Consider the following 57671-nt stretch of genomic DNA (forward strand, 5'->3'; position numbering starts at 1 on the left):
GCGCTGGCTGCACTTCTTCATGCTGTTCGTGCCGGTGATGGGTCTGTGGACCAGCAGCATCGGCATCATCGGTCTGGCCCTCAACCTGCGGGCCTATGACTTTGTGAGCCAGGAGATCCGCGCCGCGGAGGATCCTGAATTCGAAACGTTCTACACCAAGAACATTCTGCTTAACGAAGGTCTGCGTGCCTGGATGGCCCCAGCCGACCAGCCGCACGAAAACTTCATCTTCCCTGAAGAGGTTCTGCCCCGTGGAAACGCCCTTTAATTCCGGTCTCATTTCGGTCGGGGGCAAGGACCTCGACTCCACCGGCTATGCCTGGTGGGCTGGCAATGCCAGGCTGATCAACCTGTCCGGTCGTCTGCTGGGCGCCCACGTGGCCCACGCGGGCCTGATGGTCTTCTGGGCCGGAGCCATGATGCTGTTCGAGGTGAGCCACTTCACCTTCGACAAGCCCATGTATGAGCAGGGCCTGATCCTGTTCCCCCACGTCGCCACCCTCGGCTACGGCGTAGGCCCCGGTGGTGAAGTCACCGATCTCTATCCGTTCTTCGTCGTCGGTGTTCTGCACCTGATCAGTTCCGCCGTACTCGGTCTCGGTGGCCTGTATCACGCCCTGCGCGGCCCCGAGATCCTGGAGAACTACTCCGCGTTCTTCTCCCAGGACTGGCGCGACAAGAACCAGATGACCAACATCATTGGTTACCACCTGATCCTTCTCGGTGTGGGTGCCCTGCTGCTGGTGTTCAAGGCCATGTTCTTCGGCGGTGTCTACGACACCTGGGCGCCAGGCGGTGGTGATGTGCGTCTGATCAGCAACCCCACCCTCAGCCCCGGCGTGATCTTCGGTTATCTCACCCGCGCCCCCTTCGGTGGCGAGGGCTGGATCATCGGCGTCGACTCGATGGAGGACATCATCGGTGGCCACATCTGGATCGGCCTGATCTGCATCTTCGGTGGCATCTGGCACGTGATCACCAAGCCCTTCGGCTGGGTGCGCCGCGCCTTCATCTGGAACGGTGAGGCCTACCTGAGCTACAGCCTCGGCGCGCTGAGCTTCATGAGCTTCATCGCCTCCTCGTACATCTGGTTCAACAACACCGCCTATCCCTCGGAGTTCTACGGCCCCACCAACGCCGAATCCTCCCAGGCCCAGAGCTTCACCTTCCTGGTGCGCGACCAGCGCATGGGCGCCAACATCGGTTCCGCCATGGGCCCCACCGGCCTGGGTAAATACCTGATGCGCTCCCCCACCGGTGAGATCATCTTCGGTGGTGAAACCATGCGCTTCTGGGACTTCCGCGGTCCTTGGCTGGAGCCCCTGAGGGGCCCCAACGGTCTGAGCCTTGACAAGCTCCAGAACGACATCCAGCCCTGGCAGGTGCGTCGGGCCGCCGAGTACATGACCCACGCCCCCAACGCTTCACTGAACTCCGTCGGCGGCATCATCACTGAGCCCAACTCGGTGAACTTCGTCAACATCCGCCAGTGGTTGGCCTCCACGCAGTTCGTGCTGGCCTTCTTCTTCCTGGTTGGTCACCTGTGGCATGCGGGCCGCGCCCGTGCTGCCGCCGCCGGTTTCGAGAAGGGTATCGACCGTCAGGCCGAGCCCACCCTGGCCATGCCAGATCTTGACTGAGGGTTGTCAGGGAATCGTCCATAGGTTTCCTGCCCTTCAGTCCTTACAAGGCCTCCGCCTACGGGCGGGGGCTTTTTGCTGGCCTTGATGATCCGCTGACTCGGTAGCATGACGTGCCACACATGCCATTGGACGATCGGATGGGTGATCCTGCCCGAACTGACGAGGAGAGCCTGTGGAGCAGGATTTCGGGCAAGATCCACCGCTCACCGCGCACACTCAGGGCGCTGCTGGAGCAAAGGATCCAGCGCCAAACTCAGGCCATCCAAAAATATATCAGTCGTCGCAAGTTCTCAAGAGTAGGTGCTTCTTTACGTCGCCGGAATCCGAATGCCGAGGGCCTGGTTTTGACCACGCGCATGGTGGATGCCACCAACCCATCCATCGCGCACTGGGCAGACTGGAGCCTGACGAGGTATGGCTTCAGCGGAGACCTCAGAGCACAGCCACGGCTGATCTACGTCAAGGCGGTTCCGGAATGCCTGGATCAATTCCTTCAAGATTATCTTCCACTTCTCAAGGCCTCGACACGCGTCGTCCTGATCACAGGTGATGCCGACACCACCCTGCCCCAGCAAGTCGATCTGCGATTTCCTGATTACCTCGCCTCAGGGCTCCAGCAGCGCCTGTTGAAACTCCTTGAAGATTCCAGGCTTCTGCATTGGTACGCAGAAAATCTGGATATCCGATTGGTCGGCGTCACACCGATTCCGCTGGGCTGTGTCAACAGCGATGGCCATGTCATCTATCAACAGATCATCACGCAAGCAACTCCGATCGCCATTCGAGCGAAGCCTCTCAAGGCTTTCTGCGCCCATTACGTCCGTGAAGGCCCGCAATGGAACACAAGAAAACAGGTCACAAGGCTCGCGAAAGACAACTGGCGTGACTTCGTTGATGTTCACGAGCAGATTCCTTACAACGATTTCTTCTCAACTCTCAAGACCTACCCCTTCGTCCTCTGCGTTGGGGGCGGCGGACTCGACCCTTCGCCAAAAGCCTTCACAGCCCTTCTGGCCGGTGCGATCCCGATCATCGAAAGGAATCCCACCACGGACGCCTACAGAGACCTGCCGGTGGCCTACGTCGACAGCTGGGAAGCCCAGAGTCTTGATCCCTCCCGGCTGCAGGCCTGGCTGGATCAATTGCATCCCTATTTCGAGGATCCAGCCAAGCGTCACGCCGTGCTCGAGAAGATGTCAATGGCCAGCTGGCTGCTGCGGATCCGCGACCATCACCCAAGGGCCTGACCGAGTGCTCCGGGGCCAAGCCAGCGCCGCATCAGGGGCAGGCTGAGCCCGATCACATTGCTGAAGCAGCCCTCGAGCCGCTCCACCACCAGGCCGCCGCGGCCCTCAAGGGCAAAGCCACCGGCACAGGCGAGGGGCTCACCACTGGCCACGTAGGAGTCGATGTCCGCTGGGCTGAGCGCAGCGAAATGCACCCGGGTGGACACCACCGCCTGCAGGGGTGCGGCACTGGCTCCAGGCGCAGATGGCCGCACCAGGGCATGGCCGGTGTGCAGATCGCCCCAGCCGCCGGCCATGCGCCGCCAGCGATCGGCCGCCTCAGCGGCATTCCGGGGCTTGCCCCACACCTCCTGCTGCACCACCAACAAGGAATCGCAGCCCAGCACGCCCATCGACGGCCACACCGCCTCGGAGGTCAGGGTGCTCGCGACGGCCTGGGCTTTGGCCAGGGCCAACCGCTGAGCGAGCTGCAATGGATCCGCCTCCTGGATCCCCTCCTCATCCACGCCGCTGACCTGCACCCGGTGGGGCACACCCGCCTGTTGGAGCAGGCGACGGCGGGCAGGGGAAGCGGAAGCCAACAGGAGCAAGGGTGGGCCGGCGGGAACTCCAGCCTGCCCGTCGATTGGGGAGAATGGGGCGATGGCACAAGCCAATACCGAGACCCGATCGCTGGCGCGGGCCGCCCTCTCCCTCCGCTGCCTCCCCTTCCGCCGCGGCTTCTACGAGGCGGTGGAAGGAAGGGCCCTCAGCAGCGAGGATCTTGCCCGCCAGGCCGACGTCACCTCCGCCCTCACCTTCTTTCCCCTCAGCAGCGAACGGGCCGAAGACCATTTCCTCTGGCTGATCCGGCTGGGAGTGCTGCGGCGGGAAGTCGACGGTCAAGGGCTGACCTCACGGGTGCGGCTGACGCCGATGGGCCGCCAGGTGCTGCGGGGCTGGCCGAGCGAGATTCCCCGGGCGGGACGGCGGCAGCGGATCCTGGAGGCGCTGCGCCGCCACCGACCCCGCCTTTGACCCGCCCCCATCCCGACTCACCCCAGCCCTTGATGGTGCTGGGCACCAGCAGCGGCGCCGGCAAATCGCTGATGACCGCCGCCCTCTGCCGGGTGCTGCGGCGCCGTGGGGAGCAGCCCCTGCCCTTCAAGGGGCAGAACATGAGCCTCAATGCCTGGGTCGACCAGCAGGGCGGGGAAATGGCCTACTCCCAGGCCCTGCAGGCCTGGGCCGCCGGCCTGGAGCCGCGGGTGGCGATGAATCCGGTGCTGCTGAAGCCCAGGGGCGACAGCACCAGTGAAGTGATTCATCTGGGCCGCTCAGTGGGAACGGCTCGGGCAGAGCACTATTACCGCGACTGGTTCCGGCCCGGCTGGGCCGCGATCCGGACGGGTCTGGAGGAGCTCCAGGCGTCCCATCCCGGCGGCCGACTGGTGCTGGAGGGGGCCGGCAGCCCGGTGGAGGTGAATCTGCAGGCCAGGGACCTCACCAATCTGAGGCTGGCCCAGTTCCTGCGTGCCCGCTGCCTGCTGGTGGCGGACATCGAACGGGGTGGCGTCTTCGCCCAGATCGTGGGCACCCTGGCCCTGCTGAGGCCCGTGGAGCGCCCCCTGATCGGCGGTTTGCTGATCAACCGCTTCCGCGGCCGCCGTTCCCTGTTCGATGAGGGCCGTCGCTGGCTGGAGCGGGAAACCGGACTGCCCGTGCTCGGTGTGATGCCCTGGCTCGATGAGCTGTTCCCTCCGGAAGACTCCCTTGATCTGCTGGAGAGGGCCAGCCGCAAACCCTGCAGCGAACTCAACATCGCGGTGCTGCGACTGCCCTCCCTGAGCAATTTCTCCGATCTCGACCCCCTGGAAGCGGAGACCAGCGTGCAGCTGCAATGGCGGCGGCCGGGGGAGCCGCTGGGCCAACCCGATGCCGTGATCCTGCCCGGCAGCAAGCAGACCCTGCGGGACCTGCAGGCCCTGCGCAGCAGCGGCATGGCGACCGAGCTTCAGGCCTATGTGGCCCGGGGGGGGCAGCTGTTCGCCCTCTGCGGCGGCCTGCAGATGCTGGGCCAGGAGCTGCACGACCCCGATGGGTTGGAAGGGGAGCGGGCCGGTGAGCGGGTGGCCGGGCTGGGCCTGCTGCCCCTGCGCACTGTGTTCGAGGGCACCAAGGCCCTGCGGCAACGGCGCAGCCGGGCCCTCTGGCCCCCAGGCCCGGGCGAACCGCCCCTGATCGAGGGGTTCGAGCTCCATCAAGGGCGCAGCGAGCAGACGGACCAGACGCCGTGCGCCCCCCTGGCGGAGGACCGCCAGCTGGGCTGGTGGGCGGCCTCGGGGACCCAGGGAGGTCTGGTGGCGGGCACCTACCTGCACGGCATCTTCGAGAACGGCCCCTGGCGACGGCGCTGGCTGAACCAGCTGCGCCAACGGTGCGATCTGCCGCCCCTGGGGGAGAACCAACCCCACCACGGACGCCAGCGGGACGCCCTGCTCGACCGCCTTGCCGACGCCTTTGAGGCCCACATCGATCTGGCGCCCCTGCTGACCGGAGGGGATTGCCCCGAGCCGCCGCCTAGCTGATCACCAGATAAGCCCTGGGGTTCGGCTGATGGCGCGGCCTTGCGCCAGGCGTGCCCTCCAACGCCTTGATAGGGGTCGATGGAGGCCAAGGATCTCGATGTGATCGGGAGCCCTCGGCCAGACGTTGCTGTGCCCATGGGGCGATCGTGAACACGACCAGCATCTATTCGACCTCGATCCGCGCCTGTGCGTTTGGCTTACATATGCAGGGAGAATTGCAACGGTTCCTATGGATCTGAGCCATTCACCCGTGAAGTTTGTTCCATCAACAGCGGTCCAACGCTCCCACTGGAGATATCCCATCTGCGGAGCTGTGTGCCATGGCTTCTCACAACAACTTGCGTCATCATCTTCGCAAGAATGGCCGCCGTGTCCTGGCCACCGCAACCGTTCTCGGCCTGAGCCTTGCTGGCGATGCCGTCGTTAATCTCGGTGCCACAGAAAAGAAGAGCATCGACGAAGGCAGCACCTCCCTGGCTGATGTCAAAAAATATGGCCTCAGCTTCAACGGGGAAGTCCGGGGCAAGAAGATCAACGGCTGCTGCAACGTGAATGGCAAGGGAACGATCACGGAGTTCAAGCAAGGCCTCTGATCCTTGAGGCAAGCCCGGCCGCTGCACCCCTGAGCGCCGGGCAGCACCTAGATTTTCACGATTGCAAGCCCCCACCCATCGGCATCCCCCGGCCTGCCATCACCATCGCCTGGCCAAATGGTCAAACCAGCTCGGCCATCCCCGGCCAGGACTGGCTGGATGCCGCGCGTCAGGCCGGCGTCATGATCCCCACCGCCTGCTTGGGGGGCAGCTGTGGCGCTTGTGAGATCGAGGTCAACGGACGGATGGTGCGGGCCTGCATCGCCACCGTGCCATCCAGTCCCAGTGGCAGGCTGACGGTGAGCCTGGCCAGCGATCCCTTCTGGTGACGGGTGTGAGTTCACAGCCCCGGTTTCACATCCTGTCGATCGATTTCCAGGATCTCGATGTGATCTGGAATGTTCGGCTTTTCTACATGGCCGCCGGATATTCGCTGATCCGTGAGTGGGTCGATTCGGAGCTGGAGCTGCTGGTGATCCTGCGGGGCGATCCCGGGCTTTCGCACCAGGGATACGACGGGGCCGTCCATGTGTACGACTACGTGAAGGAAATCCAGGTGGATTGGCGCTCCCGCTTTCCCCAGGCCCGTGAGATTCGGCTGATTTCGCTCTTCCGGCCCAACTCACTGCCGGAGGGGACCCGCTGGGTGCAGGGGTACCTGCCGGTCGTTCCCGAGTTCTGGCAACAGCGTCCCTTCCGCAAACGGGCCGGCAGGCCCTTGCACATTGCCAACTTCAAGCCGATGGGGGATGACCCCTACCAGCAGGATCTGGCCCACCTCGCCCGCAGGGGACTGGTGGAGGTCCATGGCCGCCACTGGGACAGAATCGGCCTGAGCACCCACGGGCTCAGCTATCTGGAGGCGAACCGGCTGCTGGCTGGCGCCTATTGCTGCTACGGGCTCATGTATCCCTACCAACGGGGCACCACCCTCTCCGGCCGGATGTGGCAAGCCCCCCTGCATGGCTGCCTCGTGATCAGCGAAGAGGGCACCAACCCCCTGGGGCTGCCAGGCCTCCTTGAGGTGCAGCGATTCGCTCCGGACACGCTGCTGAGCGTGGCCTCGATCCGGACGTGCTGGCAGATCCAGAGGGAGGCCACCCGCTACTGGCACGAGGCCACCGAGAGACTGGCCCACCAGCTGGACCTGCCTGTTTACCTGGGCCCTTCGGCCTCCCAGCTGGCAACCTGCCGGCGGAGCAGGCGCGCCCAGCACCGGCAGGTGGTCTGGGGCCGCCGGCTGCATCGGCTGGCGCGCTGGCTGACCCCTCCCCCGATCAGCTGCTGGTGGCGACGGCGCCAACGGACGCTCCAGGGGCTGGGGCGAATCTTGGGCGCTGCGGCAAGACAGGGCAGCGGGTCAACCGACCGCTGAAATCCCTTTGGCGCCTATGTCGTTCGCGCGACATCATGGAACGAAAACCTTGGGGACTTCGATGACAGCGGGCAGGAGCTACGATGCGAGTACTTAAGACGCTTGGATAGGAATTTAAATGGCCTTGCCAACAGTTCTGAAGCGTGCCGTTCCTGCGAACGTGCAATCGGCGGTTAAACGCTTACTGTGGCCTGAATATTCACCCAAGCCTCCCGGTCAGAAAGTCATTGAATTCTGGGTGGATGTGGTGAGTGGCTGCAACCTCCGCTGCACGGCCTGTCCCGTTGGCATGCCGGAGTTCACCAACAGCATCGGGCAGAAACTGACGGAGATGCCGATTGAGTTGTTCGAAAAGATCTGCCTCAAAGCGAAGGCTGACACCAATGGCAACTGCCGATTCGGCCTCTACAACTGGACCGAGCCGACGCTCCATTCCAAGCTGCATGAGCTGATTGCCTGCGCCGAGAGCCATGGCGTTCCCTGCGGGATCTCTTCGAATCTCAATTACGACTACGACTGGGCCCTGCTGAAACCGCTGCATCTCTGGAATTTCACGATCACGGTGTCGGGTTTCACCCAGCGCACCTATCAGATCAACCACAAGGGTGGGCGCATTGAACCGGTCCTCGCCAACCTGATCCGCATTTCGGAAACCCTTGGCGACTGGGATTGCTACAAGAATATTGATGTGCGCTATCTGGTGCACAAGCAGAACCAGCACGAAGTGCATCTGTTCAAGCATTTCTGCGACAAACTGGGGTTGAATTTCTCCCCCTATCACGCTTACTACATGCCCATCGACAAGATGTTTGATGGCTTGGAAGAGATTCCCCCTGAGCTGGAGTATATCTATTACAGCCCCCAGCTGGTTCAGCAGGCCATCGGTAGTCATCGTTCCCAGAATTGCTTCATGCGCGAATCCCAGGTTTGCCTGAATCATGAAGGCAATTTCTCCGTCTGCTGCGTGCAATCCCCCTCAGCGCCCCCAATGGCCAACTATCTCGATACGCCTTATCAGACGATGCAGAAGATGCGCTATGCCAGCGATCTCTGCGATAAATGCACCAGCAGCGGCATCAACATTTTCGCTACCTACGGCATGCAGGAACCACCGGAAATCCAGCAATCGATCGAAGATCTTCTGCCCGTTGACCTGAAGGATTTTCGCTGAGGGTGACCATCCTGCCATCCGCTGATCCTTGACTTCCACTGACCACAGCGACGCCATCGCTTACGACTATTTGATCGTCGGCTGTGGTCTCTTCGGAGCTACGTTTGCCCGGCTGGCCACCGATGCCGGCAAGCGCTGCCTTGTCATCGACCGCCGCCCGCACATCGGCGGCAACTGCTACACGGAGAACCTGGAAGGCATCAACGTTCATCGTTACGGTGCCCATATCTTCCATACGAGCAACAAGGCGGTCTGGAGCTTTGTCAACAGGTTCGCAGAATTCAACAACTACATTAATTCTCCCAAGGCGATCTCAGGCGGGAAGCTTTATTCGCTTCCCTTCAATATGAACACGTTTTATGAGCTCTGGCAAACCCGTACGCCTGCGGAAGCCAGACAGAGAATCGAGGCCCAGCGCTTTCTCGGTGAACCGACCAATCTGGAAGAGCAGGCTCTCTCCCTCGTAGGGAAGGACATCTACGAGGCCCTGATCCGTGACTACACCTGCAAACAATGGGGGAAAGACCCTCGGGAGCTGCCGGCCTTCATCATCAAGCGGTTGCCGTTGCGCTTCACCTACGACAACAACTACTTCACCGACCGCTACCAGGGCATCCCCATCGGAGGCTATACGGCCCTGTTCGAGGCCATGCTGGAGGGCATTGAAGTGCGTCTGAATGTCGATTTTCTCGACAACCGGACCCAGTTGGCAAGCCTGGCCAGAAAGGTTGTCTACACCGGTTGCATCGACCAGTACTTCGACGCTGAGCTCGGCCGGCTGGAGTACCGCTCCCTTGACTTCGAGAACAGCATCGAAGACCTCGAGAATTTCCAGGGGAACGCCGTGATCAACTACTGCGATACCAGTGAGCCCTTCACGCGCATCATCGAGCACAAACACTTCGAGCGTTCAACGTCCGAAGTCACGGTCATCACCAGGGAGTATCCCAAAGCCTGCACCGGCGAAGCCATTCCCTACTACCCGGTCAACGACCCAGCCAACCAATCGCTCTATCGGCGTTACCAGGAGCTATCCCACAACGCTGACAATGTCATCTTCGGTGGACGTCTCTCCGAGTACAAGTACATGGATATGCACGTGGTGATCGAATCGGCGATGAACCGGTTCCGCAGCGATACACGTCAACCGTCGGCCTGAATCAACCCGCCACCAAGCAGCACCTCGCCGCAGTAGAACACCGCCGCCTGCCCGGGTGCCACAGAGAACTGGGGCTCGGCGAAGTCGAGCCGGGCCCGGTGCGGCCGTTCGGCGCCGTGGTCGGCGGCCGTCTCCGGCAGGGGGGTCAGCAGGGCACGTTCCGGCAGGCTCCGGTATCTCACCTGCACCTCCACCGCGATCGGATGGTCCGGCGGGGCGATCGACACCCAATTAATGGCCCCCACCACGCAAGCCTGGCGGATCGCCTCCCGGCGGGGCGCCACCACCACCCGGTTCATGGCGGCATCCAGCCGCACCACATGGAGGGGTTCGCTCCAGGCCACCCCCAGCCCCTTGCGTTGTCCGATGGTGAAATGCTCGAGGCCGTCGTGGCAGCCCAGCACCGTGCCATCAGCCAGCACAATCTCCCCCTGGCGAGGCGGCAGGTAGGCGTCGAGGAAGGCCCGCATCGAGCCGTGGTGGTCGGCCAGGCAGAGATCCTGGCTTTCGGGCTTCTCGGCAGTGCGCAGACCAAGGCGAGAGGCTTCGGCGCGGGTCGCGTCCTTGGTGAGCTCACCCAGGGGAAACACCAGGCGCCCGAGCACCCACTGGGGCAGGTCGTAAAGGAAATAGCTCTGATCCTTGTGGGAATCCAGGCCCCGCAACAGCTGGTGGCGGCCGGCCCCATCCCCAGGCAGGGGCTGGCCGTCTGGGGCGCCCGCCGGCCGCTGCCGGGCGTAGTGGCCGGTGGCGAGGCGGCTGAGGCCACGCTCCGCCTCGGCCCACTCCAGCATCGGAGCGAATTTGACCGACCGGTTGCAGCGGGAGCAGGGCAGGGGTGTGAGGCCCTCGCCGTAGCCCTCCACAAGGAACTCGACGATCTGCTCCTGGAAGCGGGCCCGGCTGTCGACGACATGGTGGGGCACCCCCAGCTGGTCGCAGATGCCGGCCGCATCCACCAGGCCCTCGGCGCAGCAGGAGCCCTTGCCGCTCATCAGCCACAGGGTGAGGCCTTCGACCTCCCAGCCAGCGGCCACAAGGAGGGCCGCGGTCAGGGAGCTGTCCACGCCTCCGGAGAGTCCCACGGCCACCCGCCGCTCGGCGGGCCACGCCCGTAACCACGCCAGCACCTCGGCAACAGCGGCAGCGGGCGTACCCGACGTGATGGTGACGGAGTCAGACGATGTGGAGACGGTGGAGCTCAAGGATCCCGGTGGGTGGAACGAACAGATCGCCCCATCATGGGAGAGCACTGCTCGGGCCGCCGTGAGCTTCCGGTCGATGCCCTCCTCGTGGCCGCCGGTGGATGCCGACCACGTCCTGGTGAGCAGCACCACGATGGCCGCCATCGAGCAGGAGCTGTTCGCCAGCGGCCTGCCGGTGGAGGCCCTGATGGAGAAGGCCGCCCTGGCCGTGAGCCGCCGCCTCCTGGAGCGGCCAGGCCGAGATCACCACGACGGCCTGCTGGTGCTGGTGGGACCCGGCCACAACGGTGGCGATGGGCTCGTGGTGGCCAGGGAATGGCATCTGGCCGGAGGCCGGGTGCGGATCTGGTGCCCCTTCGAGCGCCGCCGCCCCCTCACCGAGGCCCACCTGCGCCATGCCCACTGGCTGGGTCTTCCCCTGCTGGACACTCCACCGGACCCCGCCGATGCCGCGCTCTGGGTGGATGCCCTGTTCGGGATCGGCCAACACCGCCCGCCAGACGCAGGGATCGAAACCCTGCTGCGGGCTCGCCAGAGCCGGCGGCCTGGCGGCCTTGTGGCCATCGACGTCCCGACCGGACTGGATGCCGATGACGGTGGGCTGCTCGGCACGGTGGCAGCCACCGCCTCGACCACCTACTCCATCGGGCTGATCAAACGGGGGCTGGTGCAGGATGCCGCCCTGCGCTGGGTGGGCCGGCTTGAACGGATCTGCCTCGGACTGCCACCCACCCTCCTGGGCCAGCCTCCCGCCGATCTCCTGCTGGGCCTGACAGCCGCCGACCGGGCCTCGGCCCCCTGGCCCGTGCCGGATCCGGCCGCGGGAAAGTACGGACGGGGACGCCTGCTGGTCCTCGCGGGCAGCCGCCGATTCAGGGGGGCCGCCCACCTGGCCCTGGCGGGCGCCACGGCGTCCGGATGCGGCAGCCTCCGGAGCGCTCCGCCCCGGGAGATCGCCCCCCAGCTCTGGCAGGTCCATCCCCACGTGGTGCTGGAGCCCGCCCTTGGAGCCACCCCGGCCGGGGGCCTGGCTCTGGGTGATCTGGGCGAAGGCTGGCTGGATCGACTGGATGCCGTGCTCCTGGGTCCCGGCCTGGGTGGGCTGGGCAACGCCGGTGAGTCTGTGGCGGCGGCGATCGAAGCCAGGGAACGGGAGCGCTGGCAGGAGCTGGGCGACTTTGAAGGTCTGCTGGTGCTTGATGCCGATGGCCTCAACCGCCTGGCGGCCATGGGCACCGACTGGCTCCAGGGGCGCCGGGGGCCCACCTGGATCACCCCCCACGAGGGGGAGTTCCGCAGGCTCTTTCCCGATCTGGCCACGCTGCCCCGACCGGAGGCGGCGTTGGCGGCAGCCCGCCGCAGCGGCGCCAGCGTTCTGCTCAAGGGAGCCCGCAGTGTCGTGGCGACACCGGACGGCTGCCGCCGCTGGCAATTGCTCTCGGCCTGCCCGGACGCCGCCAGGGCCGGCCTCGGCGATGTGCTCGCCGGCTACGCGGCAGGACGGGGGGCCATGGCCCTGGCCGCCGCAGGTCTGCCGCCCAACGATGGGGCCAGCGCCGATGGGGCCTGGCTTGCGGCCGCCGCCCTTGACCATGCCCTTGCCGGTCTCCGCTGCCGGGAGCACAGCGGTGCCGGGGGCGTGACGCCGTTCGCGGTGGCCGAAGCACTGGCCCAGCGTGGAGAACAGGCAACAGCCGAAGGGGACCTGTGCTGAAGATCCAGGACTGGAGGATTAAGGAGAGCAAGGCCACTTTGTAATCTGGCAAGCCTCAGCGCTCTCCATTACATCAACCTGGAAATTAGCCCTTTGCTCATCCAAAAGAAGTCAATCGCTAAAGAAAAGAAAATGTGTGTGGTTTCACTAGTAATTCCTTAAAAGTTGTTCAAGACACTTTTCGTGCTTGCCATAGGGTGGATAATTCAAGACCACATCCGATGGCGCCACTTCGCCCCCTCCTATGACCGCCTCTGCCGTCACGACGAGAAGGGAAGGCTCCAGCCGCAGAGGGAGCGATTCCATCACCTGGTATCTCACCTCGATTGGCAGGGAGCCTCTACTGACGCCAGCTGAGGAGATCGAGCTCGGGAACCAGGTGCAGGCCATGATGCACCTGGTCGAAGAAACGAAAAACGCCTACTCCGTCAAGGAGAACAAGACGATCAAGATCGGACGGCGCTCCAAGGAGCGGATGATGCGTGCCAATCTTCGGCTGGTAGTCAGCGTGGCGAAGAAGTACCAGGGCAAGGGCCTTGAGTTGCTCGATCTGATCCAGGAGGGCTCCCTGGGTCTCGAGCGCGCCGTCGAAAAGTTTGATCCCACCCGGGGTTACAAGTTCTCCACCTATGCCTTCTGGTGGATCCGCCAGAGCATGACGCGGGCCATTGCCTGCCAGTCCAGGGCCATCCGCCTGCCGGTCCACCTGAGCGAGCGCCTCACCACGATCCGCAAGGTGAGCATTGAGCTCGCCCACAAGCTCGGCGCCATGCCCAGCCGTAGCGAAATCTCCGAAGCCATGGCCATTCCCGTCGAAGAGCTTGACTCCCTGCTTCGCCAGGCCCTCACCATTTCAAGCCTGGACGCCCCCATTCATGCGGAAGATGGTCGCAGCTTCCTGGGAGATCTGATCGCCGATGTTTCCGCTGAAGAACCCCTCGACCGCATCGAGCGGGGCATGCATCAGGAGCAGCTGGCTGAGCTGATGGGTCACCTCTCCGCACAGGAAAAGGAGGTTCTGGCCCTGCGCTTCGGCCTCGACGGCATGGAGCGCCACACCTTGGCCGAGATCGGCCGACAGCTGGACGTCTCGCGCGAAAGGGTCCGGCAGATTGAACTCAAGGCCCTGCGCAAGCTGCGCAGCCTCTCCACGCGTTCCGCTCCTCTGGCCTGATCAGCCGGGGCTTCAACCTGGCCGCCATCCGTCCAGGAGTCGCTTCAGCCTGCCCTTGGCCTGGAGAGAGGCGATCTTCCATCGGCTCTCCCCTTTGAGGCCGCGATCACGGCGGATCTGGATCGGGGAATCGCCGACCATCTCCCAGTCCGGCAGCCAGCAGTTGTCAGCCCGCGGAAACCAGAATTCAAACACCGAAATTGTCGAAATTGGCAGCAACTTGCCAAGGATCGAATAGATCGACTGATCATGGCGATGCTCGATGAAGCCCTCGAGGTTGGGCGCCAGCGAGGGGCGATCATCGATCATGGAGAAATCGTCACTGAATACCCTGATCCAGTGGCGCATGAAGTCCATCGAAGCGGGGCATTTACGCACAAAGAAGGTGGTAGCTCCCAGCTGCTGGGTGCCTGTGATCTCCGGTCTGTCCCGAACCGCCAGCCGGTCGAGAAGGTCGCCCTTCGTCCATTTGTGTTCCCCCTGATCAGGGAACTGACGTCCCTCGTACACCAAGGATCCGTTGGGGGGCAGGCATTCAAAACCCTGCAGGCCCGATGGCGCCTCTACGGTCATGGAGAACAGCTCCAGCAGCCGCTCTCGTCCGGCTGGATTGAGATGACAGCCGGAATCGATCCAGTGCACCTGATCGCCATCCTGCAGACGTTCGAGGGTCTGAAGCACGATCTGGGGCTTCCAGGCGTAGTAGCCGAAGCCGCGATGCTCGGGAGTCAGGTAGTCCTTGAATCGCTGCCGAAAATCGGGGCTGAGATCCCTTTCCGAAGCCGAAACGATCTCCGTATAAACCTCCATCTCCTTCGCCTGACGACATAATCGTCGTCGGGCCGCTTTCATGCGGCTGTCGGTGAATGTGACAAGAACACGTTTGGTCATCAGACCGACTACCTTCAGGGCAATTAAGTGCTCTTAAACAGGAAGAATCAATGCCCGATCTGATTCAGTCTTCGGCCCAGATGTAGCGGGTGAGTTCGCTGCTGTCGGGCTCGGGCGCTGCGAGGGCGAACTCCACACAGTCGGCCACTTCGGCATCGATCTCCTTCTCGATCGCCTTGAGCTCCTCGGCCGTGGCCAGGCCCATCTCCGTCAGGCGCAGCGCCAGTTGCTTGATCGGATCGCGCTTGGCCCAGAACTCCTTCTCGGCGGCTTCGCGGAGTTCGTCAGGATCCGCCAGGGAATGGCCACGGAACCGGTAGGTGAGGCACTCCAGCAGGGTGGGACCTTCTCCGGCCCTGGCCCGCTCGATGGCCCGTTGGGCCGCCGCCCTTACGGCCAGCACATCCATCCCATCGACTTCTTCGCCGACCATGCCGAAGCCCGCCGCCTTGCGCCAGATCTCCGGCTCGCTGGTGGCCCGGTTGTGATCCATGCCGATGGCCCAGCGGTTGTTCTCCACCACGAACAGAATCGGCAGCTTCCACAGCGATGCCATGTTCAGGCATTCGTAGAACTGGCCGATGTTGCAGGTGCCATCCCCGAAGAAGGCGGCCGTGACGGCATCGCTGTCGGCCTGGCCGAGGGCGTCCCGCTTGTAGCGGCTGGTGAAAGCCGCTCCCAGGGCCACCGGGATGCCCTCGCCGATGAAGGCATAACCGCCGAGCAGATGGTGCTCGCGGGAGAACAGGTGCATGGACCCCCCGCGGCCCTTGCTGCAGCCCGTGGCCTTGCCGAACAGCTCGCTCATGACCTCCCGAGCCGGCACACCGCAGCTCAGGGCGTGCACGTGGTCGCGGTAGGTGCTGCAGAACCAGTCGTGCTGGAGGCGCATCGCCCGGATCACCCCGGTGGAGACGGCCTCCTGACCGTTGTAGAGATGCACGAAGCCGAACATCTTGCCGCGGTAGTACATCTCGGCGCACTTGTCCTCGAAGCGGCGCCCCAGGGTCATGTCGCGGTAGAGCATCAGGCCCTCCTCCCGGCTGACCGTGGCTCGCTCGGCCGGGTAGAGACCCTCCAACCGCACCGCGTGGCTGCCGGCCTCCTCAGAAGACGCGGCGGGCCCAGGATTGGAGGGCTGGGCTGCCCGCGCCGCGGTCAATTCCTGAGTCATGGCAGGAAAGCGTTGCGTTTCGTGGCCTCGACTGTACGGGGTCCGTTCCCTGGTGACAGTCAAAACCACTGCCTCTGACTACAGTCGCGCCCCAGCGTCATCATCGGATTGGACCTGCCGATCGATCATTTCCGCTTGCTGGGCGTTGCCCCGTCCGCCGATGCCCAGGGTGTCCTGCGCACCCTCCAATCGCGCCTGGACCGTCTGCCCCACGGCGGGTTCAGCCCCGAAACCCTGCAGGCGCGGGCGGAGCTGCTCAGGGCCAGCGCCGACCTGCTCTCCGATGCCGATCGGCGCGCCGCCTACGAAGCCGAATTGACGGGGCTGGCTGACACCGACGGCACCCTGCAGCCGGCCCTGGAGATTGCCACAACCCGACAGGTGGGGGGCCTGCTGCTGCTGATGGAGGGAGGCCAACCCCTGGAAGCCTTTGAGTTGGCCAGCCGCTCGCTGCAGCCACCCCAGTCGCCCACCCTGGGCAGTGGCCGTGAAGCCGATCTCACGCTCCTGGCGGGGTTGGCCTGCCTCGCGGCCGCCGGCGAACTGGAGGAGCAGCGGCGCTTCGAGGCCGCCGCCCGCAGCCTCCAACAGGGTCTGCAGCTGCTGCAACGCCTTGGCAGGCAACCCGAACTCAGGGAAACCATGCACGCCCAGCTGGAACACCTCACGCCTTACCGGGTGCTTGACCTGCTGAGCAGGGATCTGGTCGCCGGCGTCGAGCGGCAGGAGGGCCTGGAGCTGCTCGAACAACTGGTGCAGCGGCGCGGCGGCCTCGAAGGCGAGGGCGATGCCCAATTCCCGAGCCAGGATTTCCAGCCCTTCTTCCACCAGATCCGTGCCTTCCTCACCGTTCAGGAGCAGGTGGATCTGTTCAGCCGCTGGGCGGCCACCGGCTCCGACGCTGCCGACTTCCTGGCCACCATCGCCCTGACCGCCTCCGGTTTCGCCCAGCGCAAGCCCGAGCGCATCGCCGAGGCCAGACACCGGCTGCAGCGCAGCGGACGGGAGGGCGTCGAACCGCTGCTCGCCAACCTGCATCTGCTGCTGGGCGAAGCCGATACGGCGCGGGCCTGCTTCGACCGGGGCGCCAGCCAGGAACTCAAGGACTGGGCGGCTGGCAAGAGCACCGATCCCCTTGGTCAGCTCTGCGCCTACTGCAGCGACTGGTTGGTTCGGGATGTGCTGCCGGGCTACCGGGACCTGGAAGCCGAGCCCGATCTGGTGGCCTATTTCAGTGACCGGGACGTCGTGGCCTACGTGGAGCGGGAGGATCAGCGCAGAGGACGCTCCTACCTCTCGGCCCCGGTCGCCGCGGAGTCGGCCGAATCCTCCGCCTTCCCCCCCTTCGACGACCTCGGCCTGGAAACGCTGGCGCCCCCCGCGCCCCTGGACCTCGCTGGAGGTGCCGCCGGCGGCTTTGCCCCATTCCCTGCGGCCGACGCCGTAACGGATCCCGATGACGACGGGGAACTCGACGACGAGGTGCCCCTGCGCTGGCCAGTGCCGCCGAGGCCCTGGCTGCTGGGGGGCGGTGCCGCCCTGGTGCTGGTGCTGGCCGCTGCCTGGGGGCTGCGACAGCGCCAGAGCCCACCCCCATCGGCCCCAGCGCCAGCACCGCCGGTCACGGCACCAGCCCCCAGTGCACCGGCTCCTGCCCCAAGGGCCACCAAAGAGCTGAGCATCACCCCACTCACCGCCAGCCGTCCCGATGCGGCCCAGGTCCGCCGCCTGCTGGAGAACTGGCTGGCGGTGAAGGGGGGCGTGCTGGCGGGCGAACCGATGCCGCAGGGCCTGGATCGCATCGCCCGGGAAGGGCCGATGGCCCTGCTCGCCAGGGAGCGCCGCGGTGATATCGCCCGGGGCCAGACCCAGCAACTGGACGCTCAGATCATCGATCTCAGACTGTCGGAAAATGGCCCCCGGCGCATCGTCGCCGTCGTCCAGCTTCGCTACAGCGACCGCCGCCTCGATGCAACCGGAACAGTGATCGAGACCACGGCGCCGATGGAGCTGCGCAATGGTTATGTATTCGGACGCGACGGCGACAGCTGGCGCCTGGCGGCCACCCAATCCCTCAACTGATGTTCGACGAACTCTCCCAGCGCTTTGAAGACGCGGTCAAGGGACTGCGCGGCCAGGCGGCCATTTCGGAATCGAACGTCGATGGGGCCCTCAGGGAGGTGAGACGGGCGCTGCTGGAGGCCGACGTGAGCCTGCCGGTGGTGAAGGAGTTCGTCGAGGAGGTGCGGCGCAAAGCCGTAGGCGCCGAGGTCGTCCGCGGGGTGAGCCCGGATCAGAAGTTCATCCAGTTGGTGCACGAGCAGCTCGTCGACACCATGGGCGGTGCCAACGCCCCCCTGGCCAGGGCAGCGGAAGGCCCCACGGTGATCCTGATGGCCGGTCTGCAGGGGGCCGGCAAGACCACCGCCACCGCCAAGCTTGGCCTGCATCTCAAGGAGCAGGGACGGCGCCCCCTGCTGGTGGCCGCCGACGTCTATCGGCCGGCCGCCATCGACCAGTTGCAGACCCTGGGCCGCCAGATCGGCGTGGAGGTGTTCAGCCTCGGCAGTGAGGTCAGCCCCGAAGCGATTGCTGCCGCCGGCGTGGCCAAGGGGCGGGAGGAAGGCTTCGACACCGTTCTGGTGGATACCGCTGGCCGGCTCCAGATCGACACCTCAATGATGGAGGAGATGGTCCGGATCCGGGAGGCTTCGGCCCCGGATGAAGTGCTGCTGGTGGTGGATTCCATGATTGGCCAGGAAGCGGCCGATCTCACCAGGGCCTTCCATGAGCAGGTGGGCATCACCGGCGCCGTGCTCACCAAGCTGGATGGGGATTCCCGCGGTGGGGCTGCGCTCTCGATCCGCAAGGTGAGCGGCGCGCCGATCAAGTTCATCGGCACCGGCGAGAAGGTGGAGGCGCTGCAGCCCTTCCACCCAGAGCGAATGGCGAGCCGGATCCTGGGAATGGGAGATGTGCTCACCCTGGTGGAGAAGGCCACCAAGGAGGTGGAGCTGGCCGACGTGGAGAAGATGCAGCGCAAGCTGCAGGAAGCCAGCTTCGATTTCTCCGATTTCGTCCAGCAGATGCGCCTGATCAAGCGCATGGGCTCCCTCGGCGGGTTGATGAAGCTGATCCCGGGAATGAACAAGATCGACGACGGCATGCTCCGGCAGGGCGAAAGCCAGCTCAAGCGCATCGAGGCCATGATCGGCTCGATGACCGAGGCCGAACGGCGCCAGCCCGAACTGCTCGCCTCCCAACCCTCCCGCCGCCGCCGCATCGCCGCCGGCAGCGGCCACAAGCCAGCCGACGTGGACAAGGTTCTCGCCGACTTCCAGAAGATGCGCGGCTTCATGCAGCAGATGAGCCGTGGTGGCATGCCAGGGATGCCAGGGATGCCGGGGATGCCGGGGATGCCTGGCATGGGTGGCTTTCCCGGGATGGGCGGCATGCCAGGGATGGGCGGGATGCCGGGGATGGGGGCTCCTGGTGGCCGTGGCGGCGGCAAGCCACCCAGGCCCCCCAAGCCGGCCAAGAAGCGCAAAGGGTTTGGACAGCTGTGAACCGGCCTGTAGGATTTGGGGCTGCATTTCGAGCACCCTTTTCCAGATGATCAAGCTCCGGCTGAAGCGGTTCGGCAAGAAACGGGAAGCGAGTTTCCGTCTGGTGGCCACCAACAGCACCTCCCGCCGCGATGGCCGTCCGCTCGAGGAACTGGGCTTCTACAACCCCCGCACCAAAGAGACGCGCCTGGACACCGAGGCCATCCGCCTCCGCCTCGGCCAGGGGGCCCAACCCACCGACACCGTGCGCACGCTGCTCGAGAAGGGCGGTCTGATCGAGAAAACCATCCGGCCGGCCGAAACCGTCGGCAAACTCAAGCAGGCCGCGGCCCGAGAGGCCGCCGCTGCCGCCGCCGTCAAGGAAGCGCAAGCCGCCAAGGAAGCCGCTGCAGCCAAGCTGGCTGAAGAAGCCGCTGCCGCCGCCGAGGCTGCCGCTGCAGCCACCGCCGAACCTGCCGCCGCCGAGGCCTGAGCGAGCTCTCCTCCACGTTTGCCCTGCCTGACAGTGGAGCCGCCGTTGCCTTGGCGGGTCCAGATGGTTCGACGCTGCGCCGGCTTGAAGCCCTCACGGGTGCCCAAGTCGTTCTTCGGGGCCTTGATCTTCAGATTCGGGGCCGGCCGACCCAGGTGGAGCGCCTGCTGGCCCTGATCAAGCTGTTGGAGTCCCTCTGGCAACGGGGGGAGCCCATCAGCCCAGTGGACATCCAGTCCGCCCTGACGGCCCTGGACACCGGCCGTTCCGACCAGCACCGCAGCATGGGCCTGCAGGTACTGGCCACCAGTGTCACCGGCAGGCCCCTTCGGCCCCGCACCCTGCGGCAGAACAGCTATGTCGAGGCGATCGAACGCCACGACCTGACCCTGGCGATCGGCCCAGCCGGCACCGGCAAAACCTTCCTCGCCACAATCCTGGCCGTACGGATGTTGCAGGAACGCAAGGTGGAGCGGCTGGTGCTCACCCGACCGGCGGTTGAGGCGGGCGAACGGCTCGGCTTCCTGCCCGGTGACCTGCAGCAGAAGGTCGATCCCTATCTGCGTCCCCTTTATGACGCCCTCCATGGGCTTCTGGGCCAGGAACGCACCGCCCAGCTCCTGGACAAAGGAGTGATCGAGGTGGCGCCCCTGGCCTTCATGCGCGGCCGCACCCTGGCCGATGCCTTCGTGATCCTCGATGAGGCCCAGAACACCACCTGCGCCCAGATGCGGATGGTGCTGACGCGGTTGGGGGAGAACTCCCGCATGGTCGTGACGGGGGACACCACCCAGATCGATCTGCCCCCGGGCCAGCTGAGCGGCCTGGTGGAGGCGGAGCAGGTGCTGCAGGGGGTGGAAGGCGTGGCCATCTGCCAGTTCACCGATGCGGATGTGGTGCGCCACCCTCTGGTGCAGCGTCTGGTGCAGGCCTATGCCCGCCGCGACGCCTCCCCTCCAGGCCGCCGAGCCACGCCCCAGCTCCGATAGGGAGATCCGCACAGGTGTTTCTACCGAGTGCGAGCGGCCGCTGGCAGGATGGACGCAATTGATCCCATCGAAGCCATGCCGGCCAGAAGCAATTTCCAGGAAGCGATCCGCGAGGCCCAGTCCGGCGCCCTGATCGGACCCAACGTCGTCAACAAGGCCCTTCCCTATGTAGGCGGCGGCATGGTGCTCACCGCCGTCGGCGTCGTCGGTGGTCTGGCGATGGTCGGTAGCCCGATCTTCATGCCCCTCTTCTGGGTGTCCCTGATCGGCAACTTCATCCTGTTCTTCGTGGCCCAGAACGCGGCGATGAAGGGCAACAACGGCACCGCCCTGCCGATCCTGGCCACCTACAGCCTGATCACCGGCTTCACCCTCAGCGGGATCGTGGCGATGGCGATCGGCACCGCCGGCATTGGAGCGATCGGTACTGCCGCCCTGGCCACGGGCATCACCTTCGTGATCGCCTCGGTGGTGGGCCGCAACATGAGCGACAACCTCGGCCAGGCCCTCAGCGGCGTGGTGGGTCTCGGCATCGTCGGGTTGCTGATCGCCATGGTGGTTCAGGTGGTGGGCGGCATTTTCATCCCAGGTTTCGGGGGCAATGGCTTCGAGCTGATGATCGCCGGCTTCGGCACCGTGCTGTTTGTCGGAGCGGCCTTCGTCGATTTCTACACAATGCCCCGCACGTACAACGACGACCAGTATCTGGCCGGTGCCCTGGGCATGTACCTCACCTACATCAACCTCTTTATTTTCATCCTGAGGCTGATCATCGCCCTCCAGGGCGGTGGACGACGCGACTGAGCACCACGCTCCACTCCATAGGATTTCCTTCGTATGGACCTGTCCTTATCGGATGGGTTCTTTTTTTCTGGGACGCTCTCAGACCAGTGGTGCACGACGCATCCTGCTTTCGTTTTCGGTGCCGATCTGAGCAGGAAACTTCTGACGTCTTGCTGACGTACGGCTAAGCTCCTTTGCGAACCGGCACGGCGGCATGGCCCAGCAGCTGGTGCGAGATGGCCGCTGAACAGCTGAGCTGCCCCCTTTATCCCTTGAATGCCCTAAAAATCCCATGACCAAAACAGCTCTGATCACCGGGATCACTGGCCAGGATGGTTCCTATCTGGCGGAGTTGCTCCTGGACAAAGGGTATGTGGTGCATGGAATCAAGCGGCGGGCCAGCAGCTTCAACACCGACCGGATCGATCACCTGTACCAGGATCCCCATGAGCGGGATCCACGGCTGGTTCTGCACTATGGAGATCTGACGGACTCAAGCAATCTAATCAGGATTGTTCAACAGATCCAACCTGATGAGATTTACAACCTCGGGGCCCAGAGCCACGTGGCGGTGAGTTTTGAAAGCCCCGAATACACAGCCAACTCAGACGCCCTCGGCACCCTGCGGATCCTCGAGGCAGTACGCATTCTTGGGCTGACGCAAAAGACCCGCATTTATCAGGCCAGTACCAGCGAGCTCTATGGCTTGGTGCAAGAGATCCCCCAGAAAGAAACTACCCCGTTCTACCCCCGCAGTCCCTACGGAGTGGCCAAGCTCTACGCCTATTGGATCACGGTCAATTACAGGGAGGCCTATGGCATGTATGCGTGTAACGGTATTCTTTTTAACCACGAAAGCCCCCGTCGAGGTGAGACCTTCGTGACCCGGAAGATCACCCGGGGCCTGGCACGTATTGATGCTGGTCTCGATCAGGGTCTGTTCATGGGCAACCTGGATTCCCTGCGCGACTGGGGTCACGCCAGGGACTACGTCGAGATGCAGTGGCGGATGCTGCAGCAGGAGCATCCTGAAGACTTCGTGATCGCCACGGGCCGGCAGGAATCGGTACGACGGTTCATCGAACTCACCGCTGAAGAGCTTGGCTGGGGCGGCATTAACTGGGAGGGCAGCGGCGTCGAGGAAACGGGCGCCCGTCGTGACACCGGGGCCACAGTGGTGCGCATCGACCGGCGTTACTTCCGGCCAGCGGAGGTGGAGACCCTGCTTGGGGACCCGACCCGCGCCCGGGAACGGCTGGGGTGGACGCCCACCACAACATTGGAGGAACTGGTGGCGGAAATGGTCGCCACCGACAAGGAGGAAGCCGCCAAGGAGGCCACGCTCCGCCGGGAGGGCTTCACCGTCGTCGGCTCCATGGAGAACCCTCCCCAGATCGGACTGAAGGCCTCGCTGTGAGACAACATCCAAACGCCGCTATGGTCAGATCCATTGCCCGTTCTCGGCGAAGTGACCCCCCGCATCGGCCTCGGTGCCTGAGGCTTTCCCCATGCTGATTTCACCAAACGATCGGATCTTCATCGCCGGCCATCGCGGCATGGCCGGCTCGGCCATCGCCCGTCGCCTGAAGGCGGAAGGGCACCAGCACCTGCTCACCGTGGGACGCTCGGAACTTGATCTGATGGACGGCCCTGCGGTGGAGGCATGGTTCGCCGATCAGCGGCCCGATGTGGTCGTGCTTGCGGCGGCGAGGGTGGGTGGAATTCTGGCCAACTCCACCTATCCCGCCGATTTCCTGCTCGACAACCTCAAGATCCAGCAGAACGTCATTGAGAGTGCCTGGCGGCAGGGCACCCGTCGCCTGCTGTTCCTGGGCAGCAGCTGCATCTATCCCAAGCTCGCCGACCAGCCGATCCGGGAAGAAGCACTGCTCGGAGGGCCGCTGGAACCCACCAATGAGTGGTATGCGATCGCCAAGATCACCGGCATCCAGCTGTGCCGTGCCCTGCGCAAACAGCATGGCTTCGACGCCATCAGCCTGATGCCCACCAATCTCTATGGGCCAGGAGACAATTACCACCCCACCAAGAGCCATGTGCTGCCGGGTCTGATCCGTCGCTTCCAGGAGGCCCGTGAAACCGGTGCAGAAGAAGTGGTCTGCTGGGGCAGTGGCAGCCCGCTCAGAGAATTTCTGCACGTCGACGATCTGGCCGCTGCAGCCCTGTTCTGCCTGCGGCACTGGCAACCGGGTACCGAAGACATGCAACACATCAATGTGGGGACAGGAACGGACGTGAGCATTCAGGACCTGGCCACGATGGTGGCCGAAGCGGTGGGCTTCCGTGGCCGCATCGCCTGGGACAGCTCCAAACCGGACGGCACGCCGCGCAAACTGCTGGACGTCAGCCGCCTGGCCGCCCTGGGGTGGCGAGCCTCGATACCCCTGCAGGAGGGATTGCGGCGCACCGTGGCGGAGTTCGTCAGTGAGCGGGCCAGTGGCGCCGAGGTGCGGCTGTGAGGATTCTCGTCACCGGCGGAGCCGGCTACATCGGCAGCCACGCCGTCAGGGCCCTGACCCGGGCGGGTCATCAACCCGTGGTGTTGGACAACCTTGTCTACGGCCATGCCGACATCGTCGAGAAGACCCTGAAAGTTCCCCTGGTGCTGGGCCAGGTGGGCGACCGTGAAGTGCTCGAGCCCCTGCTGCGTGGCCGCCACCCCGCCCTCGATGGGACGGCCCTGGAAGGCAAGCCCATCGAGGCTGTGATGCACTTCGCCGCCTACGCCTATGTGGGCGAATCCGTGAGCGATCCTGCCAAGTACTACCGCAACAACCTTGGCGACACCCTCACCCTGCTGGAGGCCTTGGTGGCCACCGAGCGACCGTTGCCGATCGTTTTTTCCTCCACCTGCGCCACCTACGGGATCCCCCAGCAGGTGCCGATCACCGAAGATCATCCCCAGGCTCCGATCAACCCCTACGGACGCACCAAATGGATGGTGGAGCAACTGCTCACAGACTTCGCGGCGGCCTACGGCCTGCCCAGCGTGATCTTCCGCTACTTCAATGCCGCCGGTGCCGATCCCGACGGCGACCTGGGTGAGGACCACGACCCTGAAACCCACCTGATCCCCAGGGTGCTTGACACCATGAGCGGACGGGAACCCTATCTTCAGATCTTCGGAGACGATTACCCCACGCCGGACGGCACCTGCATCCGCGACTACATCCACGTGGCCGACCTGGCCGATGCCCACGTGCTGGGCCTGGAAAGGCTGCTGCGGCTGCGGGAACGGGAGGAAACCGAGCGAAAACCTCTGATCTACAACCTCGGCAATGGCACGGGCTACTCCGTCCAGCAGGTGATCGAAACCGCCAAGGCCGTCACCGGCAGGGGTCTGCTGGCCCACGTGGCCAAACGGCGCGAGGGTGATCCTCCCCAGTTGGTGGCCGGGGCCACGCGGGCCCACCAGGACCTGGGCTGGCGGCCCCGTTACCCGGAACTTGAAACGATCATCGAGCATGCCTGGGCCTGGCACCAGCGCCGTCACCAGGCATGAGTTCCTCGCGCACTGGCCAGGGCCTGGCCAGTGGCTCACCGATGAAGACACCCTGGCCAGGCATGGCCACACTGCGCCAGTAACTCTCGATCAAGGTGTCGCCGCGGCGGTAGTAGGTGAGCAGCAGCCCTGGATCAGAAAATTTGGCCGGGAAGTTGCACGGCTCCACCACCGTGCCGTAACTGCCTGTGGCACCGGCCTCGAGCCAGCGGAGAGCGCTCATTTGCGAACTATCTGTCAGCTGCCCGCCGAAGGAGGTGAGATGGTCAGCGATGGCTCCAGGCCGGTAAAGGTTGGTGCGGATTCCTGCGGGGAAGGCCAGTCCGGTAAAATAGGCCATGACGTCCTGGGCTCCAACCAAAGCATCGGAAGCGACCACCTTGACCCGGAAGCGGGATCCCATGGCCGCCACGATCCGGCCATAGCCTGCAGCTCTTGTATTGCGCCTGGCGTCCCTGGTGCTCAACAGGTAGGCGGTCCCTGGGGGCGCCGTGCCGTCCGAAGCCACGCCCAACTGGATGAGGCGCCTGGCCCTAGCCAGGCTCGTCGCCGCCAGGAGCATGCTGGGCCTGACGCCCAGCTGATCCCAGGGACGGCGCACATCACCGCGGGCAAACAGGGGACTCAGGGCGGTGGTCCGACAACCGCTCGCGCAGAAGCGTGGATCCAGGCCGAAGGTGAAAGCACTGGTGATCGATTGGCAACCGACCCTGTAGGGGGCTGCCCAGGCCAGTGCGTAGACCTGGACATGGCCAGGGGTCTGGCTATCCACCGTGCGCTTGAGGCGGCGGAACACAGCCGGGCTCAGCGCCGCTGTCCTGGGGGGAAAGCGCACCCGGATCACCTGGTCCGGGGGAATCAGGCGGGCGCCCTGGTAAGCCCGACCGATGGTCTCGCTGAGGGGATCGGCGGCATTGATGATGATCGCCAGGTGGCGATGGTCGAGGGGTCCATCGAGTGAAGTCCCGGCGCTGGTGAGCCACGGCCGGCGCGGGAGGGACTGGCTGGCCGTCAGGACCAGAAGCACCAGCAGCGAAAGCAGCGTGGACAGAGGCCGGCGGAAGGGAGACCGCTGCAGGCCAACGCAAAACTCAGTGGCCATGGAGGGGGTGAACGATGGCCGCCAAGACGGCGCAGAGACCATCGCCATGGCGGAATCGATGGGTTCTTCAGGAACTGACGAGAGCGGAGCCACCAAACCAGAATCGAGCCCGACCAGGAGTCCTGCCCGATGGACAAAGGGCCGATCCCACCCCCAAGCTGCCTTAACCCCGATCGTAGGTCCAGACAAGCTTCGTGCAGGCTCCCGGTGACGACCTAGATTTGACTCCAGGACACCTTGCTGATCCTTGGCCATCCTCTGCCCCTGTTGCGATCCCCTGATCAGACGCGCGGCCACTCAAAAGGCGCTGACCTAGTGCATCCACAAGCCAAATTCCATCTTGTTGACCTGAAAGTTTTAGCTCCCTATCTGCCGCGCCGTTGATGCCACTTCTCCACCGCATCGCCAGACGACTTCCGAGCCCCCTTCTCGCTCCCTTCACCGACCAAAGACCAGCAGCACGCCTGATTCGGACCTCGGCAAAAAAATATTGGAAACTGCTGGCGCTCAACTTTTCCACCAGCCTGATCGCGAGCCTCAGCGAAGGCGCCACGCTCGGGATCATCTTTCTTTCAGTGAGCCTCATCAGTGCCCCCGAAAACAGTGATTGGAGCAAGATTTCCGCCCTCGGATCCCTGAGCCGGCTCCCCAGGCTGCAGGACTGGCTCTACAGCGCCCTCAGCTCCAGTGCGGGCCGCGATGGAATCTTCGTGCTTCTCCTGGCCACCGCCGTGGCTCTCCAGGCCATGATGGCTGTCACGAGCTATGTGAACAGCATCAGCACGGCCGTGATGGGAGCCCGAATGGGCACGGAAATCACCGGCAAGTTGAACGACCGGGTTCTTTCGCTGAGTTTCGGCTGTGCAAGCCGGTACAGGGTTGGCGACCTGCTGAACTACGTGGGCTCCGGGGGTGGCACCGTACAGAGGGAGATCTCTCTGGCCAATGGGTTGCTGATGAACAGCCTTCAGCTGGTGATCTATCTTGCCATCCTTGTGGCCATTTCTCCTTGGCTGCTGCTGGTTGCCCTTGCCATGGCCGCCGTCATGCAGACAGTCCAGAAACTTCTGTTGCCGCGTATTCGCAGGAATTCAAGGGAGCAACAGAGCGTTGGTGTGGAGCTCTCCAGCCACCAGAATGAGCAGATTCAGGGCCTCCGCTTGCTGCACAGCACCGGCCAGCTGGAAAGCTCCAGAATCAAGCTCAAAAGATTGCTCAGTGAAAGTAAGCGCCTTTCGATCCGGCAGAGCAAACTTTCCAACCTGGTGCAGCCAATTTCTAACATGCTGCCGATCATTTCCATCGCCGTTATCGCGGCACTCAGTCTGTTGGTGTTCAAGGACCGAAGCAGCGGCGTGCTTCCCAGCCTGGTGACCTTCATCATTGCCCTGCAGAGACTCAACCAGCGAGTCGGCAGCTTGACAGGGCTGGCCACGAGCTATGCGTCCAACAGCGCCAATGTGGAACGGCTCAATGAAATTCTGCGAGATTCAGATAAGGAGTTCATCCGATCTGGAGGCGTGCCTTTCACTGGCCTACGTCAAGGCATCGAGCTGGATAATCTATCGCTGCGTTACAGCCCAGATCTTCCAGAAGCCCTCTCCTCCATCCAGCTCAGCATTGGGCGGGGCCAGACCATTGCGCTGGTCGGCTCAAGCGGCGCCGGGAAGAGTTCCATCGCCGATCTACTTGTGGGTCTCTATGCTCCAACGGATGGGAGGATTCTCATCGACGGCGTAGATATTCGCGATCTCAACCTTGCTAGCTGGCAACAACGGCTTGGAGTTGTGAGCCAGGACACCTTCCTATTCAATGCCAGCATCGCCAGCAATATTGGTTTTGGTGTAGAAGGCGCCACACTCGACGCTATCAAGGACGCCGCTGCCAGAGCCCAAGCCGCCGGCTTCATCACCAACATGCCCGAGGGCTATGACACCAAGATCGGCGAACGGGGTTACCGGCTGAGTGGCGGCCAACGGCAGAGGATCTCGTTGGCAAGGGCCATTCTGCGGAGACCTGAGCTGTTGATCCTCGACGAGGCCACCAGCGCTCTGGACAGCCAAAGTGAACGGTTAGTGCAGCAGGCGATTGAACAGTTTGAACGCCAGCACACCGTGCTGGTGATCGCCCACCGCCTCAGTACGATTGTTAACGCTGACGTCATCTGTGTGATGTCGGAGGGCAGGATCCTGGAACGGGGCCGGCACCACGAGCTTTTGGCACAAGCAGGCCTTTACGCAAACCTATGGAGTGAACAATCCAAGCACCCCCAGCAGACGTCGATGGCGACCACATCCGTCTGATGAGCGCCAGCATCACCACCATCAACCCGCACGATCGAGAGCATCCCATGGCCGATCCCCCCCCGAGGGCGCTCGCCATGACGATGGTTGATTCCTGATGATTATCGCCTGCACGATCGACAACAACTACATACGGCACTGTGCCGTGATGCTGAAGTCGCTTCAACTTTCCAATCCAGCTGAATCGATCACGGTTTACATCCTGCACGGCAGCATAGATACTGGCGAGCGTGCTCGATTGGCGGCCTATCTGGGTGAATTCCTGCCTTCGGTTTCGTTCATTCAGCTGAATGAGGAAATGCTTGCTGGGTTTCCTGTTTTTGGCCACATCACCTTAGCTACCTATTTTAGGCTGCTCTTGCCAGCGGCGCTTCCCCATGCGGTCGAGAGAGTTCTCTATCTGGATTCCGATCTGATCGTGGTGGATTCGCTTCATGCGCTCTGGGAATCGAGTCTTGGGGAGAACAGCATCGGTGCGGTCGAAGAACACAACCAGGAGTTCGACCGCAACCGCCTCGGCCTGGCTGAGGGTTCCCTTGTGTTCAACGCTGGCGCGATGCTGATCGATCTGGGCCGCTGGCGCAGGGAGAACATCCTGACCACGGGTCTGGAATTCGCCCGCACCCATCCCGAGCGCATCAAACACTGGGATCAGGACGTGCTCAATTCCCTGCTTGAAGCACGCTGGCTGCCCCTCGACTGGCGCTTCAACGCCCTACCCCATCTGTGGATGCATTCGGAGTATGCCGATGCCGACACCCCCCTTGGCCGGCAGGCTGAAGCAGCTCGTGCCCGCCCCGCTGTGATTCACTTCGCGGGCTCAGGGGTGGCCAAGCCCTGGCACCATCGCTGCACCCATCCCTGGCGCCAGCGCTATCTGGAGATCCGCCTGCAAACCCCATGGGCGAGCCTGCCCCTGGAGGGAGCCCCCAGCACGTCCCCGGGTGACCGGCTCGGGGCATGGCGCCTCCGAATCAAGAGCGCAGGCAAGCGTCTCCTCGGCAGGCTGAGGCCCTAGGACCCATGACCATCCAGCTCGGCGATCACCGACTCACCTGTATCGGCTACTGCGACAGCACCGAGGCGCACCTGTTGGGGCGCTTCCTGCGCCAGGGAAGCCGCGCTCTGGCGGAGACGGAAGGCGAATACACCCTGGTGATCGAAACTGGCGCAGGGGACGTGACGGTGGTCACCTCACCTGTCGGAGCCACGCACTATTACTACACCGAGCAGAACGGCCGGCTTTTCCATGGCGACCAGGTGGCGGAGATCCTCAGGCGCAGCGGTCTGGAGTGGCGCTGGAACTGGCAGGCCCTCGGCGATCTCTGTCAGCTGGAGAACCTGACCGACAACCAGACGCTCCACCCGGAGGTCCATCGGGTTCCACCAGGGAGCATCCTGCATTTCACCGACGGCCGCCTTTCGCTCAGCTCCGAGTCGGTCCTTGACAGGATCCCTGAGGCCCCCGCTGACCCGGACGCCGCCGTCGAGGCGCTCAATGCCGCCGTGCTTCGGCTGGCTGGGGACAACCCCTACCTGTCCCTTTCGGGCGGGTTCGATTCGAGGGTGATCCTGGCGTCGATGCTGCACCAGGGACTGCGCCCCCATCTGATCACGATGGGACGGGAGGAGGCCACCGATGTGCAGGTGGCCCGCCACATCGCCCGGCGCTTCGATCTGCCCCATCAGCTGATCAACCTGGACCTCGAGGAATTCTTCGCCCACGGGCCCATCATCTCCAGCCTCACCAACGGCACCAAGACCGCCTGCCACTGGCACACCTTCCTCTATCCCCTGAAGGCGGCGATTCCCGCCGATGCCACGTTCTTCGTCGGCACCCTGGGGGAATTCGCCCGTACCTATTACTTCGACCGGGGCTGGCTCGGCCGCATGGCGTCTCTGGCCCCCGAAGCCGCCTTGAGCAAGTTCTGGCGCATGAAAGTGGATCGTCACCTCAGCTTCTCAGCTGAGGAACTGCGTCATCTGGCCCCACCGCTGGCCGCCCAGTTGATGCCGGAGGGTCGCGGCCAGCGCGCCACCAGGCTTTCCGGCTTCTGTCAGGGAGGGTTCCTTGAAGGCCTCACCCGCTATTACTTCGAGCAACGGGTGCCCAACTTCTACGCCAACGGCATCCGCATGTACCGGGCCTCCAGCGCCTGGCGTTCCCCCTTCCACGACCGCCGCTGGATCGAGGCGATCTGGAACCTTCCCGATGGTTGGAAGCTGGGCTCCAACTGGCACCGCCATGCCATTAGCCGCAACTGCCCAGAGCTGCTCTCGTTTCCGGAGGAGAACGGCTTCGACAAGAACCGCATGCTGGCCAAAGCCCCGCCCCTCTACTGGACACCTCCCCTGAGGCGGTCCCGCTATGTGAGTTACGACCTCAGTGCCGACTGGTATCGCGACCCACGCATGCATGCCTTCCTGCTCGAGCACGGTGGGCTGATCGACGACTTGGTGGACCCGGAGCTGCTCAGCCGAATTCTGGACGCCCATCGCAACGGCAGCGACCGGACCCGAACCCTGGCCTTCCTTCTCACCTTGATCTTCTGGAAGCAGGTGATCACCCCATGAGGGTGCTGTTCGTCTCCCACATGGCCACCCGCAGTGGTGCCCCCCTGCTGCTGCTGTGGCTGTTGCGCTGGCTGAAGGAGCACGCCTGCGGGATTGATCCGGCCGTGGTGCTGCTCAGCGATGGGCCCCTGCGGCCCGAGTTCGAAGCCCTGGCGCCCACCGTGGCCTGGAGTCAGCCCCTCTTCCAACCCCTTCTTGAGCGGTTCGCGGCCCGATTGGGCAGGGGGCAAGCCAGCAGTCCAGCCGGCCTGCTGGAGGCGGCGGTGAAACGCCACAAACCCGACCTGATTTACCTGAACACCCTGGTCCTGGGCCAGCACCTGAGGGGCCTCAACGCCGACCCGGCCCGGCCGGCCTGCCTCAGCCACGTCCATGAGCTCGAAACCACGCTCGCGACTATGAGCACCGCGGAGGCCGTGTCCCGCCAGCTGGCCCTTTCCAGCTCGGTGGTGGCCTGCGCCGAAGGGGTGAGGCAGTCCCTGCACCGCCAGCACGGTCTCCCCCTGGATCGATGCTCAGTGATTCCGGAGTTCGTTCCTTTTTCTGCTCAGGGCCATGGTCCGGCGGCCGAGCCCATCGCCCCGTTGGAGGGGGACGCCAGGGATCCACGCCTGGAGCGCCTTGAGACCGCCCTCGAGAACGGCACGTTCGTATTTGGATTCGCCGGCCAGGCGATCGCCCGCAAGGGATTTGACCTCTTCCCCCAGCTGGTGCGGGAATGCGAGCGGGTCTTCGCCGGAACGTCCTTCCTTGCGGTCTGGCTCGGGGCCCCGCCGGCACAGGAGGAGGTGATGGTGGCCCAACGCGATCTGCGTCTGTTGCAGCTGGAACACCGCGCTTTGCTGCTGGCTCCAATGCCCACGGGCATCGGCGTGATCCGGCGCTATGCGGTTCATGGCCTGCTTTCACGGGAGGATCCTTACCCCGTGGTCGCCCTTGAGGCGGCCGTCGCGGCCGTACCCACTGTGTGCTTCCGCGACGGGGGTGGCATCGCTGATTTCGTGGCCGATGGCTGCGGAGTGGCGGTTGACTATCTCGACCTGGAGGCTTTTGCAACCGCCCTGCACCAGCTCAGCGTTGACCCGGGCACCCGTCGGCGACTGGGCGAACGCAGCCGGGCCAAGGTGCTGCAGGAGTCCAGCATCGATGGCGTGGCGCCCCAGCTGCTGGCGTGCATGGAACGGGCCGTCGCGGCTGGAGCCCGCCATGGTTGAGGTGCCCCTGCCCAGCTCCCGACCCCTCTACGGCTGGCCCGAGGACGGCGCGATCACCGTGCCTGAACGGTTCAACAGCGATCCGGAACGGCCCCTGTTCTCGATCATCATCCCCACCCTGAACCAGGGCGACTTCATCGAGGACACCCTGCTCTCGATTCTCTGGCAGGGCTACGACAACGTCGAGATCATCGTCGTGGATGGGGGCAGCACCGACCAGACTCCGGCAGTGCTGGAGCGGTACCGACCGTGGATCAGCGTGCTGATCAGCGAGCCCGACAGGGGCCAGTCGGACGCCATCAACAAGGGGTTCCGCCGGGCCACCGGTTCGATCCTTGCCTGGCTCAACTCCGACGACTTCTACCTGCCTGGAGCCTTCCGCACCGTGATGGAGCGTTTCGCCGCCGATCCCACAGGCCGCTGGGTTATCGGCAGCGGCGACATCGTCAGTGCCGACCAGCAGTTTCTGCGCCATGTGCCCGCCCGGGAGGGATCTGAGCAGACCCTGCTGGCCATCGAGGATGACTGCTTCCTGCTGCAGCAGAGCTGCTTCTGGAGTGCCTCCCTCTGGCAAGAGGCCGGCGGGGTCGACGAGGGCCTGAGCCTGCTGATGGACTACGACCTCTGGTGGCGTTTCTCCCGGCGCTGCAGCGGCCTGGTCACCCAGGAGAAACTGGGGGCCATGCGTTACTACGCCACCGTGAAGACCCGGCGCCAGGGGGACCGCTTTCCGGTCGAGCTGGCCACGATCTATGCCCGTTACGGGGCCAGAGAGTCGCTGGACCGCCTGGTGCAGAGGCTTCTGAAGGAAAAATCCGCCCTCGGCGAGCGCTTGCAGGGCCTGGAACGTCAGCTGCCAGTGCGACTGTTGCGGCGGCTGCGGCTTCTCCCCAGACCATGACGGCACCCGAACTCTTCGTCGGCATCACCAGCTGGAACAGCGAGCTGTTCTTGCCCCACTGCCTGGAGGCGCTTCAGGCCACCACCCGGGGGCTCGACACCCAGATCTGCGTGCTGGACAACGGCTCCACCGACCGCTCCGTGGCGATCGCCCACGAGCGGGGCGCCCAGGTGGTGCAGCGCTCCTGCAGCCAGCCTGATGCGCTCAATGCCCTGCTGCGCCGCTCCCGCTCCCCTTACACCCTGCTGCTGCATGCGGATGTGATCCTGCTGTCCCAGCAGTGGTTCAGCCTCTGCCGTTCCCGTATCACCGATGGGGTGGCGCTGGTGTCGCCCCAGGACATCGGCTGCGGGCCGCTCACCCGTCCCTTCGGTGCCGGCATGCCGGAAAGCTCCTTCCTGCTGATGGACACGGAGCGATTCCGCCGCTGCCGGCGCCTCCGCTGGCGACGCAAGGGGCGCTGGCCGCGGCCGCGGTTTGAGGTCGACTTCCACGGCCCCCACATCACCCACCACCTGCCGATGGAGCTGGAGCGGCGCCAGCTCACCTGGGTGCCCATGGACGTCTACGTCTCCAACCGGGCCAGCGAACCGCTGTTCACGCCGGCCTCACCGCCGGCGGTCTGGAGCGACGAGCTGGCCTACCTGCGCTATGGCCTCGGCAACTTCTACGGCCTCGACGGCACGATCACCCACTACCACAACTGGTACGACCGGATCGCCGCCCGAGAGAAGAGCGAAACGGCGCCGGCGCCAGGCCGCAAGGATTTTCCGGTGGAGTTCATCCGCTCCTACACCCACCGGCTGCTGGAGGACTACGCCGCCGGCAGGCTGGAGTTGCCCACCGATCTCAGCACCACCCGCACCCCCCGAGCGCTCTAGCCCCATCCCTTCCTCCATGACCGGTCCCTCGCCACCACGGCCGATCGCCGCCCACTTCCTGCTGGTGCCGGAGCTGCTGCATTCGCCCCCCAACGAGGCGATCATCTCCGCCCTGCTGGAGAACGGCTTTGATGTCCACGTCTATGCCCCCGGGCCCTGTGGCAGCACGGCTCCCTACGGCGAGCGGGTCACCACTCACCAGGTGTCCTATGCGATGCGCTGGCTGCTGGGCCAGGCCTGGCGTCTCCGCTGGCGCCGCTACAGCTGCTTCTCGGGAACGACCGAAGATCCGATCGCCTTGGTGGGCGTGCTGGCCCGTCTGCACCGCCGCCCCTGCTTCGTGCTGGGGGATGAGATCCGCGCCGGCAGCTACCGGGGTCCACGCTCGAAACGCTGGAAGCAGCTCTGCCTGGACGCCTACCGGCGGGCTCGCTTCACGATCGTCAACGACACCCACCGGGTGCCCCTGGTGCGCAACTACGCCGGCCTGCCGCCGGCCCAGCCGGTGCTGGTCTACCCGGGCTGTTTCCGCAACCCGCCGGAGCGGGATCCGCTCTTGCGTCAACGGCTTCGCCAGCGCTGGGGGATCGGGCCCGACGCCCTCACGCTGGCCATCTCCGGGGGATTCAACCTCACCGCCGGCGCCGACTGGCTGCTCGACGCCCTGCACGAGGACCCCTCTCTCTGCGCCGTGATCCAGCCCCTGGGGGTGGATCCCCTGGCCCTCTACCTGCTGCGGCGCCTGAGCCTGGGGGGTCGGCTCCACATCGAGACCGAGCGGCTGTCATGGCAGGAAGCCTGGCAATCGGCCGTCGGCTACGACATCGGCCTGGCCGTGTACACCAATCCGGCTCCCCAGTTCCAGGCCATGGGGGTCAGCTCCAACCGGCTATGCATGTACCTGGCCATGGGGGTGCCGGTGATCTGCAGCCGCCAGGCCAGTTTTCAGTTCGTCGAGGACTTCGGCTGCGGCGTGATGGTGGACGATGGCGCCGGCTTCCTGGCGGCGGCCCACCACCTGGGGGCTGACCTGGAGGCCCGGCGGGAGGACTGCGCCCGCTGCTTCCACGATCACATCCGCCCCCAGGAGCGCTACCGCGCGCTGGTGGAGGCCATCGGCGCCCTCGGGCACCCCTGAGCCAGGAGCCACCATCGACGCCATGAACCGCTCCAGCCTCAACCTGCGCCTCTACCTCGCCGCCCGGGCCGTTCTGCATGGAGGCCGGCGCTGCATTCCGCGGGCCCTGCTGCCGCCACGGCAGCCCCTGGGAGATCGCTTCACGATCGCGATCACCACCTTCGAAACCCGCTACGAGAGCTACTTCCGCCCCCTCTACCGCTCCCTGCGCCGCAGCTTTCCGGAGGTGCCGATCCTGGTGGCCGTCAACGGCCACGGCGATCAGGCCAGCCAGAGCCGCTACCTGGAGCAGATCTGCAGCGAGCTGGCCAGCGGCGAGCCGCCCCATCGCCGCTTCCTGCTGCACGATCGGGTGGTCGGGCTGTGCCAGCTCTGGAACGAACTGCTCCAGGCCAGCCCGACGGCCACCACCCTGGTGCTCAACGACGATCTGAGCATCGACCCCTGGCTGAGGCGCTGGGCGGAGACCATGGCGTGGGAGACGGTGGACCTCACCCTGCTCAACAACACCTGGTCCCACTTCGCCATCGGTCGCCACTGCTGGCAGCGGATCGGCGCCTTCGACCAGACCTTCAGCGGCATCGGCTTCGAGGACATGGACTACACCGCCCGGGCTTCGCTGGCAGGCGTCGAGATCGGAGGGGTGGCCTGCCCCTATCTGCACCATGCGAACGACCAGCCGGACACCACCTCCTTCGATGACCAGTCGGCGCGGGTCTGGGGCAAGTACACCTCCGCCAACCAGGAGAGCTTCTTCCGCAAGTGGGAGAGTTGCGCGGCACCAGAGGGGATCTACATCCGCCAGCTGGGGCACCACGTGCGGCCCATCGCCCCCCTGCCGCCCCTGCCCGTGCCGCCCCTGAACACGGCCGGGGGCGGGGTCGTGTACCTGGATCGAACCCCATGAGGGTGCTGGTGCTCGCCCCCTCCGCCTACCTGCTCGGCGGGGTCCAGGACTGGCTGGCGAACCTGGTGCCGGGGCTGCGGGCCGGCGGGCTCGAGGTGACGGTGGCGGTGCCCGACGGTGACCATCACCGCCATGGCCCCTACGCCCAGGCCTATCCGGCGCTGGCGGCCCAACCGCTCGCCAACCCCAGCGGCAGCGTCGAGGGAAGGATTCGCGCCATCGCCACCCTGCTTGGGACTCTCAATCCCGAGCTCGTACTCGGGGTCAACCTGGTCGACCTCTACCCCGCGGCCCAGCGGGCCCGCCGCCAGGGACGCTTTCATGGACGAGTGGTGATGACCCTGCATGCGCTGCAGGCGGAGTACTTCGACGACCTGCGGCGCCACGGCGCCGGTATCGATGCGGTGATCGCCACCAATCGGCTGGCCTGCCGGCTGGCGAGCGAGCGGGGCGGGATGGACCCTGCCCGGGTGCTCTATGCCCCCTATGGCGTGCCGGTGCCGCCCTGGCAGGCCCCCGGCGGCGATCCAGCCGACACCTTGAAGCTGGCCTGGGTGGGCCGGCTGGAGCAGGCCCAGAAACGGGTGCACGATCTGCCGCCGCTGCTGACGGCTCTCAAGGCCCTGGGCCTTGAGGTGCAGCTCAGCATCGCCGGCGACGGCGAGGAGCGCTCCGCCCTGGAACGATCCCTGGCGCCCTGGATCGCGGCTGGCACGGTGCGCTTGCTCGGCCACGTCAACCAGCACAGGCTGGCGGAGGAGATCTACGGCCATCACCATGGCCTGGTGATCACCTCCGCCTGGGAAACGGGCCCGATCGTGGCCTGGCAGGCCATGGCCAGCGGCATGGCGGTGGTGAGCAGCCGCTATGTGGGCTCAGGCCTGGAGGGGGCCCTGGAGCACGACACCACGGCCCTGCTGTTCCGCTGCGGCGATGTCGCCGCAGCCGCCGCCCAGCTGGCCCGGCTGCGGCAGGGCGCCCTGCTGGAGCGGCTATCCAGGGCCGGCCACGCCCTGGTGGCCGGGCGCTACAGCGAGGGGGCCTCCCTGGCGGCCTGGCGGCGGGCGATCGAGCAGGTGATGGAGCTTTCCCCGCTCTCAGGGATCCCCCCTGAACCGGATCCGGCCCCCGCCGGACGGCTGGATCGCTGGCTGGGCCGACGCCGCGGTGAAGATCTGCGCCAGCTGCTGGGTCAGCGCTTCCGCCATGGCAGCGCCGGCAGCGAGTGGCCCCATTCCGGTGGCGAGGCCGATGGGGCGGTGGAAGCGGACCTGCTGGCGGCGGCAGGCCGGCTCGACCATCCCGGTGCTCCCCATGGCTGAAACGACGGGACCCTCCCGGAAGGAGTGGCTGGGCGTCTGGCTCAAGGAGCGGCTGCGCTACGAGTGGTTGCTGCGCCGCCCCGCGCCAGCCCACCTGGCGATCGCCAACCGCGATGAGCGGTTGGAAGCGGCCCCCGATGGCGGTGGCCAAGCCTGTCTGTGGCGCTTCACCTCCCGCCTGCATGCGCCCCGGCTGCAGCCGGAGCTGGGCAGGCGCCTGCTGCACCGCAGCCTGGCCACCGCGCCGATCCGGCGCCGCGCCGCCCCCGGCTGGGGCGATGGGCCGCCCGAGCTGAGCGTGCTGATCGGCCACCGTGGCAGCGAGCGGCTTCCCCTGCTGCTGGCCACCCTGGACTCCCTCGCCGCCCAGGAGAACGTGCGCCTGGAGTGCCTGGTGATCGAGCAGGACAGCGAGCCCCGCATCGCCAACCGGCTGCCCCCCTGGGTGCGCCACATCCATGGTCCCCTGCCTGACCCGACCGCCCCCTACAACCGCTCCCACACCTTCAACCTGGGCGCCCGCCAGGCCCACGCTCCGGTGCTGCTGCTGCACGACAACGACATGCTTGTGCCGGCCGGCTACGCCCGCCGCCTGCTGGAGAGGATCGCCCGCGGCTATGCGGTGGTGAATCCCAAGCGGTTCGTCTTTTATCTCGATGAGGTCCACAGCGACCGGGTGCTCGCCGGCTCGGAGGAGTACGGGGCAAGGCCCGCCGAAGCGATCGTGCAGAACCTGGAGGCCGGGGGCTCGATGGCGATCACCGCCGAGGCCTATGCCGCGATCGGGGGGATGGACGAGGGCTTCGTCGGCTGGGGCGGCGAAGACAACGAGTTCTGGGACCGCTGCCTCACCCGTCCCACCTGGACCTGGGGCTACGAGCCGATCGTGCACCTCTGGCACCGCGGCCAGCCGCTCAAGCACCAGCGGGACAACCCCAACCTGGAACGGGCCCGCGCCGTGATGGAGCGTCCGGCCATCGAGCGCATCGCCGCCCTGCGGCCTGCGCCGGTGCCCGGCCTGGTCAGCACGATCATCCCGGTGCACAACCGCTCCGCCCTGCTGCGCGAAGCCGTGGCGAGCGTGCTGGAGCAGGACCACCGGCCGATCGAGATCGTCATCGTCGACGACGGCTCCAGCGACGACACCGGTGCCGTGGCCGATGGCCTGGCCGCCGCCCATCCGGCGCTCATCCGGGTGATTCACCAACCCAACGGCGGACCGGGCGCCGCCCGCCAACGGGGCCTCGACCACAGCCGCGGTGAATTCGTGCAGTACCTCGACAGCGACGACCTGCTGCTGCCCGGCAAGTTCAGCGCCCAGGTGGCGGCCCTGAACGGCTCTCCCGAGGCCCGCATCGCCTACGGCCCCAGCCTGGAGGAGGACCATTCCCGGCACCCCATCCAGCGCCGCGGCCCGATGCGGGCCACCGGCACGCCCCTGGAGCGCCTGTTCCCGCTGCTGTTGCTGGAGCGCTGGTGGACCACCAGCTGTCCGCTTTACCGGCGCGAACTGCTCGAGCGCATCGGCCCCTGGCAGCCGTGGATCAACGAGGAGGACTGGGAGTACGACGGCAGGGCCGGCGCGGCAGGGGCAGCGTTGGTGTGGGTGCCAAGCGAGGTGTCGGTGCGGAGGATTCACATGGGCGACGACCACCTCAGCGATCGGGGCCACCTGGACCCCCGCAAGCTGGCGGACCGGGCCAGGGCGCAGGACTCCCTGTTGCGCAGCGCCCTGGCCGCCGGCGTCGACCGCCGCAGTCCCGAGATGGCGCGTTTCTCCCGCTCCGCCTTCCTGCTCAGTCGCCAGTGCGGCGCCGCCGGAGCGGAGCAGGCCTCCCACCGGCTGTTCCAGCTCGCCCGCCGCGCCGGTTCCTGGCAACGGCGCCGAAGGCTGGAATTCCTGGCCTACCGCCTGCTGGCCGCCGTCCTGGGCTGGGGCCGGGCAGCTCGCCTCACCATGGGGGTCCGGACACGGCTGCCGCCAGGATCCCGCCCAGGGGGGAACATGGCCTGAGGTGATGCAGGAGCCTGTGGAGCATGAATCCGGCACGGCGCCGCTGGTGTCGGTGGTGATGGGGGTTCGCAATGGTGGCGACAGCCTCGCCGCCACCCTCGATTCCCTCACCAGCCAGGAGGGGGTGAATCTGGAGATCGTGGTGATCAACGACGGCTCCAGCGACGACACCGCCGCGCTGCTTGCGGCCCGCGCCGCCGCCGAGCCGCGTCTGCAGGTGCTGGAGCGGCAGGGGCGCGGCCTCACCCGCTCCCTGATCGAAGGCTGCCAGGTGGCCCGCGGCCGCTTCATCGCCCGCCAGGACGCCGGCGACGTCTCCCTGCCAGGGCGGCTGCAACGCCAGCTGCGCTGCCTTCAGGAGCATCCCGACGCCAGCCTCTGTTCCACCCACGTGCGCCTGGTGGTGCCCGAGGGAGCCACGGTGCGGGTGAACGCGCCAGAGGCCGGAGAGCTGGCCGACGGCCTCACCGGCCCCGCCATCCACGGCTCCGTGATGATGCGCCGCAGCGCCTACGAGCGGGCCGGAGGCTACCGGCCGATGTTCTACTTCGCCCAGGACATCGATCTCTGGAGCCGCATGGTGGAGGTCGGCAGCCACCTGGTGGTGCCGGAAGTGCTCTACGAAGCGACCCTCTCTCCCGGATCGATCAGCGGCTCGCGGCGCCAGGAGCAGGAGGCCTTCCACGCCCTGATCGTGGCGGCCACCCAGGCCCGCCGCGGCGGCCAGCCGGAGATGCCCGTCCTGGCCGAGGCCGAGGCCCTGAGCAACCGTTGCCGAGGATCCAGGACCCAACCCCGCCGGCAAGCCGATGGGGCGTACTTCATCGGCGCCTGCCTCAGCGCCGAGCGCCCTGACCTGGCCCGCCACTATCTTCGCCAGGCCCTCAGCCTCAACCCCTGGCACCTCAAGGCCCGACTCAAGCTGGCCACCCTGCCATGACCCTCAGCGTCGCGATTCCCACCTATGGCCGCGATCAGGTGCTCATTGATAGCGTCGCGGCCCTTCTGGCCCTGGATCCGCCCCCGTTCGAGCTGCTCGTCGTCGACCAGACGCCCCGCCACGATCCGGACTGCGAAGCCCAGCTGAGCGTCTGGCAGGCGCAGGGAAAGATCCAGTGGCTGCGGCTGCCGACTCCCTCGATCACCGGCGCCATGAACGTGGCCCTGCAGGAGGCCCGCGGCGACAGGGTGCTGTTCCTCGATGACGACATCCTGCCGGACCCGGAGCTGCTCAACGCCCATGCACGGGCCGGAGCTGCCAGCAGCGAGGCCATGCTCGCCGGGAGGGTGCTGCAGCCCTGGCACCAGGGCCAGAGCGATCCGGAAGACGGGCCCTTCCTGTTCAACAGCCTGCGGCCCCGCTCCGTGGAGGAGTTCATGGGGGGCAACGTGGCCATCCCCCGCCAGCTGGCCCTGGAGCTGGGGGGATTCGACCAGAACTTCGTGCGGGTGGCCTATCGCTTCGAAGCCGAATTCGCCCATCGCTGGCGCCAGGCCGGCCACCCGATCGAGTACGTGCCCGGTGCCCTGATCCACCATCTCAGGGCCGAGCGGGGTGGCACCCGCAGCTACGGCAAGCACCTCACCACCGTCAAGCCCGACCATGCCGTGGGGCGGTACTACTTCCAGCTGCGCACCCAGCCCGCGGGCGTGGCTCTGGCGGCCTGCCTGCGCGGCTGGCTGGGGTCGGTGCGCAGCCGTCACCACCTGCGCCACCCCTGGTGGATCCCCCCCACCCTGCTCGCCGAAGGCCGTGGCCTGGTCTGGGCCCTGCGCCTCCAAAAGCGAGGTCCGGCTCTGCTGCCGACGCGCCGGCGCCGGCTGCTGATCGCCGGCAGCCATCCGGTGCAGTACCAGACACCCCTGTTCCAGACCCTCGCCGCCGCCCCCGGTGTGCACTGCGACGTGCTCTATCTCACCCTTCCGGACGCCCGGACCCAGGGCCTGGGATTCGGGGTTGCCTTCGAATGGGACGTGCCGCTGCTGGAGGGCTACAGCTGGCACGAAGCCACCAGTGGCCGGGGCCGCGGCATCACCTCCGGCTACCGGGGCGTCTGGCTGGCCCGCCCCCTCGGGGAGCTGGGGTTCGGTCCCGGCCGGCAACGGCCCGATGCCCTGCTGCTGACCGGCTGGCACTTCCTGGGAATGGTGCAGCTGTTCATCGCCGCCCGGCTGCAGGGCCTGCCGGTGCTGCTGCGCATGGACTCCAATGCCTTCCGGCCCAGATCCTGGCTCCTCAGCCTCACCTATTGGTTCCTGTTCCGGGGGGTCTCGGTCGGCCTTCCCGTCGGCACGGCCAATGCCCGCTGGTACCGCCAGTTCGGTGTCCCCCAGAAGCGGCTGGTGCCCTCCCCCCACTTTGTGGACAACGCCTACTTCAGCGAGCGGGCCGGCGCCCTGCGGCCCCACCGTGAGGAGCTGCGCCAGCGCTGGTCCATCCCCCGGGAGGCCTTCTGCTTTCTGTTCGCCGGCAAACTCCAGCCCAAGAAGCGCCCGTTCGACCTGCTGGAAGCGCTGCGGTTGCTGCTGGTGGACCCCCTGGCCCCGCCGGTGCATCTGCTGCTCGTGGGCACCGGGCCGTTGGAGGAGGCCTGCAGAGCCGTGGCCGCCCAGCACGGCCTGCCGGTGAGTTTCGCCGGCTTCCTGAATCAGTCCGGCATGCCCTCCGCCTACGCGGTGGCCGACAGCCTGGTGTTGCCCTCCGACCACGGCGAAACCTGGGGGCTGGTGGTGAACGAAGCCATGGCCTGCGGGCTGCCGGCGATCGTGAGCGACCAGGTGGGATGCGCCGAGGATCTGGTGCTCGAGGGCCGCACGGGCCTGGTGAGCCCCGTCGGCCAGCCAGCGGCCCTGGCCGTCGCCATGGGGCGAATGGCCGCCGATCCCGCCGCCGCCACCCGCATGGGGGCGACGGCCAAAGAGCTCGTCCAGGCCCATTTCAGCGTGAGGAACGCCGCCGAGGGCATCCTGGCGGGGCTGGCCCTGCTGGAGCAGCGCTGAGATGCCCAGAGCCCTGATCCTCTCCCTGCAACCCCCAGGGGGTGGCGGCGTCCAGGCCCGTCGCTACGCCAAGCTGCTGAGCCATCTGCCGGCGGCAGGCTGGGAGTTCCATGTCGTCGGTCCCGACCCCCGGCTGGATGCCGTCAACCCGGAGCCCTGCCCCGATCAGGACAGGTTCTGTCACTACAGCCGTTGGGTCTCCCGTTCCCAGCGCTGCTCCATCCGCAAGAACCGCCGCCGGGCCGGCTCCCCGCTCCACCTGTGGTTTGGTCTGCGCCAGCTGATCCATCGGGGGCTGGAGACGGTGGGCGGCCACGACCCCCAGACCCACGCCCTCATGGGCCTGAGGACCACGGCCCTGGAGACGGCGGCGGCGATTCGGTTCGATGTGGTGGCCGGGATCTGCCCGGATTTCCGGGTGCTCGAGGAGGCGCGGGCCGTAGCCGGCGAGCTCGGCAAACCCTTCATCGCCATCTACGACGATCCCTGCGGGCACCGGGAGAAGGGCCACTTTCATCCGGCCCACCCCGATCGCCAGCGGGCCGTTCTGGCTGCAGCAGCAGGGGCCGTGTTCGCCTCACCCCTCACCCTTCAGCGCTACCGGGAACAGGCGCTCCTGGGAACAACCCCCGCCAGCTTCCTGCCGGACTGTTTCGAGGTCGGCGAGCCCCCACCAGCAACCGCCTGGACAGGGACTGCGGCCCACCGGGAGCCAACGGCTGCGGCCAGCGCCCCACTGACGCTGTTTCACCCTGGCAACCTGGGACCCTGGCGGCCGATCGAGCCCCTGCTGGAGGCCGTGCGGCGGTGGCACATGGAGGGACTCGGGGACCTGCGAATCCTTCTCTACGGCTATCTCTACGAAGCGGCCAGAACGGCCATCCGCAGCGACCCCAGCCTGCGAAAGACCATCAAGGTTCATGCCGCCGTGAGCAACGAACGCTCGCACCAGCTAGCCGAGGCGGCCGATGCCCTGCTGGTGCTGATCGGGCCACGCCACACGGACAACCTGCCCTCGAAATTCTTTGAATATCTCCCCCACGCCACGCCGGTGCTGGTAGCTGGACCGGCAGGTAACCCGCTCCAGGCCATCCTCGAAGACCTGCACAAGGGCCTCTACTGCGACATCGAGAGCAGCGACGCCATTTTCAACGCCCTGATGACCTTGCAGGGCCAGGCCGGAAAGTACCGGGAACGCCATCGCCACCACCTGGACGCCATCGGCACCTACGCCGCCCCCCAGGTGGCGAAGGCCTGGGGAGAGGCCTTCGCTCGCTTCCTGGCCGTGCGCCCTTTGGCATGAGGGTCCTGCATGTCATCCCCTCCATCAGCCCGCTACGGGGAGGCCCCAGCCGGGCCGTGATCGACATGGTGGCGGCCCTGCGCCTGCAGGACGTGGACGCCGCCATCCTCACCACCAATGACCATGGCCCGGGGCTGCATCCGGACCTGGTCACCGGACGCTGGCAGTGGCACCAGGGGGTGCCGGTGCTGGCCTTTCCCCGCTGGAGTCCGCCCGTCGCCGCCCTGCGGGAGTTCGCCTTCAGCCCCGGGCTCAACTGCTGGCTGGCCAGGAATCTGAAGCAGTACCAGCTGCTCCACATCCATGCCCTGTTCTCTTACCCCTCCACCAGCGCCATGGCCCAGTCCCGCTGGGCGGGTGTTCCCTACATCCTGCGCAGCATCGGCCAGCTGAGCCCGTGGAGCCTGGCCCAGAGCCGCGGCCGCAAGCGTCTGCTGTTGCGCCTGATCGAACGGAGCAACCTGCAGAGGGCGGCCGCCCTGCACTTCACCACCACGGCCGAGCGGGACGAAACCGCCGCCCTCGCCCTGGCCCCACCGAGCCTGGTGCTGCCCTTGGGGGTGCACGGCCCCGACCCGACCCAGTCGCCTGAAGCCCCGAACGCTTCGGGGCCGGTCCGTTTCCTGTTTCTGTCCCGGCTGCATCCAAAGAAGCAGTTGGAGAAGCTGCTGGAAGCCCTGGCCCTGCTGCAGCGACGCCGACCCGAAGCGACCTGGGAACTGGCTATCGCCGGTGATGGTGAGCCGGCTTACGTCATGGCCCTGCAGGAGCTGGCCAGGGGGCTGGGCCTTGAGGCGCGCTGCCGCTGGCTGGGGTTCGTGGAAGGTGACGCCAAGTGGCAGCTCCTCAAGGCGGCCGACTGGTACGTCCTGCCATCGGCAGCTGAGAATTTCGGTATTGCAGCGGTCGAGGCTCTCGCCGCAGGTACCCCCGTGATCCTGTCCCCCGAGGTGGCCGTGGCCGCCGATGTGGCCCGCGCCGGGGCCGGCCTGATCAGTGCCAGCGACCCAGAAGCTCTGGCGCAGACCCTGGCCTCTGCTCTGGAGCGTCCATCCCTGGCAATGCGAGCGTCCGCCCTTAACCTGGCGAGGATGGATTTTTCCTGGAGCACGATCGCCCTCCAGCTGCGTGATGCCTACCGCCAGGTGCTGACCTCTTCTTCCGGTCGATGACCATCCTGATCCTGATCGTGCTCTTCGGGGCGCTTGCCACTGTTCTCCTCGACGGGGATTGGCAGACCGGCCTGATGGTCACGCTCCTGATCGGCTTCGTGCAGGATCCCCTGCGCAAGATCACAGAGGGCCAACCCGGCTACATGGTCGGCCTCGTGCTGGTCGGCTTCGCGCTTTGCGGCGTGGTGCTCCTGGAACGGGCAGGACGCTTCAACCTGCGGGCGATGTTCTGGACAGTGCCGCAATTCGATGGCTGGGTGACGATCTACTTCACCCTGATCGCTTTGCAGAGCCTCAACAGCTTCGCCCGCTTCTCCGATATCCGGCTGACCGCGATCGGCGCCGCTTTCTATCTGGCTCCGGCCTTCGGCCTCTGGGTCGGCTTCCAGGTGGGATCCAACCTCCCGCTGCTGAAACGCCTGCTGACCCTGTATCTCATCGGCTCAGCCGTGATGGCGATCACGGTCTACCTCAGTTTCCAAGGGGTCGACCATCCCACCCTGAAGGAAGTGGGCGAGGGACTGCTGATCACCTTCCGCTACGGCTTTTCGGCCCAGGGGGCCTCGGGCTTCTGGCGCACCAGTGAAATCGCCTCCTGGCAGCTCTCGGCCGCTGCCTGCATCGCCGCATCGATCGGCATCGCAAGCCAGAAGCCGAGCACCCAGTTCGGGCTGCTGCTGCTGGCGGCAGGCTTTGCCTTCCTCACCCTCCTCACCGGGCGCCGCAAGGCCCAGGTGCTGATCCTGGCGTTCGTGGCCATCTATCTGCTGCTGTTCAGCCGCAGGGCCAGCCCCGCCTCCAAGGAGCGGGCGATCTCCAGCGTGCTCGGGGTGGCCGGGATCTCCTATCCCCTCTATGCCTTCATCCTTTCGGAGAATCTCGGCGAGAACTTCGGGGAGTACACCAACCGCACCCTGACCATCCAAGAGGACCTGGTTGAGCGCTTCGATTCCCAGGGCATCGGCGCCACCCTCAGGGCCATCGAGATCTCCGACGGCATCGGCATGGGGGTGGGGGCAGGTGCCAGCACCGGTGGCCTCATCAGAAATGCCGCCCGCGATGCGATCCGGAGTGTGTCTTTTGTCTCCGAAGGCGGCGGCGGCCGTCTGATCCTGGAACTCGGCATCCCTGGCATGGTGATTCTCGGGGTGATCTTGGTGCTTCTAGCGTTGGTGCTGCTGCGTAACTTCCGACTCCTCAAGCAACTGCCCCAGTCCACCGCTGCCCTGCTGATGGGCCTGATGTCCTTCGCCCTGGCCAACGTCCCAGCGTTCTTCTCGGCGGCCCAGCTCTACGGCGACCCCTTCGTGCTGATTCTGATGAGTCTGTCTCTGGGTTCCTTTCTGGCGATTCCCACCCTGCTCTCCCAGCAGCAGGAACAATGGGCTCTTTGGCAACGGCAACAAGAGCAGCGGCTGATCCTCATGGGGCAAGGCTCCCAACCCCTGGCATGAGCCTGTCCGAGGCTGCCGGTTCGATCCTCACCGCCTTGATTCTGACCTACAACGAAGAGGCCAACATCGCCCGCACCCTGGATCACCTGCAATGGCTGGATTCCATCCTCGTGATCGACAGTGGCAGCAGCGACGCCACCCTCTCAATCCTCGCGGATTATCCTTCTGTGAAGGTGCGCCATCGACCCTTCGACAGCTTTGCTGACCAGTGCAACTTCGGCCTGGACCAGATCGCCACCCCCTGGGTCCTTAGTCTGGATGCGGACTACCTCATCCCGCCGTCCCTGGCCTGCGAAATTCAGACGGTGATCAGAGATCCTGGCAACAAGGAGCTGGCGGGCTTCGCCATCCCGTTCCGCTATTGCATTGCTGGCCGCCCCCTGCGCAGTGGCATGCTGCCGCCCCGGATCAGCCTGTATCGCAGGGGCCTGGGCCGCTACCGCAACGATGGCCATGGGCACCGCATTGATTTGCCGGGCCCCGTCAAACGGCTACGGCAACCGATCTACCACGATGACCGCAAACCCTTGCAGCGCTGGCTGGCCTCCCAGGGCAATTACCTGGCGATCGAAGCGGAAAAACTGCGTACAACCCCCTCCCGCCAGCTTTCTCTGGCGGATCGACTACGAAAGCACACACCCCTGGCTCCCTACGCCGCTTTGTTGTTCTGCCTCCTCTGGAAGGGTGGCGCACTGGAAGGCTGGCGCGGCTGGGTCTACGCCCAGCAACGCATGTATGCCGAGCTCCTGCTGCATCTGATGCTTCTGGAGAGTCACCCCAGCCTGTCGACTCCGCCTTGAGAGGACACACCATGAGGTGGGATCTGGATGTTGGTTTAAGGTCCGCCTTGACCGCTGCAACTTCCCCTCTCCACCCCGCCCATCGCGATCGGAAGTCTCCCTCGCCCGATCTATCCCCGTCGACTCCCCCGCCTCCCACTTTTCGATGCCTTCGATCCTGATCACCGGCGGCGCCGGTTTCATCGGCGTCAATGCCGCCCAGCACTTTGCCTCCCTGGGCTGGGAGGTCGTGGTTCTCGACAACCTGTCCCGTCGGGGCACGGAGGACAACCTCCGCTGGCTGCTCGACCAGCATCCAGAGATCGCCTTCCATCGGGTCGACATCCGTCAGGCGGAGGCCCTCACCGATGTCGTGGCCAATCTTCGTCCAGCGATGTTGCTGCACCTGGCGGCCCAAGTGGCGGTCACCACCTCCTACACCAACCCGCGAGAGGACTTCGAGATCAACGCCCTGGGCACCTTCAACGTCATGGAGGCGGTCAGGCTCCATTCCCCCGAGAGCTTCGTGCTCTACGCCTCCACGAACAAGGTTTACGGCGGCATGGAAACCGTGGCAGTGGAGATGACACCCCATGGCTATCGCTTCCGGGATCTGCCCGCCGGCGTGCCGGAGAGCCAGCCCCTCGACTTCCACTCCCCCTATGGCTGCTCCAAGGGGGTCGCCGATCAGTACACGATCGACTACGCCCGCATCTACGACCTGCACACCTGCGCCTTCCGCCAGTCCTGCATCTACGGCACCCGCCAGTTCGGCATCGAAGACCAGGGCTGGGTGGCCTGGTTCAGCATCGCCGCCCTTCTGGAGCGGCCGATCACTCTCTATGGCGACGGCTGGCAGACCCGGGATGTGCTCGACGTGCGGGACCTGGCCCGGGCCTACGAAGCCGCCTGGCACCACCGCGACACGATCAGCGGCCAGGCCTTCAACATCGGCGGCGGCCCCGTCAACACCCTCTGCCTGCGGGATCTGCTGCGCTTCCTTGAGGAGGAGCTGGCCATCACGCTCAGCCCCCTCAGCGGCCAGTCCCGACCCGGCGACCAGCCCGTGTTCATCTGCGATGTCACCAAGGCCGCCGAGCAGCTGGACTGGTCGCCGCAGATCAGCGTTGATGCGGGCGTGCGCCATCTGATCCGCTGGGTCCGCGACAACCGGGATCTGTTCGGCTGGCTGAAACAATGAAGCGGCGACGGGCCCTGATCAGCACCATCGAGCCGGTGGATGGGGGGGTTCCTGCCATGACCGCCTGCGTCGCCAGGATGCTCATGGAGCTCGACATCGAGCCCGTGTTCGCCTGGTATGCCCCCTGGAGCACCCATCCGACGCTGTCGGTTCCGCTCCATGCCGTCCCCAGCGGCCGGAGGCCCGGCCAGATGCAGCGCCGCGTCTATGGCGACCACGAAGGCCACGGCCTGGGGGCCTGGCTGCCGGAGCTGGAGTTCACCCATTACCTGCCCAGGCGGGCCTGGCGGGAGCTGGTGACCGGCTGCGACCTGCATCTGTCGGTCACCGGCAATCCCCTCTGCGCCATCCCCTATGCCCGCCTGGGGATCCCCTTTCTGGCCTGGGTGGCCACCCCCTGGCAGGACGATCGGGTGGACCGCGTCAAACGCTTTTCCCGGCCGAGGCGGCTGCTCGACCGGAGCCTCAACGGCCCGGTGCTGCGGCGGCTGGAGCGCCAGGTGCTCCAGGCCCCCCGGGGGCGCATCCTGGCGTTGAGCGGCTACACGGCCAAGGCCCTGGCGTCCATCGCCCGCCGCCCCATAGACGGGGTGATGCGCATGCCGGTGAATCCCGCCATCTTTTTTCCGGCGTCCGAACGGCTTGTGCCCTGGCGCATCGGCTTCGCCGGCCGTTATGCCGACCCACGCAAACAGATCACCCTGCTGCTGGAGGCCGTGGCCAAACTCGTGGCGGCAGGGCAACCGGTGCAGCTCGTCCTGGCCGGCGAGCAGGACGTCCATCGCCTCCAGGACCAGCTGGTCGCCATGGGTCTCGAAGGACGGGTGCAGTGCCACCCCTGCCTTGGCCCCAGCGCCCTGGCAACGGTGCTGCAGGGCCTGGATCTGTTCGTGATCCCCTCCCACCAGGAGGGCCTCTGCATTGCGGCCCTCGAGGCGATGGCCTGCGGGGTCCCGGTCGTCAGCACCCGCTGCGGCGGCCCCGAGGACTACGTGATCGAGGCCCGCACGGGCCAGCTGGTGGCCAGCGAGCCCAGCGCCATGGCGGCGGCGATCGCGGCGATCTGCTCCGATCGGGGTCACCGCGACCGCCTTTCCGCCGGGGCGCTGGCCTGGGTGCGGGAGCAGGCCAGCCCGGACGCGGCCCGGCGCACCTTCCTGGCCCACCTGGAGGCCTAGAGCGGATGTGCGGCATCGCGGGCCAGCTGGGCCGGGAACCGGGCGACTTCGCCGCCAGGGTCGGCCCACGCCTCGCCCACCGGGGACCGGATGATGCCGGCGTCTGGCAGGACGCCGGGGCCTGCCTGGTCCACAGGCGCCTGGCGATTCTGGATCTCTCTCCGGTAGGCCACCAACCGATGGCCTCCCGGTGCGGCCGCTGGCAGCTGGTCTTCAACGGCGAGATCTACAACCACCCCGAGCTGCGTCGTCAGCTCGAAGCGGAGGGGCAGCACTTCCGGGGCAACGGCGACACCGAAGTCCTGCTGGCCTGGCTGATCCGCTGGGGACGGGACGGGTTGGCGGCGTTACGCGGCATGTTTGCCTTCTGTCTGTACGACACCCTGGAGCGCAGCGCCCTGCTCGCCCGCGATCCGCACGGCATCAAGCCCCTCTACCTGCGCAGCGGACCTGGGGGGTCCCTCTCCTTCGCCTCGGAACTGCGGGCGCTGTTGGCGGCTGATACCGGTCACCCCAGCCTGGATCGCCAGTCCCTGGCCCGCTACCTGGCCACCGGATCGGTGCCGGAGCCCGCCACCCTCGTGGCGGGCGTGCAGCGCCTGCCCTGCGGCCACGCCGCCAGCTGGCGCCAGGGTGAGATGGCCGTGCATCCCTGGGGGGCCCTGCCGGAGAGCCTCGCAGGGGCCGCCATCGACGCCGGCATGACGGCGGCCGAGGCCGTGGCCCTCACCCGCTCGGCGCTCGAGGACTCGGTGGCGGCCCACATGGTGAGCGATGTGCCGGTGGGGCTGTTCCTCAGCGCCGGCCTTGACTCCGCCTCCCTGCTGGCGCTCGCCCCACGGGGACTGCACACCTTCACCATCGGGTTCGAGGCGGCAGGGGCCGGCGGCTTCGACGAATCCGGGCCGGCGGCCCGCATCGCCGCCCACTTCGGCGCCCATCACACGCCCCTGAACCTCACGGCCGACCAGGCCCGGCAGTGGCTGCCGACCTTCCTGGCCAGCCAGGACCAGCCCTCCATCGATGGATACAACACCTGGTGCGTGGCCCGGCTGGCCACGGAGCACGGGCTGAAGGTGGCCCTCTCCGGGCTTGGGGGCGATGAACTGTTCGGGGGCTACCCCAGCTTCCGGATGGTGCCGAAGCTCTGCCGCTGGCGCCGGCGGATCGGGCCGGCCGGGCCGCCGGCGGCCTGGATTCTGCACCGCCTGCCCCAGGGCCGCCGGGCCAGGCTTCAGCGGATCACGGGGCTGCTGGAGGGGCCTGCCTCCCTCGGGCGGGCCTACGGATGTTTCCGGGGTCTGTTCTCCCCCACCGAGACCGAGCGCCTGCTGGAGCACTGGGGGCTCAGCGCATCATCTGGCGCCACAACGGCCGGGGAGGCCTCCGAGGGTGGGGCCGGGGGGCGCGAAGGGGTGGCCTGGCTCGAGGGCACCCGCTATCTGCGCAACCAGCTGTTACCGGACAGTGATGTGATGGCGATGGCCGCCGGGCTGGAACTGCGCCTGCCCCTGGTCGATGCCCAGCTGCAGCGCCGACTGGCGCCGATCCCCGCCGACCTGCGGCTGGCGGAGGGCAAACAGCTGCTGGCCAGCAGCCTGCCCGAACTGCCCGACTGGTTCCTCAACCGCCCCAAGCAGGGGTTCCGTTTCCCGTTCCAGCTGTGGCTCGATGACCCGGCCTCCCCCCTGGCCCTGCGGCTGCCCTCGACGCCCAGGGGGATCGATCTGGCGCCCTGGTACCGGCGCTGGAGCCTGATGGTGCTGCAGCACTGGCTGGAGGTGCAACTCGGCCTCAGCCTGCCTGCGGCTCTTCGGCCGTGAACGACAGACACCGTCATGCGCCACCGGGTTGCCTCTAGGAATGTCCCCTAGGATCCCGCTGCCGCTGGGCATCCCACTCGCCGGGTCATCGGCTTCTTTGTTCCATCCTTTCGTTCGGGGATGTCGAGGCCGGCCGGATCCTGAGCTCCATCGTTTCGGCTCCATGGCTTTGCATCGGGTGGTGGATTCCTCGACCCTTGCGAGGGTGGCCGACCCCACCCGACTCTCCCTCCATCTGTCTTCCGGTTCACCAGCTCCATGACGCTGATCCTGGGCATCAATGCCTTCCACGCCGATGCGGCCGCCGCCCTGGTCCGGGATGGCGTGATCGTTGCCGCAGCAGAAGAGGAGCGCTTCCGCCGCATCAAGCACTGGGCCGGTTTTCCCTCCGAGGCCATGGCCTGGTGCCTGGCCGATGCCGGCGTGGGGCCGGCCGATCTCGACCACATCGCCATCAATTCCCAGCCGGGGGCCCACCGCTGGCGCAAGGTGGCCTACACCCTGGGGCACCGCCCCGATCCCCGCTTCCTGGTCGCCCGCTGGCGTAACAAGCGTGAGCGGGCCGGACTGGCCCAGCAACTGGCCCTGGCCTTCCCAGGGGTGGAGATCGCGGCCCGACTGCACTTCGTGGAGCACCACCGGGCCCACCTGGCCTCGGCCTTCTTCGCCTCCCCCTTCCAGGAGGCGGCCGTGATCTCGGTGGATGGGTTCGGTGACTTCGCCAGCGGAGCCTGGGGCCATGGCGAGGGCAACCAGCTCAACCTGGATGGCCAGATCTGGTTCCCCCATTCCCTGGGCGCCTTCTACACGGCGATCACCCAGTACCTGGGCTTCCCCAACTACGGCGACGAGTACAAGGTGATGGGACTGGCGCCCTATGGCCAGCCCACCCGGATGGAGGCCATGCGGCGCATCGTGCGGCTCCAGTCCGACGGCACCTATCGCCTGGATCTGCGCTACTTCCTGCACGCCACCCAGAAACTTCCACACCAGTGGAGCAATGGCGCACCGGTGGTGGGCGGCCACTGGAGCCCGGAGCTGGAATCCCTGCTCGGCCCTGCCCGCCAGGCGGAGGAGCCGCTCCAGCAGCACCACATGGACATCGCCCGCTCGGCCCAGGCGATGTACGAGGAAGCCTTCTTTCACCTGCTGCGGGCCCTGCACCGCAGCCACCCCAGCGACCAGCTCTGCATCGCCGGGGGCTGCGGTGCCAACTCGGTGGCCAACGGCAAGGTGACCCTGGCCACCCCGTTCCAACGGGTCTATGTGCAGGCGGCGGCCGGTGACGCCGGGGGCGCCCTCGGCGCCGCCCTGGATGTGTGGCACGGCCTGGGACGGTCCCGCAGTGCGCCCATGCGCCATGCCTATCTGGGCAGCCAGCCGGCCCCCGGGGAAATCGAGGAGCTGCTGGCCAGTCCGGCCACCCGCGCGGCCCTGGAGCAGGCCCAGTGCAGCCTCGAGCTACCGGAGGAAGGGGACCTCTGCCAGCAAGTGGCGATGGCGATCGCGGAGGGGCTGGTGATCGGCTGGTTTGATGGCCGCATGGAGTGGGGACCAAGGGCCCTGGGCCACCGTTCAATCCTCGGCGACCCCCGCCGCGCCGACATGAAGGATATCCTCAACCTCAAGATCAAGCGGAGGGAATCGTTCCGTCCGTTCGCCCCTTCGGTGCTGGAGGAGGCCGTCGGCGACTGGTTCAGCCTTGATGGGGAGGTGCCCTTCATGATGCAGGTGTATCCGATCCGTGAGGAGCAACGCACCCGGATCCCGGCCGTGACCCACGTGGACGGCAGTGGCCGTCTCCAGACCGTGAATGCGGCGGACAATGGTCGCTACTACCGCCTGATCCGGGCCTTCGCCGACCAGACCGGCGTACCGATGGTGCTCAACACCTCGTTCAACGAAAACGAACCGATCGTCTGTACCCCTGCTCAGGCCCTCGACTGCTTCCTGCGCACTCGCATGGATCTGCTGGTGCTGGGTGACGTTCTGATCCGCCGGCAGGGGTGAGCGCCTCCGCTGCCGCCGGCGCGGGACCCACTGCCTCCGGCGCGGGACCCAGGCTCAGCCTGATCATTCCCACCCTCGATTCCCACCCGCTGCTGCCCCGTCTGGTCACGTCCCTGCGGCGCCAGAGCTGGCCCCACTGGCAGGTGCTGTTCATCGATGGCCCCAGCGGCCTGGAGCATCGGGCCTGGCTGGACGCCCTCTGCCACCGAGACAAGCGCTTCACCTGGCAGCCCCAGGATCCGGCGTTTCCGGGCATCTTCGGCGCGATGAACCAGGGCTTCCGTGCCGCACCTGCGGATCACTGGCTGCTGTTCTGGGGCAGTGATGACTGGGCACCCGGACCCACCGTGCTTGAAGAGGCGCTCAAAGCGACCCGGCCGGACTCGCCGGGGGGCGACCCGCCGGATCTGGTGGTCTGCAGCGGCCGTTATGCGGGGGCTGGACAGGACGGGGCGATCCAGCTTGGTCGCCGCACGGCCTTCTCCAGCTGCAGGGCTTACCGCCTCAGCCTGTTTCTGGGCTCCACCCCACCGCACCAGGCCACCCTCATCGGCCCGGGGGCCCGCCGCCGCACCGATCAGTTCGCGGAACCCTTCCGGCTCTCCGCCGACCTGGACTACTTCCTGCGCCTGAGTGGCTGCGCCGATCTTTCGGCGCGGGGGCTGGATCTGGAGCTGGTGCACATGGGCGAAGCCGGTGTCAGCGGCCAGCAGACCCGCCGACGGCTTCAAGAGGTCAGGCTGGCCTATGGCCGGGCGTTCGGGTGGCTCTGGTGGATCCCCTTCAGCCTTCGCTACGGGCGGCGTCTGTGGAGCCGGCTGCCTTCGCTGGGAAGGGAACGGAAAGCAACGGGACGGGGCGGATAAGCTGCCACAACCTTGCGCGTCGATTCCCTTGCCAGAGGAGAACGAGCCTGCTGGGGCAGACAGCAAGAGACGGCGGAAACGAGTCAGAAGCAGAATTCCACGGCGACCCGAGGGTTCCCTCCTGCAGCGCCTCTGGTGGGACCCCAGAACCCGCTTTGGCGCCATGGGCCTGGCGGGCGTCGCCATGGTCGTCTGGTTCTTCGCACCCGCCTGGCAGGGAACCCGGCGGTCCACTCCACAGCCGAAGAAGGACGCGATCACGGCGCCCAGAACGGGCGTCGGGGCAGGAACTCAGGTGATCACCGCCTTCATCGAGGATCCCTGGCGCAGCCAGACGGCCCTGCTGCTCTGGCGGGAGCGACCAGGCGCGCTGCTGGTGCTTCAGGGAAACGCCGAGTACCAGGCCATCACCTACAACCATCTCCGCAACCGACGGCTCTGGCCCCAGGACACCTCGAAACTGCTGCGCCTGGTTCCCGGCTGCGACACGGTCGGACAGGTGACCGCCCTGGCGCGACAGCTGGAGAGCAGACCCGGGCCAGGCCATCTCACGTTCGTGACTGCTGAAACCCACATGGCCCGTACACTCGCCATCGCGCGGATCGTCTATGCCGGCACCGGCTGGCAGGTGGATGGCTCCGACGCCGAGACGGGTGATCTGCGGCCCGAATCCCAGCTGCGTCTCTGGCGCGACCAGCTGCGAGCCTCCCTGTGGCGTCTGACGGGGTGGGATGGCCGCCTCGACGGCAACGCATGCATTTGATCCCACTTTGACCCTCCCCGGCCCTGTCCCGATCACGCTCTTCGGGGCCACGACCCCGAGTGGCCAGGCCCTGATCGAGCTGGCCAGGGGCCGGCGTCTGGTGGTGGCCGGCCGGCGTCCACCACTGCCGCCGGCCGGCGGCGGCGATCCACCGCCTTTCCTGCCCTGCGATCTGGAGACGTCCAGCGGTGAGGAGCAACCGCCCAGGGGGTTGCTGGTGAGCTTTGCGCCCATCTGGTCGTTCGCCCCCTGGCTGGCCCGTTACGCCAGCAGCAACCCGGCCGGTTTCGCCGCTGTGCAGGGGGTGATCGCCTGCTCCTCCTCCTCCGTGATCACCAAACGGTTCGCCGCCAATGGCTTCGACCGGGATCTGGTGCAACGGCTGCGGCAGGCGGAAGAGCAGCTGACGCTGACCTGCGCTGCCCAGGCACGCCCCCTTCGCATCCTGGCTCCCACCCTCATTTACGGCCAGGCCGGCCCCCTTGGGGATCGCAACCTGAGCAAGCTGCGCCAGCTGCTGCGCCGGCTGCCCCTGCTGCCGTTGCCCGGCCAGGGTGGCCTGCGGCAGCCCATCCACTGCCGCCAGCTGGCCGCTGTGGCCCTGCATCTGGCCGACCGCCTGCCCCAGGACGGATTTGATCCTGCCCAGCCGGTCCACCTGCCCCTGGGTGGCGACGACACCCTGGCCTATGCCGTCATGCTCCGGCGCCTTCAGAACGCGACCGAGCTGGGCGATGCGGCCCGATCCTGCCGGCTGCTGGCCCTGCCGCCACGCTTCTTCCTGGCCCTCGCCGCGCCACTGCTGTTGCTTTCCCCAAAAACCTTCGAGGCGGTGCTGCGCATGGGCGCCGACCTGGCCGGGTTCACCCCGGCCCATCGCATCCTGGGGGGGGCCCCCGAACCTTTTCCGGTGCTGCCGCTGGCTCCATGATCACCCAGCACGTCCCGGCTGTTCTGCTGCTGGGTGGTGGCCTTGGCGCGTTGCTGCTGCATCTGCTTCTGCCCCTGCTGCGGCGCGGGTTGGTGGACCAGCCCAATGCCCGCAGCTCCCACCAACGGCCCACCCCCCGGGGCGGGGGCCTGGCCTTTGTGCTGGTGGGCAGTGGATTGGCTCCCCTGGCTGGCGATGGCTGGCCAGCGTGGATCCCCCTGATCTGCCTGCCGCTGGCCCTGGTAGGCCTGCTGGACGACCGACTCGATCTGCCGGCCCCAGGGCGGTACGGCATTCAGATCGCAACGGCCCTGGCCCTGGTGGCGATCACCCCCCTGACCCTGGCGTGGTGGCTGCTGCCCATGGCCTGGTTCGCCGTTACGGCAGTGATCAATTTCGTCAACTTCAGCGATGGCCTCGATGGGCTCGTCGCCGGCTGCGCCTCGGTGCTGCTGATCGTTGCCGTTCTGGCGATGGCCCCCGATGGCGGCAATGGCCTGCTGCCCTTGCTCGGTGCCCTGCTGAGCTTTCTGGCCTGGAACTGGCGCCCTGCCAGGGTGTTCATGGGGGATGTGGGCAGCACATTCCTCGGGGCGGTGATCGCCGGCGTGGTGCTCCAGCAGGGCACACCGGCCATGGCCCTGGGCCTGTTGTTGGTGGGCTTTCCCCTGCTGGGGGACCCCTGCCTCTGCGTTCTGCGCCGCTGGAAGGCCGGACAACCGATCTTCCAGGCCCATCGTCTGCACCTCTACCAGCGCCTGCATCAGGCCGGCTGGCCCCACGGCCGGGTGGCCCTGCTTTACATCGGCTCCACCGCCCTGCTGGGCTGGGCCCTTCTTGTCCAGGGCCTGGTTCTGGAGCTCGCTGTGGTGCTTGGGCTACTGGCGGTTGGCCTCTGGCTGGATCGACACCAGGCAGTGCCCTTCTCATCTTAGAATGGTACTAACGTAGATAAAAAAGCCCACGCAAGACTCATGGTCCACTCCTCCATTCCAGCAATTCAGGATGGGAATACCCACGCCATCATGACTTGGTAGCGCCAATTCGGCCCATCATCCTCCGCCCCAATGGCAGACCCTCGCGAAGCATCTAATGCCAATTTCCTAGGCATGGAGATTCATCAATTCATCAGCAATTCCATTGAAGCGAGAAGATCCTGCAACATTATTCTCTAGGCGATTATTCAGGCAGTCTTCAATTGATTCAAAGACATTCAGCCACTTGAACGTTTGATTCCCCAGCTCTCATTTCTTCGCTACGTCCAGAAGCAGCTGCTCGCCCGCAGGCTGCTGCTGGTCGTGTTCGATGGTCTGATGATCATCACGGCCTATCTCGGGGCCTTTGTCTTGCGTTTGCCTGACGCAACGTCCCTGAGGGGATTCCTGCCTTCCACCATCCTGCTTCTGCCCCTGGCCGTCATCACGGGCCTGCCGGTCTTGGTGGTCTCCGGGTGGTATCGGGGGCTCACCCGCTATGCCGGCAGCCATTCCCTTTACGGACTCGTCCCCCGTTCAGGATCCATGGTGCTGATCCTGCTGCTGATCAGCACCCTGATCGGGGGGCCCCAGCCGCCACGCTCCTTCTGGATTCTC

At 66.2% G+C, this 57671-nt stretch carries 49 protein-coding genes and 1 pseudogene (1 of these 50 running past the window's edge); 45 read left to right on the top strand and 5 right to left on the bottom strand.

From position 1 onward, the window contains the following. From KQ305_RS12395 to KQ305_RS12405, 3 genes and pseudogenes are all read left to right on the top strand, one after another. A pseudogene (locus KQ305_RS12395) lies at positions 1–268 on the top strand (photosystem II D2 protein (photosystem q(a) protein)); the annotation flags it as partial. Further along, positions 252–1640, top strand: coding sequence for a photosystem II reaction center protein CP43 (gene psbC / locus KQ305_RS12400; protein ID WP_216905891.1), 1389 nt, complete (start codon positions 252–254; stop codon positions 1638–1640). The pseudogene KQ305_RS12395 and the gene psbC, both read left to right, overlap by 17 nt. Positions 1641–1780: 140 nt before the next feature. Continuing rightward, positions 1781–2890 carry a hypothetical protein gene (locus KQ305_RS12405; protein ID WP_259725713.1) on the top strand — a complete coding sequence of 370 codons (1110 nt, stop codon included), beginning with the start codon at positions 1781–1783 and terminating at the stop codon, positions 2888–2890. Here the strand turns inward: KQ305_RS12405 and KQ305_RS12410 are convergent. Further along, a complete protein-coding gene (locus KQ305_RS12410; RefSeq protein WP_259725714.1) occupies positions 2875–3480 on the bottom strand; it encodes a nucleoside triphosphate pyrophosphatase in 606 nt (201 codons plus the stop codon). The genes KQ305_RS12405 and KQ305_RS12410 overlap by 16 nt on opposite strands. 52 nt (positions 3481–3532) lie before the next feature. Here KQ305_RS12410 and KQ305_RS12415 point away from each other — a divergent pair, with 52 nt between their 5' ends. The 7 genes from KQ305_RS12415 to glf all read left to right on the top strand — a co-directional run bounded on the left by KQ305_RS12415 (position 3533) and on the right by glf (position 9755). Continuing rightward, on the top strand, positions 3533–3907 hold the full coding sequence (locus tag KQ305_RS12415; RefSeq protein WP_259725715.1) for an Npun_F0494 family protein: 375 nt from the start codon (positions 3533–3535) through the stop codon (positions 3905–3907). Between the two features lie 32 nt (positions 3908–3939). After that, the gene (locus KQ305_RS12420) at positions 3940–5457 is read left to right on the top strand and encodes a cobyric acid synthase (protein ID WP_259725837.1); all 1518 of its coding nucleotides are present in this window, start codon (positions 3940–3942) and stop codon (positions 5455–5457) included. A gap of 320 nt (positions 5458–5777) precedes the next feature. Next, positions 5778–6050: a hypothetical protein gene (locus KQ305_RS12425; protein ID WP_259725716.1), complete on the top strand. Its 273-nt coding sequence runs from the start codon at positions 5778–5780 to the stop codon at positions 6048–6050. Between the two features lie 104 nt (positions 6051–6154). Continuing rightward, positions 6155–6379, top strand: coding sequence for a 2Fe-2S iron-sulfur cluster-binding protein (locus KQ305_RS12430; protein ID WP_399231610.1), 225 nt, complete (start codon positions 6155–6157; stop codon positions 6377–6379). A 5-nt stretch (positions 6380–6384) separates the two neighbouring features. Further along, positions 6385–7425 carry a hypothetical protein gene (locus KQ305_RS12435; protein WP_259725717.1) on the top strand — a complete coding sequence of 347 codons (1041 nt, stop codon included), beginning with the start codon at positions 6385–6387 and terminating at the stop codon, positions 7423–7425. Positions 7426–7543: 118 nt separating this feature from the next. Continuing rightward, complete coding sequence (locus tag KQ305_RS12440) at positions 7544–8596, top strand: radical SAM protein (RefSeq protein ID WP_259725718.1); 1053 nt, start codon at positions 7544–7546, stop codon at positions 8594–8596. 28 nt (positions 8597–8624) lie between these two features. Continuing rightward, on the top strand, positions 8625–9755 hold the full coding sequence (gene glf / locus KQ305_RS12445; RefSeq protein ID WP_259725719.1) for a UDP-galactopyranose mutase: 1131 nt from the start codon (positions 8625–8627) through the stop codon (positions 9753–9755). Here the strand turns inward: glf and mnmA are convergent. After that, positions 9740–10921 (bottom strand): tRNA 2-thiouridine(34) synthase MnmA, encoded by a 1182-nt coding sequence (gene mnmA, locus KQ305_RS12450; protein WP_259725839.1) that lies wholly within the window; start codon positions 10919–10921, stop codon positions 9740–9742. The two genes, glf and mnmA, sit on opposite strands and share 16 nt — an antisense overlap. A 115-nt stretch (positions 10922–11036) precedes the next feature. On the opposite strand from mnmA, the gene KQ305_RS12455 reads away from it, so the two are divergent. Next, a complete protein-coding gene (locus KQ305_RS12455) occupies positions 11037–12674 on the top strand; it encodes an NAD(P)H-hydrate epimerase (RefSeq protein WP_259725720.1) in 1638 nt (545 codons plus the stop codon). Between the two features lie 244 nt (positions 12675–12918). Then, positions 12919–13848: a sigma-70 family RNA polymerase sigma factor gene (locus tag KQ305_RS12460; RefSeq protein ID WP_259725721.1), complete on the top strand. Its 930-nt coding sequence runs from the start codon at positions 12919–12921 to the stop codon at positions 13846–13848. Between the two features lie 12 nt (positions 13849–13860). On the opposite strand, the gene KQ305_RS12465 is transcribed toward KQ305_RS12460, so the two are convergent. Both KQ305_RS12465 and pdhA read right to left on the bottom strand, forming a co-directional pair. Continuing rightward, positions 13861–14739, bottom strand: coding sequence for a hypothetical protein (locus KQ305_RS12465; protein WP_259725722.1), 879 nt, complete (start codon positions 14737–14739; stop codon positions 13861–13863). 64 nt (positions 14740–14803) lie between these two features. Continuing rightward, a complete protein-coding gene (gene pdhA, locus KQ305_RS12470) occupies positions 14804–15913 on the bottom strand; it encodes a pyruvate dehydrogenase (acetyl-transferring) E1 component subunit alpha (RefSeq protein ID WP_259725723.1) in 1110 nt (369 codons plus the stop codon). Positions 15914–16021: 108 nt separating this feature from the next. Here pdhA and KQ305_RS12475 point away from each other — a divergent pair, with 108 nt between their 5' ends. From KQ305_RS12475 to galE, 8 genes are all read left to right on the top strand, one after another. Beyond that, the gene (locus KQ305_RS12475; RefSeq protein ID WP_259725724.1) at positions 16022–17995 is read left to right on the top strand and encodes an ARC6/PARC6 family protein; all 1974 of its coding nucleotides are present in this window, start codon (positions 16022–16024) and stop codon (positions 17993–17995) included. Beyond that, positions 17995–19479: a signal recognition particle protein gene (gene ffh / locus KQ305_RS12480; protein ID WP_259725725.1), complete on the top strand. Its 1485-nt coding sequence runs from the start codon at positions 17995–17997 to the stop codon at positions 19477–19479. Before KQ305_RS12475 ends, ffh begins: the two co-directional genes overlap by 1 nt. A gap of 46 nt (positions 19480–19525) precedes the next feature. Then, positions 19526–19951, top strand: coding sequence for a 30S ribosomal protein S16 (rpsP, locus tag KQ305_RS12485; protein WP_259725726.1), 426 nt, complete (start codon positions 19526–19528; stop codon positions 19949–19951). Beyond that, positions 19948–20940 (top strand): PhoH family protein, encoded by a 993-nt coding sequence (locus KQ305_RS12490; protein ID WP_259725840.1) that lies wholly within the window; start codon positions 19948–19950, stop codon positions 20938–20940. Before rpsP ends, KQ305_RS12490 begins: the two co-directional genes overlap by 4 nt. A 75-nt stretch (positions 20941–21015) precedes the next feature. Further along, positions 21016–21744: a Bax inhibitor-1 family protein gene (locus KQ305_RS12495; protein ID WP_259725727.1), complete on the top strand. Its 729-nt coding sequence runs from the start codon at positions 21016–21018 to the stop codon at positions 21742–21744. Positions 21745–22015: 271 nt separating this feature from the next. Further along, complete coding sequence (gmd, locus tag KQ305_RS12500) at positions 22016–23140, top strand: GDP-mannose 4,6-dehydratase (RefSeq protein ID WP_259725728.1); 1125 nt, start codon at positions 22016–22018, stop codon at positions 23138–23140. Between the two features lie 91 nt (positions 23141–23231). After that, positions 23232–24200 carry a GDP-L-fucose synthase gene (locus KQ305_RS12505; protein WP_259725729.1) on the top strand — a complete coding sequence of 323 codons (969 nt, stop codon included), beginning with the start codon at positions 23232–23234 and terminating at the stop codon, positions 24198–24200. Next, positions 24197–25243 carry a UDP-glucose 4-epimerase GalE gene (galE, locus tag KQ305_RS12510; protein ID WP_259725730.1) on the top strand — a complete coding sequence of 349 codons (1047 nt, stop codon included), beginning with the start codon at positions 24197–24199 and terminating at the stop codon, positions 25241–25243. The genes KQ305_RS12505 and galE overlap by 4 nt, the downstream gene beginning before the upstream one ends. On the opposite strand, the gene KQ305_RS12515 is transcribed toward galE, so the two are convergent. Next, on the bottom strand, positions 25197–26345 hold the full coding sequence (locus KQ305_RS12515; protein ID WP_259725731.1) for a TIGR03790 family protein: 1149 nt from the start codon (positions 26343–26345) through the stop codon (positions 25197–25199). The genes galE and KQ305_RS12515 overlap by 47 nt on opposite strands. Positions 26346–26728: 383 nt before the next feature. On the opposite strand from KQ305_RS12515, the gene KQ305_RS12520 reads away from it, so the two are divergent. From KQ305_RS12520 to KQ305_RS12640, 25 genes are all read left to right on the top strand, one after another. Next, positions 26729–28648, top strand: a complete 1920-nt coding sequence (locus KQ305_RS12520) for an ABC transporter ATP-binding protein (RefSeq protein WP_259725732.1) — start codon at positions 26729–26731, stop codon at positions 28646–28648. 97 nt (positions 28649–28745) lie between these two features. Next, positions 28746–29666 (top strand): glycosyltransferase family 8 protein, encoded by a 921-nt coding sequence (locus KQ305_RS12525; RefSeq protein ID WP_259725733.1) that lies wholly within the window; start codon positions 28746–28748, stop codon positions 29664–29666. Between the two features lie 5 nt (positions 29667–29671). Then, entirely contained in the window at positions 29672–31222 is a 1551-nt protein-coding gene (locus KQ305_RS12530; RefSeq protein ID WP_259725734.1) for an asparagine synthetase B family protein, read from the top strand. Next, positions 31219–32436 (top strand): glycosyltransferase, encoded by a 1218-nt coding sequence (locus KQ305_RS12535; protein WP_259725735.1) that lies wholly within the window; start codon positions 31219–31221, stop codon positions 32434–32436. The genes KQ305_RS12530 and KQ305_RS12535 overlap by 4 nt, the downstream gene beginning before the upstream one ends. Next, positions 32429–33337 (top strand): glycosyltransferase family 2 protein, encoded by a 909-nt coding sequence (locus tag KQ305_RS12540; protein ID WP_259725736.1) that lies wholly within the window; start codon positions 32429–32431, stop codon positions 33335–33337. Before KQ305_RS12535 ends, KQ305_RS12540 begins: the two co-directional genes overlap by 8 nt. Further along, positions 33334–34218 carry a glycosyltransferase gene (locus tag KQ305_RS12545; RefSeq protein WP_259725737.1) on the top strand — a complete coding sequence of 295 codons (885 nt, stop codon included), beginning with the start codon at positions 33334–33336 and terminating at the stop codon, positions 34216–34218. Before KQ305_RS12540 ends, KQ305_RS12545 begins: the two co-directional genes overlap by 4 nt. Positions 34219–34234: 16 nt before the next feature. Next, positions 34235–35356: a hypothetical protein gene (locus tag KQ305_RS12550; RefSeq protein ID WP_259725738.1), complete on the top strand. Its 1122-nt coding sequence runs from the start codon at positions 34235–34237 to the stop codon at positions 35354–35356. A gap of 22 nt (positions 35357–35378) precedes the next feature. Next, positions 35379–36263 carry a glycosyltransferase family 2 protein gene (locus tag KQ305_RS12555; protein ID WP_259725739.1) on the top strand — a complete coding sequence of 295 codons (885 nt, stop codon included), beginning with the start codon at positions 35379–35381 and terminating at the stop codon, positions 36261–36263. Continuing rightward, on the top strand, positions 36260–37585 hold the full coding sequence (locus KQ305_RS12560; protein ID WP_259725740.1) for a glycosyltransferase family 4 protein: 1326 nt from the start codon (positions 36260–36262) through the stop codon (positions 37583–37585). Before KQ305_RS12555 ends, KQ305_RS12560 begins: the two co-directional genes overlap by 4 nt. Continuing rightward, complete coding sequence (locus tag KQ305_RS12565; RefSeq protein ID WP_259725741.1) at positions 37578–39599, top strand: glycosyltransferase; 2022 nt, start codon at positions 37578–37580, stop codon at positions 39597–39599. The genes KQ305_RS12560 and KQ305_RS12565 overlap by 8 nt, the downstream gene beginning before the upstream one ends. 4 nt (positions 39600–39603) lie before the next feature. Next, a complete protein-coding gene (locus KQ305_RS12570) occupies positions 39604–40539 on the top strand; it encodes a glycosyltransferase family 2 protein (RefSeq protein WP_259725742.1) in 936 nt (311 codons plus the stop codon). Further along, positions 40536–42599: a glycosyltransferase gene (locus KQ305_RS12575; protein WP_259725743.1), complete on the top strand. Its 2064-nt coding sequence runs from the start codon at positions 40536–40538 to the stop codon at positions 42597–42599. Before KQ305_RS12570 ends, KQ305_RS12575 begins: the two co-directional genes overlap by 4 nt. Before the next feature lies 1 nt (position 42600). Further along, complete coding sequence (locus tag KQ305_RS12580; RefSeq protein WP_259725744.1) at positions 42601–43902, top strand: hypothetical protein; 1302 nt, start codon at positions 42601–42603, stop codon at positions 43900–43902. Continuing rightward, positions 43899–45074, top strand: coding sequence for a glycosyltransferase (locus KQ305_RS12585; protein ID WP_259725745.1), 1176 nt, complete (start codon positions 43899–43901; stop codon positions 45072–45074). Before KQ305_RS12580 ends, KQ305_RS12585 begins: the two co-directional genes overlap by 4 nt. Next, the gene (locus tag KQ305_RS12590) at positions 45071–46528 is read left to right on the top strand and encodes a hypothetical protein (protein WP_259725746.1); all 1458 of its coding nucleotides are present in this window, start codon (positions 45071–45073) and stop codon (positions 46526–46528) included. The genes KQ305_RS12585 and KQ305_RS12590 overlap by 4 nt, the downstream gene beginning before the upstream one ends. After that, positions 46525–47328: a glycosyltransferase family 2 protein gene (locus KQ305_RS12595; protein WP_259725747.1), complete on the top strand. Its 804-nt coding sequence runs from the start codon at positions 46525–46527 to the stop codon at positions 47326–47328. Before KQ305_RS12590 ends, KQ305_RS12595 begins: the two co-directional genes overlap by 4 nt. 145 nt (positions 47329–47473) lie before the next feature. Further along, positions 47474–48508 (top strand): SDR family NAD(P)-dependent oxidoreductase, encoded by a 1035-nt coding sequence (locus tag KQ305_RS12600; RefSeq protein ID WP_259725748.1) that lies wholly within the window; start codon positions 47474–47476, stop codon positions 48506–48508. Next, on the top strand, positions 48505–49686 hold the full coding sequence (locus tag KQ305_RS12605) for a glycosyltransferase (RefSeq protein ID WP_259725749.1): 1182 nt from the start codon (positions 48505–48507) through the stop codon (positions 49684–49686). The genes KQ305_RS12600 and KQ305_RS12605 overlap by 4 nt, the downstream gene beginning before the upstream one ends. A gap of 5 nt (positions 49687–49691) precedes the next feature. After that, positions 49692–51509, top strand: coding sequence for an asparagine synthase (glutamine-hydrolyzing) (gene asnB / locus KQ305_RS12610; protein WP_259725750.1), 1818 nt, complete (start codon positions 49692–49694; stop codon positions 51507–51509). A gap of 258 nt (positions 51510–51767) precedes the next feature. After that, positions 51768–53519, top strand: coding sequence for a carbamoyltransferase C-terminal domain-containing protein (locus KQ305_RS12615; protein WP_259725751.1), 1752 nt, complete (start codon positions 51768–51770; stop codon positions 53517–53519). Continuing rightward, on the top strand, positions 53516–54385 hold the full coding sequence (locus tag KQ305_RS12620) for a glycosyltransferase (protein WP_259725752.1): 870 nt from the start codon (positions 53516–53518) through the stop codon (positions 54383–54385). The genes KQ305_RS12615 and KQ305_RS12620 overlap by 4 nt, the downstream gene beginning before the upstream one ends. 163 nt (positions 54386–54548) lie before the next feature. Beyond that, the gene (locus KQ305_RS12625) at positions 54549–55148 is read left to right on the top strand and encodes a hypothetical protein (protein ID WP_259725753.1); all 600 of its coding nucleotides are present in this window, start codon (positions 54549–54551) and stop codon (positions 55146–55148) included. Between the two features lie 7 nt (positions 55149–55155). Next, on the top strand, positions 55156–56079 hold the full coding sequence (locus KQ305_RS12630; RefSeq protein ID WP_259725754.1) for a hypothetical protein: 924 nt from the start codon (positions 55156–55158) through the stop codon (positions 56077–56079). Continuing rightward, positions 56076–57014, top strand: coding sequence for a glycosyltransferase family 4 protein (locus tag KQ305_RS12635; RefSeq protein WP_259725755.1), 939 nt, complete (start codon positions 56076–56078; stop codon positions 57012–57014). Before KQ305_RS12630 ends, KQ305_RS12635 begins: the two co-directional genes overlap by 4 nt. A gap of 294 nt (positions 57015–57308) precedes the next feature. Continuing rightward, a protein-coding gene (locus KQ305_RS12640) for a nucleoside-diphosphate sugar epimerase/dehydratase (RefSeq protein ID WP_259725756.1) crosses the window boundary here: on the top strand, positions 57309–57671 show its beginning. 1575 nt of this gene lie beyond the right edge of the window; the window shows 363 of its 1938 coding nt (coding positions 1–363); it begins with the start codon at positions 57309–57311; its stop codon lies beyond the right edge, outside the window.

This window comes from Synechococcus sp. CS-1332 (assembly GCF_025127995.1).
In the GTDB taxonomy this organism is placed as follows: Bacteria; Cyanobacteriota; Cyanobacteriia; order PCC-6307; family Cyanobiaceae; genus Cyanobium.

Coding starts and splice junctions, on each gene's coding strand:
- KQ305_RS12405 (WP_259725713.1), top strand. CDS start 1,781: ATGGGTGATCCTGCCCGAACTGACGAGGAGAGCCTGTGGAGCAGGATT.
- KQ305_RS12415 (WP_259725715.1), top strand. CDS start 3,533: ATGGCACAAGCCAATACCGAGACCCGATCGCTGGCGCGGGCCGCCCTC.
- KQ305_RS12420 (WP_259725837.1), top strand. CDS start 3,940: ATGGTGCTGGGCACCAGCAGCGGCGCCGGCAAATCGCTGATGACCGCC.
- KQ305_RS12425 (WP_259725716.1), top strand. CDS start 5,778: ATGGCTTCTCACAACAACTTGCGTCATCATCTTCGCAAGAATGGCCGC.
- KQ305_RS12440 (WP_259725718.1), top strand. CDS start 7,544: ATGGCCTTGCCAACAGTTCTGAAGCGTGCCGTTCCTGCGAACGTGCAA.
- KQ305_RS12455 (WP_259725720.1), top strand. CDS start 11,037: ATGCCCTCCTCGTGGCCGCCGGTGGATGCCGACCACGTCCTGGTGAGC.
- KQ305_RS12460 (WP_259725721.1), top strand. CDS start 12,919: ATGACCGCCTCTGCCGTCACGACGAGAAGGGAAGGCTCCAGCCGCAGA.
- KQ305_RS12465 (WP_259725722.1), bottom strand. CDS start 14,739: ATGACCAAACGTGTTCTTGTCACATTCACCGACAGCCGCATGAAAGCG.
- pdhA (WP_259725723.1), bottom strand. CDS start 15,913: ATGACTCAGGAATTGACCGCGGCGCGGGCAGCCCAGCCCTCCAATCCT.
- ffh (WP_259725725.1), top strand. CDS start 17,995: ATGTTCGACGAACTCTCCCAGCGCTTTGAAGACGCGGTCAAGGGACTG.
- rpsP (WP_259725726.1), top strand. CDS start 19,526: ATGATCAAGCTCCGGCTGAAGCGGTTCGGCAAGAAACGGGAAGCGAGT.
- KQ305_RS12495 (WP_259725727.1), top strand. CDS start 21,016: ATGCCGGCCAGAAGCAATTTCCAGGAAGCGATCCGCGAGGCCCAGTCC.
- gmd (WP_259725728.1), top strand. CDS start 22,016: ATGACCAAAACAGCTCTGATCACCGGGATCACTGGCCAGGATGGTTCC.
- KQ305_RS12505 (WP_259725729.1), top strand. CDS start 23,232: ATGCTGATTTCACCAAACGATCGGATCTTCATCGCCGGCCATCGCGGC.
- KQ305_RS12515 (WP_259725731.1), bottom strand. CDS start 26,345: ATGGCCACTGAGTTTTGCGTTGGCCTGCAGCGGTCTCCCTTCCGCCGG.
- KQ305_RS12520 (WP_259725732.1), top strand. CDS start 26,729: ATGCCACTTCTCCACCGCATCGCCAGACGACTTCCGAGCCCCCTTCTC.
- KQ305_RS12525 (WP_259725733.1), top strand. CDS start 28,746: ATGATTATCGCCTGCACGATCGACAACAACTACATACGGCACTGTGCC.
- KQ305_RS12530 (WP_259725734.1), top strand. CDS start 29,672: ATGACCATCCAGCTCGGCGATCACCGACTCACCTGTATCGGCTACTGC.
- KQ305_RS12535 (WP_259725735.1), top strand. CDS start 31,219: ATGAGGGTGCTGTTCGTCTCCCACATGGCCACCCGCAGTGGTGCCCCC.
- KQ305_RS12540 (WP_259725736.1), top strand. CDS start 32,429: ATGGTTGAGGTGCCCCTGCCCAGCTCCCGACCCCTCTACGGCTGGCCC.
- KQ305_RS12545 (WP_259725737.1), top strand. CDS start 33,334: ATGACGGCACCCGAACTCTTCGTCGGCATCACCAGCTGGAACAGCGAG.
- KQ305_RS12550 (WP_259725738.1), top strand. CDS start 34,235: ATGACCGGTCCCTCGCCACCACGGCCGATCGCCGCCCACTTCCTGCTG.
- KQ305_RS12555 (WP_259725739.1), top strand. CDS start 35,379: ATGAACCGCTCCAGCCTCAACCTGCGCCTCTACCTCGCCGCCCGGGCC.
- KQ305_RS12560 (WP_259725740.1), top strand. CDS start 36,260: ATGAGGGTGCTGGTGCTCGCCCCCTCCGCCTACCTGCTCGGCGGGGTC.
- KQ305_RS12565 (WP_259725741.1), top strand. CDS start 37,578: ATGGCTGAAACGACGGGACCCTCCCGGAAGGAGTGGCTGGGCGTCTGG.
- KQ305_RS12570 (WP_259725742.1), top strand. CDS start 39,604: ATGCAGGAGCCTGTGGAGCATGAATCCGGCACGGCGCCGCTGGTGTCG.
- KQ305_RS12575 (WP_259725743.1), top strand. CDS start 40,536: ATGACCCTCAGCGTCGCGATTCCCACCTATGGCCGCGATCAGGTGCTC.
- KQ305_RS12580 (WP_259725744.1), top strand. CDS start 42,601: ATGCCCAGAGCCCTGATCCTCTCCCTGCAACCCCCAGGGGGTGGCGGC.
- KQ305_RS12585 (WP_259725745.1), top strand. CDS start 43,899: ATGAGGGTCCTGCATGTCATCCCCTCCATCAGCCCGCTACGGGGAGGC.
- KQ305_RS12590 (WP_259725746.1), top strand. CDS start 45,071: ATGACCATCCTGATCCTGATCGTGCTCTTCGGGGCGCTTGCCACTGTT.
- KQ305_RS12595 (WP_259725747.1), top strand. CDS start 46,525: ATGAGCCTGTCCGAGGCTGCCGGTTCGATCCTCACCGCCTTGATTCTG.
- KQ305_RS12600 (WP_259725748.1), top strand. CDS start 47,474: ATGCCTTCGATCCTGATCACCGGCGGCGCCGGTTTCATCGGCGTCAAT.
- KQ305_RS12605 (WP_259725749.1), top strand. CDS start 48,505: ATGAAGCGGCGACGGGCCCTGATCAGCACCATCGAGCCGGTGGATGGG.
- asnB (WP_259725750.1), top strand. CDS start 49,692: ATGTGCGGCATCGCGGGCCAGCTGGGCCGGGAACCGGGCGACTTCGCC.
- KQ305_RS12615 (WP_259725751.1), top strand. CDS start 51,768: ATGACGCTGATCCTGGGCATCAATGCCTTCCACGCCGATGCGGCCGCC.
- KQ305_RS12625 (WP_259725753.1), top strand. CDS start 54,549: ATGGGCCTGGCGGGCGTCGCCATGGTCGTCTGGTTCTTCGCACCCGCC.
- KQ305_RS12635 (WP_259725755.1), top strand. CDS start 56,076: ATGATCACCCAGCACGTCCCGGCTGTTCTGCTGCTGGGTGGTGGCCTT.